Below are 48626 nucleotides of genomic sequence, written 5' to 3'. Positions count from 1 at the left end.
TAATGTTCTTGCGATAGTCAAATTGATTAAAAATTAAAAAAATCGAACCCTTAACGTATCATAAGACACGCCTGGTTCGACCTCACTTTCATCCCATATCTGAAGAAGTGGGCTTTCTCGTTCGGGGAATCTGTAACTCGACGAACCTGAATAATAAGAAGATTTTCTAGGGATAATAGGTGGTGAAAAAAGATATTAGGAGGCTTACCTAAATGAAGACAAACAAAAGACAACAAAATAATAAAATAAACAGTAAGGAACAGGTTTTACAAAATAAAACGGACAATTCGCAGATAAAAGAGAGTGTCTCTACCCAAAAAGACGGATTTCGCTATGATTACAATGATGATTTTTAATGCAGACATAGTAACTTAAAGTAAAGTATTAGGTATCGGAAAAGAACATAAAATGATACATCCACCTTAAAGTTTACTATTTATATTCATGATAGTGATTTGAAGGCGCCTATATTCATCTAAATGCTAGCTATATCCTTGAGCCAGCTTGAACCGCATATTAAAGTGCGGTTCTTTAATACTTTCTATAATCGCTTTGTTACAATAGCCCCAAATCCAATTAACATATATAATCACAATTTGACGTGGAAAATACAAGTAATCCAAACAATAAAAGTTCTATAAAAGCAAACTCTAATCGAAATGAATTAAGAAGAAACTTAATTATATAATAGTCAAGAACCAATGGTATTGATAGAACCACTCCATACAACAAGACAAATCGTACTTTCCCCCTTTCTCTAATTTGACCCCAATTTACCATATAAATTGAGCCTCCTTAAATCAGTGCATCAAATTAGTCCATACTATTACATTTATCTTTTATTAATGTCTTCTTTTCAAAAAAACGGATCAGGTCTTGTTGAAGTATTCTGCCCTTTACTTCAACAAAAACGAGACACTTCGCCTTCTACATTCACCAAATAAAAGAACATAATCTTTTTTTCTAATTCGATTTGTTTTTGTTTCTGACGCTCGAATAAAAACTCTAACCTTTCTTACATATGTAATTTCTATCTAAAATAAATTCCTTCTTTCTTCTTATACATAATTAATCTGAAAAGGGAGAAATTAAGCAGGGTAAAAGTAGTGATAAAAAGTATAATAGAGGTGGAAACATGCAAAATGAAAACCATAATGAGATTTTGAACGAGGACTTTAAAATGGTTCAACAAAACGTAAGTGAGTTTCAAGATGACTTTAAATTATCAAAATCTGGTTTTGACACAACTATGCCAGGACATACAACAAACCATCCACAAAATATGGTTTTACGTCAGGAGCCAAGAGAGGAAACTGTTGGGATAACGCTCCCCAGGAGTCTTTCTTTGGTCACTTCAAAGATTAAGCCTATATAAAGCCGTGTAATACGCTGGAAGAACTTAAAAGAGAAATCAAAAGATATATGACGTACTATAACAATTTCAGGTACCAATGGAACTTAAAGAAGATGACTCCTGTACAATATAGAAATCATCTTCTCCATGTGGCATGACCTTTTTCAAAAATGTCCTTTACAAAGGGTACAATTTATTATACGAGTTAACCTTTTTTTCAAATAAAATAGAATCCTTGTTGAATTCGACTAGAAAATGTCTCAAATTAATTATACTAATACATACGTTTCTCAGGAATAACTCCTCGAACACCACCTCGAGGATCTTCCATATCCCCCTTGAATCGAGGAATGAGATGAACATGTACATGGAAAATCGTTTGGCCACCAGCTTCCCCACAGTTGATGCCAATATTATATCCATCTGGTTGATATTTTTCGTCTATCATCTTTTTGCCCTCAAATAATAATTGATCAATGGCACTTCTCTCTTGATCAGTTACATCAAAATACTGCTCAACATGTCTTTTAGGAATGATGAGGAGATGACCTTTGTTTACTGGATATTTATCATAAAAAGCAATAGCAAGATCGTTTTCTAATACGCTATTGTTTATCTGGCAAAAAACACATGTCATGACTGTTACCTCAATGAATTTGATTTATTTCTACCTTTAGTTTTCCCGCTTATCTCTCCGCTCAAAATACTGATGCAGACGGTATTCACAAATTTCTTTCGTCCATTGGTAGAGAATTTCGCGATCTTCTTCTACTATATCAAAATGAAGCTGAAATACACTATTCTCAAAAGTGATTAACCCCTTCGAACTACCACTCCACTTCGACATCGGCATTCTAGCAATTAATTTACTCACTTTGTCTTCATGATACTCCCACAGTTGTTTGCCTGCTTTATCAGAAAGATCAATTCGTTTACGATATTCTTTTCCCGTCAAATAATGGTGAAATGTTGATGCGGCCTCTGAAGGAGTAATAGGCTGAAACCATTGATCCACCCCTCGATCAAGCATCACTTTCAACACGACCATCTTATAGCTTTTAGACATGACCGTCTTTTCTACTTCAACGATCCATGCTTCATAGCGGCGAAACACTTCTTGTTCCCGACCCGAAAGTTCTCCCGCCCATAATAGAAAACCAACATAAGACTGAAACTCTTGTTTATAAACAGAAGCTTCAGACCCGCCTTTTAAATGCAATTCCAGATAGGACGGCCTTCTGCCGAGTTCTTGTTTGAGAGCAAAATAATCATCATACAGCTTCTGTCTGCGTGGATGTTTTTTCCGTGTCATTTCTTTGAGTAAGTTAATGGCCCTAATATCCAAATCAAACGAACATAGCTGTGGAACAGTCGGTTCAATGATCGCATTTTTCTTCTTAGCTTCATGGTTTGTATCAAATACACTAAGCTTGATATCAGCATTACGATAATTTCCGATCAGATCAATGATGACACAGGATTCTTTCTCAGGATAAAGTCGGAGACCACGCCCTACTTGCTGGGTAAAAACAGTTAATGACTCCGTTGGCCGGACAAAAAGCAACGTATCGACTGCCGGAATATCGACCCCTTCATTGAACAAGTCAACCGTGAAAATGGCATCTAGCTCACCTTTTTCAAGTAAGTTAATCGCTTTGCTTCTACTTATATCCATTTGCTTTGAATGCAAACTAACGGTTTTAAAGCCTTGCTGATTAAAATAACTCGATAAAAATACGGCTTGGCGAATGGACGAACAAAAGACAATGGTTCGCGTTTGTTTATGCTCCTTCCATGCCTGCAAAATACTTTCTGCCATCTCTTCACGCAATTGAACTTTCAATAAATCCTCTTCGGCGTAGCGCGTCCCAAGCCAGGTTAATTGGGAATAGTCTGTATCATCATAAACGCCGACATATTTAAACGGAGCGAGCCACTGCCTTTGAATCGCTTCCAAAAAATCAATCCGATAGGCCACATTCCCGTTACAAATCGCATACACATCTTTATTATCATTGCGATCCGGTGTTGCCGTAATGCCAAGCAGGAACTGCGGTTTAAAATAATCAAGCACTCGCTGATAGGTAGTGGCAGCTGCGTGATGAAACTCATCGATAATGATTAAGTCAAACGTGTCCGGCTGAAAAACCTCTAAATGATGCTTCATGCTTAGTGTAGAAATGGATGCAAAAATACTATCTGCTTCAGCATCCTTCACTTTTCCGTTATAGATACCGCTATTTCGATCTGGCATAATCTGCCCAAAAGAACGTTTTGCTTGATGCAAAATCTCCTCACGATGGGCAATGAAAAGTGTTCTTTTAAACTTCTCCGCAAAGAATCCAGCTAAATACGTTTTTCCTAATCCAGTCGCCATAACAACAAGGGCACTATGATAGCCTTCTTCTAATGTCGTTTCTAGCTGTTCCAGTGCTTCTGGTTGAGCAAATCGAGGTTTGATTTCTCCATATGTTTCTGGAGTTTCCATTACTACTTCAGCTTCAGCCTTATGATCGGCTGGAAGCATCAATTCGATCTCTTCTAGCTCCGTCCAAGTCGTCACCAAGTTATCATGCTTTTGATGATATTTTTCATAACGGTCCCGATAATTCTTAATCGTTTCATCATTAACCGGTACTGTTTGATCACTATAAAAAATGTCTTCTATGTATGTTTTAACAGCGTGGTCATAGGCCTCTGGTCCGACTTCTTTATCGAGCGAAAGATTCCATTCAATACCTGAAGTTAAGGCTGATCGAGAGAGATTAGAAGAACCCACAATTAATGTGCCACTATCATCATATTGAAAAATATAAGCTTTTGGATGAAAAGAAACACCATTACTCTGCCACAGACGAACTTCGATAGTAGGATAAATATCAATTAAAGCCATTAGTGCTTCTGGCTGGGTAACAAAAAGATAGTCCCCTGTACAGATTTTGATATCGACTCCACGCTCAGCCGCCCTTTTTAATACAGAACTAATAACATTTACACCAGATTTCATGGCAAAGGAAGTTAAAATATAAATGCTTTTCGCTCGGTCGATTTCGGTAATCAGATGATCAATCAATCTTTCTGTTATCAGTTGTACTTTCTCTTTAGTCATCTTTAACCTCTATTAAAAAGACTTTATCAGAGAAGCCTCCCCTTTTAGCAGCTTTCTCCACACGGATTTTTTCGACTTCTTCTATAGAAGAATCGTGAGTTTTTGCGAGCGCATGGATGATTTCAAGGAGGTCTGCTAATTCTTCTAAGGCCGCTTCGTTTGTTTCAGCAGCTAAGTATTCTTTTAACTCTTCGTCACTCTTTTTGTGAAGCTCCATTATGTATTCTGCCTCATTTAGAATCTTAGTGACTGGTGTTTTTCCAGCATCCTGTATAATTTGCGGAATTTTGTTTCGGACTAGTTTGTTGTGGATTGGCATTGTCGGACCTCCATAGATTGATTAATATCTTATAAATGTCACTCTTTTCGTTTTAATTCATCAAGTGTTCTCCCCTCTTTATCCTTCCATTCTGTCCAGCCATTCGCTCTGCGACCTAAAACAGCTGCAGCAGCTGCACTTGGTGAACTAAATACATAATCTGACGTAAAGATAAATACATGTTCCTTCTGTTCTAGAACGCCACTATTAAGTAATTTTTCACGTAGATTCCTCACCCATGGACCCGCAGTACGAGTTTCTTCAAAATTGGCGGTCGATCCTTTATAAACGACTAACCCATCATCCGTATATTCACCCGTCGCATATGCATCTCTACCTTTACAAACTAAAACTTCCTTAGTAACTACATTTCTATGTACTTCTTCAAATAATGGATAGCCCAATGTAGAAAGCAATATTTTTGTCGTTTCAAAATGATCCATTAGATCTGCATGCATCGACTCTGTAACGAAAGGCTCATTTGGAATGGTATCATTTACTACTTCATAACGACCTATTTCTTTTGCCTTCTTATACGCAAAATGCTCTAAGTATTTTACATGAGATTTTGTAAAACTATTTGTTTTTGACACAACAACTAAAGCAACATTCCAAAAGCCCTTCGCTTTATTATGCTGCTTCAATCGTTTATAACAATCTTCTGCCTCACCAATGTACACTAAATCTTTCGCCTTTTCATTCGAAGATCCGAACAAAAAGTAAATTCCTACATTGTTTAATTCATTCCGATTTGCGGCTTCTTCCAATTTATTTCGTGGAATTAATATGACTTTAGCAATTCTGCTTGTAATTTCAGCAATACGGATACTTCTTGGAGAACCATCTGGTAAGAAGATTTGAATGGTTTTGGCATTCATTATAGAATTCACCTACTTTTATTAGTCTGTAACAGAATCTCCTGATCCAACAAAGACTTCTTTAGTGAACAGTAACAGGGACTGTTCACTAAAGAAGTTGTTCTTTTAATATTTTTCTATTTATCGAATAGACTGAGCATGACTCGCTTGAAATTCTTCCTAAACCTTCTAATATTAAAATAAATTACCCTCTAATCATGATTATCTTAATATGATCCCATCCAAGTTCTTGTTTAATCTATTCTAGTAATTTGGTGGAGTATCAATTAGTTTTGCTGCAATTTTATCTAAATCATACATGTTTAGTTGATTAAAGTGTAGAAACTCAGGTTTATTTCCATTTTGAGCAATATATCTTATTATTTTAATAACATTTGATTTAAGATTTTTATCTAAATCAATCCTGGTCTATATCAAAAAACTTTGTCATATATGCTGAAGCACTCGATAATAAGTCATCGTCTTCTAAACTTTCATCTGCATATTTTTCGAGATCTTCTTTAATTAAAAACTCGATTAATTCTTCATATTTATGAAAATTAAAGTCATACACTACTATGCTTTCCATACAAGAAACAAATTCTTCAGATCCGCTTTCTTCAATTTCTTATTATACGATTGTAAATATTTACGAATATTCTGTTTAGACATCACTAAATTGATGCAATTTGAAAATAATATTGTAAAACTTTCAGGAAATAAGTATCATACTAATATAGGAATATTATACCATTAAAATCTATCTTCAAAAGGCTTTTTAGTAGATTCAAAAGGAGTTTGTTATGACCATTTTTGAAAGAAGTGAAAGTTTACAGACCTTTATTCGGCGTTTCCCTTCCGTTGTTCTTCTAACGCTCGCAATCATCATTATACAACTTGCAACGTATCGTTTTGGCTACGGTCCTACTGATCTGGAGACAGCTCGCCGTTTTGGGGCTATTCAAACAGGAGATACAGCGCCAGAAGATTGGTCTAGACTAGTAACATATCTTTTTGTATAAATTGGTGGAACCTTTCATATCCTCGCAAATTTAGCTTGTTTAATCATTTTTGCTCCACCACTTGAACGGATATATGGCTCGGTAAAATTCACCTTTTTATTTCTTGCAACCGGAATGGTCGGCGGACTATTCATACTCATTTTCTCAGAAAATGTGATAGCAGCAGGGGCTTCAGGCAGTATCTTTGGATTGATCGGACTCTATTTAGGACTTGTCATAACGAGGAATAAAATGATTAACTCACAAAGTCAATCCGTGATTTGGAGTGCTTTTGTTGGGAATATTCTTTATACATTTTTGGCACCAAATATTTCAATTGCTGCTCACCTTGGTGGACTATTTAGTGGTCTTATTCTTTCTTTTTTCGTTCGCCCACAATCATTTCAACGTTTAGCCAAAAGCAAATGGAGTCTTACCATATTTCAAATAGCGTTGATTTCATTGTTATGGTTTTCACTACTCTCACTGCCAAAGTATCTGCCAATCCCTATGCTTAGTGAATGGACAACTAAACTTGAACAAGTAAAATCTTTCGCTAGTGAAGAACAGGCTCACTTACCGACAATTAGCATGGAAAAGCTGTTTTCTCAAATAACAGGGTCTGAAAATGTACAAGTAAATAAAAACAATGTTATGAAGGAACCAAGTTTTCAGATCGTGAGTGTCCGATCTGGAGTTGAAGAGGGGTGGATTAATACAAGTGGCAATTTTGTTGATGAAGTCATTTTATCGATTCACATTGAAAACAAATCAGAAGAAACAGTAGATATTTACCCAGAAATGTTTATTTTATCTGATACAGCAGGAGTTACTCCATCACTGCAATATGAAGGTCAATATTTTGAATACATTCCACTTTCCCCTATGCAACAAGTAACTATTGAGCTTGTATTTGCTGTTCATTTGAAAACAACAACAGGTGATTTTTTGCTATCCGTATCCGGCTGGAACGCTTATGATCGATTTCAAATCAATTATACAGATTTATTAACTAGGTATTAAAAACAGGATAGAGTTGAGTGGAGACGGAGCCTCCCAGCTTTGCTCTACACTCCTCTAATATCTATTTATACACTTCTTCCCAAATATCTATAAACAATCTTCTTTTGTCCCCCAACCCTCGTTCTCTAATTATTTACTTTTTATTTTACCTTTACTAATAATACGTGTGGTTCACTACAAAGTGTCTAGATGAAGTTTTATTATCATTAATCGAGCGAGTGAATTTTTTGACGAAATTACAGTAGCTGTTATGGTGGGCACTTTGTCTAGTTATATACCGAATCCTGTTGAGGTAGCGCTTTTTGAGAAGTTGAAGAATGAAGAGTAGCATTCATGACGAATGAAAGGGGACAGGAACCTGTCCCCTCTCCCCACAAATCATGATAGGTTCTGGATCTCTTCTTCACTTAACCCCGTTAGTTCTGCGATTTTTGTAGGTGCATTCCATCCTTTAGTAAGTTTTTTACTATGCTTTGGATACCTTCTTTTATGCCTTCTTCTCTTCCAACTCTACCAACCCTCATATTCCTTGCCAACCTTTTCCTCCTACCCCTATTAAAAACTCCCTCTTATAGCTAATCTAAAAATAAAAGAACTGTTTAAGACTTCATACTGAATCTTCCTCTATCGGGCGTGGTTCTCATCTTGAATTCCACTATTTTTTTTACTTAAAAATCCCTCACAATGTTTCAAAAAAGTTTCGACAAGTAAAAAACTATGATCATCTACTAGTAATTCGGGGTGCCATTGTATAGCAAATAAAGGAGTCTCAGCATGTTTCAATTCGTATGCTTCTACTAATCCATCATCCGCCCAAGCGAGAGGAGTTAATTCTTCTGCCAGTTCATCAATTCCTTGATGATGATAGGAATTCACATCCACTGATTCTCCCAGTAAATCTTTTAACCAGCTTTTTGTTATAACACGATGAACCGGATCTCTATAGTTTTGATTAATATGTTGGACATCACTTTCGATGCTCGAAAGATCCTGATGCAGTGTGCCTCCCATTGCCACATTAATCAGTTGGAAGCCTCTACATATTCCTAGAATAGGAATTCCACTCTTGATTGCAAAATGAACGGCCTGTATTTCAAACTGATCCATTTGTTTATTACAATTCGCAGTTAATGAGTGTTTAGAGGCTCCGTAAAGGTCAGGATCAATGTCTTCAAATCCGCCATTTAAAATCAATACATCCAATCGTTTGATAATCTCAATGTCATTATCAATATCAATAATCAGCGTTTCATATCCTAATTGTTGAAAAAATGTCAAAAGACTAGTCGGAACAAAAGTGATAGCCAGTGGCGGGGTTGATTTATCTAACCAATGCTGTCTTCCAATAAATCCAATAACTCTTTTATTCATCGATAATGCTCCAACCTCTTTTCCATACTTGATTTCCATGGTTTATATTGATCTAATTGATGCACATATTGCAACATGAGATCATAATCTTTTCGATCAATCGCCAACCAATTCTCATCTGGAATTTCATCATAAACAAAGTAGTCCCACACTTCAGCATCTATAACAACAGATGCTAGTTTTTGATATTTACTTAATTCTGTTTTAAGTATCTTGATTTCATCCATTAGTTCCTGTTCCCTTGACTTCTCCTCCATCGCTGTATCTCCTTTCCATTCTGTAAACCCTTCCTGTTGGATTATAGCACTTCAAAGTATTCTCTCTGCTCCCACTCTGTTGTTTCTACATCTGCATTTACAATATTCTCTTCCTTTACATATTGTAAATAACGTCCAACTTCACTTTCCTTTAATGCCGCTATATAATTAATAAAACTTTCGCCAAATTCTTCCTTAAACATTTCGCTCTTTTTCAACTCTTCAATAGCTTCTCGTAAACTTGTTGGGAGCTTCGTTTGATCGTTATCATATGGGGTTACACTTGGTTCACCTGGATCTATTTTGTGATCCACACCGTATAAACCAGATACAATTTGCGAAGCCATATACAAATAAGGATTTGCTCCTGGTTCTCCAATCCGGTTTTCAAAATGGGAGGCAGGATCCCCTCCTGATCCATGTACGTTGATCATCACTCCGCGATTAAAAATCCCCCACACTGTACTTGTAGGTGCTAACGAATTCGGTTTCAACCGCTTATATCCATTGATCGTCGGGATAGAAAATACCGAAGCCGCTCCCGCATTCTCTAATACTCCTCCGATATAATGACGGCCAAACTCACTGATCGCCTGTCTATCATCCATAAATAAATTTTTCCCCGTCTCTTTATCAATAACAGATTGATGTAAATGCCAACCGCTGGAACTGAAGCCTTTCAGATGTGGTCTACACATAAAAGTGGCCATATAGCCATATTTTCTCGAAATTTGTTTCGTAGCGATTTTAAAATACATCATCGCGTCGGCTGCCTCCATTCCTGTTAAAGGATCAAAAACAAACTCATATTGGCCAGGCCCTAATTCATTCTCCATCGTCCGAAGTGGAATTCCCATTTGTAATAGATTCTCTGCTAAAATATCCAGAAACTGATGAATCTCTTGATTGTGCGGTTCTGCTTGATACCATAAACCATGCTCAACGGTACTAACCTTTGGTGCAGCCGGTGGAGTTCCTAAATCTCCATTATGTTCGACGGCTAACATCGGATCCTCTAGCTTCGTTAAATACCATTCAACCTCTAAACCAACCATGCTATCCATTCCTCTACGGTCAAGCTTTTCCAATGCCTGGCGATACACTTGTCTTACTGAATATGGTACTGGTTGCCCATCATTAAAATAGATGTCACACATGACAATGGCTTGTCTTTCTGCCCAGGGTATCATTTTAAATGATAGCGGGTCTGGTACAAGGGTGATATTCGGACACCCTGTCATTTCAGGAACTCCATAGCCACCGCCTGGAATAAACGGATTAAACACAATGGCATAAGCTGAATCAAAGATAAAAGTACCCGTACTAATATTTAAGCCATTTTTTAATGTTTTGATAAAACCTTCTTTCGGTACTCTTTTGCTTTTCAAAACACCTTGGTGATCCACCCACGCGATACGAACGATTAAAAAGTCTTGTTCTTCCATATCAGCGATTATTTGTTGCGCGGCTGCTTTTTGCTCTTCTGTCCATAATTGATAGCTACTAATGAAACCTTCTTCTAATTTTGATAAAATGCCTTCAGTCATACATTCACGATCCTTTCTCCATCTATTTATCAATCTACTAAAACATTTATTACAGCATGAAAGTCATATTTTCGTGACTTTGATCAGAATTAATTAAATTCACCATTTTAACAGCAATTTTCCATTGTTCGTCGATTTTTTGTAGTTTAAAGCCATACCAACCACTGTATTGTCTCGACTCTCCTACCCTTAACTCAGAAATGAGAAAGTTGCAGCGAGCAAAAACGATATCTTTTGAATCTCCGTAACCTAATTCAAAATTACTTACCATTCTCCGCGTTCTTGACATCGGAAGCTGTGAATAGGCATAACCCGTACGCAAACGATAAATACGGTCCTCAAGTCTTCTACGATCATCAAAAGCGTGACTTACCTCGATTCTGGGATCACCTCCCCCAGGTGTAATCGGGATCCAATAGAGAGTTTCATCCGTATAAAGGGATAGAAATTCATCAAATCGGTATTCATCTAGCAATCTGCATTCTTTGATAATTAATTTTTTACATTGTTTCTCGGTGATAGGATCATCCAATTCTAGTTCTCGATCCCAAACCGACAATTCATCGATTAAATTACTGTAAAAAGAATCATTCACATAATAAGAAAATAATGATGGATTGGATTGTTTTGTTTGATTACTCAACAGGATACCTCCTTTTCTTTACTTAATAGATTGATAGGTTGTTTGTGCTTTCGTTTGACTCATGATATTTTTCCATTCATTAAAATAACCCCTCATTGGTAACTCATCTGTTACTGGAGCTGTCATTACGCCATTTTCATCGATATGATGGGTTTCTGTTAATGTCAATCCTCTATTAAAAAACACCCATTCTGCTTCAGGAATCGTTAAGCCCCTTTGTCCTTCAGCCCAGTTCGTCACATCATCCGGCTCACCAAATGCCGGAAAATCTTCTTGCGTTCTCATTCGTAAATTATTAATTTCATCAGGATAGCCATCAATCGTCGTAGCATTCCAGGTAATTTGAGTTTTATCCACCGCAATGGGTTCTATCGTTTGGATTTGATTTCCGACTAAAAGAAGATTAGGGAAAATCGTTAAATTCATTTGCGATCCCACTGCTTGATCTAAATATCGATAAGCCTTTTCGCCATATTTTTGGATTATTTGTTCTTCAAAAACTTCTCTTCCAGGCTGTGGCCGCTGTTGGTTCCAGTATTTCCCGTCCGCACCTCTATGTGCAGGTCGTTGATCGAGAAAGATATGTCCATTTCCTAAATATTGCACATACATAGGCCCATCATCCGGTTTCTGTGTAAAATAGACCATGTCTTTATCTTCTATATCAGCTTCTTTGTATCTCTCATTAATCCCAAGTAATGAACGATGGGAGAATGTAACATGATAACCATCTGCCGCATTATCATAGACAAATTTCCAATTACAGCTCATTAACTTTCGATGTGCATTGCTATTTACCCGTAAATTTTCCGCCCCTCCATTATGTTCCAACCATTGATCTAACGGTTCTTTTGCATTCCCTAAATATTCATCCAAGCTTGGACCTTCATGATTCAATGTTCCAAAAACAAATCCTTTATACGTTTCTACACGAATTTGCATTAAATTAAATTCAGGTGAGTCTAGTTGATCACCATAGGCTTTAGGCCAAGGAGCTCCGATAAACGTACCATCATTTTTAAAATTCCAGCCATGGTAAGGACAAGAAAAGTGCTTAGAATTCCCCTTTTCCATACGACAAAGTGTGGAACCTCTATGCATACAACGATTAAATAACGCTCGAACTTTCCCCTTTTGATCTCTTACAATAATGATGGGCCTTTTTCCTAAATAACCTGTTTTATAATCATTATTTTTCGGGATTTCGCTTTCATGTAATAAATAGACCCATGTACTTTGACCGTAAATTTTAATCATTTCTTCTTCAAACAGTTGCTGGTCTGTATAGACAGAACGATGAACCCGATCTTCTTGGACCAAATGTTCCCAATTATTCATCCTTTAACCTCCTATAGTCCGTTTTTCTTATAAATTTATCATATTTAGAATTTACTGAAATTTCAGTAAATAGTCAATGCAATCCACTGTAAGAAATCTTTACACATAAGGATTTGACATAGATTTTAAGTTTATTTTATTTGTTTCTAACGAAATAGATGATGGTTCCTGTAAACGAAACTTACAAGAATTTACTAAGGAACTTTTCATGTCATACCTTTAAAGAAAAAACAGTCTAGTTGTTAAGGTACAGCAGAATTGTCCCCTTGTCATCACTGAGTTAAACTTTTTTGGCTTTAAAATAGTTTAATAGGATCGCGAATAGAAGGATTCCACCCGTAATGACTTCTTGCCAATAGGATGAGATTCCGGAAAGACTTAAGCCGTTTTGAAGGACGCCAATAAATAGAACACCGAAAGTTGTACCAATGACAGTTCCTTCTCCGCCTTTGAATGAAGTCCCACCAAGTAGAACAGCTGCAGCTACTAGTAATTCTAGACCGGACCCAATCGTCGGGGAAACGGATGCTAATTTACCTGTCTCTATGATTCCAGCAATACTAGCATATAAAGCACTCATTCCGTAAACACCAATCAAAATAAGTGGAACCTTTATGCCTGCCAATTTGGCTGCTGTAGAATTCCCTCCGACCACATAAATACCCCTACCAAATTGAGTGTATTTTAACAATAGATGAGTAATGAGAAAAACAACCAACATGATCATGATGGGAACTGGTATCGGTCCAATTGAACCATTTCCTAGAAAACTAACAATCGGTAATGTATCGGCATACTGTGTCTGGCCGTCTGTCCAAACATAAACGATGCCACGAAACAAAGACATCGTTCCCAGAGTAACAACGAAGAAATTCAAACCTAGTTTTCCAATAAAGAAACCATTTGTCATCATGCCAATTAGAAAAACTGAAAGTAGCATAATACCAATACTTACTAATTCAGGCACACCTGCATAAACTAACTTGACTAAAATTAATCCACTAAAAGCTAAACTTGCGCCCACGGATAAATCAAACCCACCGGAAATTAATACTAACGTCATGGCCATCGCCATAATCCAGATGGCAGAAATCGAATTCAATAAATTGATCCAGTTATTAAACGTTAGAAAAGCTGGATTTAATAGGCTCATGATGACACATAATAGGATTAATAGGGGGCCTATTCCTACTAATCTAAGAAAATTCTTTTTAACCAGATGATTCTCTTTTTTTGATAGTTGTTCTTTAACGGCAACATTCTCCATGGCACACCTCCTAAAAGATATTAATTTCCTGTTGCAAAGTACATGACCTTTTCTTCCGACATTTCACTTCCATGTAAAATTTTCTGTAGACTCCCCCTAAACATAACCCCGATTCGATCGGCAATCCCTATTGCCTCTGGCAGTTCTGAAGTGGAAACAATGACCGTTACTCCCTGCGTCGTTAATGCTCGAAGCAACTTGTATATTTCCGCTTTAGCACCTACATCGATCCCTCTTGTTGGTTCTTCTAATAAAAGAAACTTTGGCTTTAACGCCAATGCCCTTGCTAATACCACCTTTTGTTGATTCCCTCCAGATAAAGTCTTAATCAGTGTATAAATTGTAGGCGCTTTAATCTGCATATTTTCTTTCATTTCTAGAAATTTTTCTTTTTCAAACTTGTGCTCGATCCATCTCCAAAAAGGTTTTTGACTTCGATAACTCAACATCGCATTTTCCATGATTGACATTTCAGCAATAATCCCTTCTGATTTTCTTTCACCAGGAATATAGGAAAACCCCTTATCAATCGCCTCTCTTGGACTTCTAAATGTCATCTTTTCACCATAAACTTCTACTTTTCCTTTTGAGGGGATGACTCCAAATAAACCTTTTAACAACTCGCTTCGTCCACAGCCATCTAAACCAGCTAACACAAAGATTTCACCTTTTTTAATCAAAAATGAAACATTTCTCACTTGATGACAACTAAAATCCTGAAAGGCAATAGCTTCCTCCTGAGAAGGAGAAGCTACTTTTGGTGGATAATAATCTTCCATTTCTCTGCCGACCATGGACGTCACAATGGAATGCTCCGTCATATCCTCTTTTTTCAAATCACCTATATAGTTAGAATCTCTTAAGACTGTAACCCTATCACACAATCTAAGATATTCTTTTAAACGATGAGAGATAAAGATAATACATAATCCATTAGCTTTTAGTTCATCTAATACAGTAAAAAGGGTGAGTGTCTGATCTTCGGATAACGAACTCGTCGCTTCATCTAATAATAGTATTTTAGGATTTGAGGCCAAAGCGCGCGCAATTAAAATTAATTGTTGTTTATCTGGTGACAAATGCTCTACATTTTGATTCAAGTCAATCCCTGTTACACCTAACTTTTCTAAATACTCTGATGCTATTTCTTTATACTTTTTCCAACTCACCAACCATCTGGATTCATTTCTATTTCTCCCACCAATGGAAATATTTTCTGAAACAGACAGAGAATTGACTAAAGAAGGTTCTTGTGTAACCATCGCCACATCTTGCTGAAGATGCTTATGAGATTCCTTCACAGGCAGGCCTTTATAAATCACTTCTCCTTGATCAGATTTTACCATTCCACTTATGACCTTTAACAATGTGGATTTACCGGAGCCGTTTTCTCCGGCAATTCCATGAATGGTACCCCATTCCAGATTCATCGAAATCTGATTTAAGGCCACTACTCCTGGATAAAATTTAGAAATATGATTTATTTCTAAGGCAAACGGTGTAGACACTTTCCTTAATTCGGTTGTCATTGAGCACCACTTTCTTTCAGTGCATCATATTCAAGCTCTGTCACTAACTCCAATTCTTCATCCCACGAAACAAATTCATCTACATTAGACTGATCAATTAAAGGTGCAGGGACAATAATTTCTTTCGCGATAGAATCCTTGCTATTTTCTACTAAATAATCATGAATAAAGTCGACTTGGATCGCACCACTTTTTACAGGATTAATATTGAATGTTGCATATATTTTGCCATTTTTAATGGATTGAATTCCACCTTCTTCAGCATTAAATCCTACAATCATAATGCCTTCCTGAGTGTCTTTTGAATACAATTCTCCCCCTGCATTACTGACTGCTTGAGAAGCTCCGATGGCACTTTCATCGTTATAAGCAAATACCGCTTGAATATTTGGATTTGATGTTAATAAATTTTTCATTAACGGTTCAGCACCAGCGATATTATCAGATGGATTATCCTTTTGCCCGACAAATATTAAATTCTCATAATTTTTGAGTTCTGATTTAAATTTATCCATAACAAAGATATTTCCGGGAACTGGAATGGCAAAACCTATACCTGCAACTTCTGCTTCAGAATAAGTATCTGCAAAAACTTTGGCGACAGTAATCGCAGCAGATTCACGTCCAGCAATAATTTGATTTACAAGCCCAAAGCTGTCTCCACCTTTTTGGACATTAAAATCAATTCCAAACATAGGAATACCTTTTTCCACCACTCGGTCTAATGCCGGTTGAATCGCTTTAGAATCTAAAGGCCAAACGATTAAAGCATCTATGTCTTGCCCAATTAAGGTATTAATATCGCTGGATTGTTTACTTGCATCCCCTTGAGCATCAATCCCCATGACTTCAACTCCATAGACTTCTGCTCTTGCTTGGATCGCTTTGTACCATGTTTTAATAGAATTATTGGCTTCCATTGGAATTGAGACACCAATTTTAAGATCAGATACACTTTCGTCTGTTCCGGTACTCGCTGTCTCACTGGATTCTGTCTTTCCACAAGCAGAAATAAATAATAAGCTAATTATCAATAGAATTGTTAATTTAAGTTTCATGATATTTCCTCCTATAGTGACGAGACTTTAAATCTTTGCTTTACACGAGATTGTTCATTAAGAATCCAATAGGTCTATATATGTTCAACTTGTTAAATTGACATAGAAAATGGTCGGTCAGCCTGCTTGAGCAAGCCTTTTATTACACTAGTAATGAACAGCGCATTGAAAGGAGGTTGAACGGCCGTTTCATCTCTATCTATGTCGAAAAATTAAAGTGGACTTATATAGTAAGCAAATAAAATCGGACCGACTAGTAAAGTCAATTAAAACCTCTATAAAATTTTAAACTTAATTATAAATTCTTAGTAATCACATTTTTAAACTTATATTTATGAAAATAGATAGTAACCTTGATATATCATCTTGCGACATACCAAGGTTAAAAGAGGATATTTACGTTTATTTATCTTAATAACTGTGCGATTTCACCCTTCTTCTCATCTGAAATCACCACACCATATTTATCTTTGGCAAATTCTTTCGAGATATATCCATAACGAACTTCTTTTGCCACTAGTTCAGCGGGACGTTTTTTAGGGTCACCGTATCCACCACCACCGCCAGCAAGCTGTTTATAAATAGTCCCTTTTGGAATATCAGAAATTAAGTCTTTTGTATAGCTTTCGTAAATGTTATGATCTGGATATTCAAATTTAATATAATTTACGGCACCATTTGTTCCACCTAATATTCCAGGGGCGGCAGTCGTTTCATTACCACCGTCACCAAATACACTGGCTTGAACACCATTAGCATTGATGGTAAACATGACTTCGACACCTAAGCCGCCTCTCCACTCACCTGCCCCGCATGAATCGGTCGCATATTCATATTTTTGCAGAGTCAATGGCAATGTTAACTCAAACATTTCTGGATCTTGCGCAGCTAGGGCACCTCCGGAGGCGATTAATCCTATATGGTCATAACCATCAGCACCTTTTGTTCCACCGCTTCCGCCCTTACTACCAATTAACATAATATCGACGAAAGGTTTTTGTGTACGTTCATCTGTCCCGTTTAAAATTGAACATAATAGGGAATTCCAACCTGCTGTTACTTGTTCTGGTAATGCTTTCGATAAAGCGATGAAAATAGCAGAACAAATTTGATCGCTTAGATGGTTACCAAATCCAGACGCTGCTGGAAAAACTGGATTTAACATCGTCCCCTCTGGAACATGAATCGAGATGCATCTTTGGATCGCTTCATTATGAGCAATCTCTTGTTCTGTCAGCATGAAAAATGAGATCATTACGGAAGAAATTGTAACTGGTAATGGGGCATTCACATATCCTTTCGTCTGAGGAGATGTGCCCGTGAAATCAAAATACATACGTTCTTCTTCCACCGTTACTTTTACTCTAATCTTCATCTCTGCCTCATGATCAAAGCCATCATCCACGACTAGCCATTCCCCATCGTAAACTCCGTTTGGAATTTGTTTAATAATCTGCTTGGCCATTTTTTCAGTAGAATCAAAGATTTCAGTAATCGCTTCATTAACTATTTTGCTACCGTATTGATCGAGAAGTTTAACCAACCCTTTTTCCCCTACTACACATCCGCCAACCATGGCAAGAATATCATCGCCAACAACTGGCAGTCTGACATTTCCTATGACCAAATCCCAAACATCTTTCACCTTTTTTCCTTTACTGAAAATTCTAAGAGGGGTAATCCGGATTCCTTCCTGCCATAAATCCGTAGCATATGGATTGTAGGATCCTGGTACAGCTCCACCCACATCCGCCTGATGGGCTGTAATAACGGTCCAGCCAAATAATTGACCGTCGAAAAAGACTGGTTTTAATACTTTAAAGTCTGAGTTTTGATTTCCCCCTGTAAAAGTATCATTATGAAGAAAGACGTCTCCTTCATAAATGTCATCCTTAAAATATTCAACAACTGCCTTTACACCAGGTGCAGCAGCATATCCCAGAATAGGGATATACTCCGTTTGTTCAATTAAAACACCGTCTGCAGTATAGATTCCTAAAGAGAAGTCTCTTCCTTCTACAAGCAATGGGGAATGAGCACTTCTTTCAATAACAGCTCCCATCTGCCTTCCGATGGCTTTTAATCGATTTGATATAACTGAAACTAAAATTGAATCCATTCGATACCCTCCCTAGTTATTGTTTGTGGACGCAAATTGGAGATGAAAGCCTTTCATTGACGAAGCTGTGTCGATCATAATAAAGTTGCCATTCACATCTAGTTCCATTTCGAATTCGCTTGGAACAATAATCGTCGTGGTCGTTAATTCCACGATGGCAGGACCAGCTATCTCTGCACCTGCTTTCATATGATCACCGTCATAAACAGGAACTTCTACCATTAACTTTTGGACCGGATCAAACATTTTTCGGTAATGTTTTACATTGAGTTTTTCTTCAGGATTCATAGATTCAATCGTTCTAGGTGAAAATTGAACAAAATCTCCACGGCAAGATAAGCGGATATTAATAACCTCAATCTCATGACCTCGTAAATCAAAGCCATATAGCTTTTCATGTTCTTTATGAAACTCATTTTCTACTAATTCTCTATCATTCTGTAAGACGATATCTTCATCGACTTCGATGGCCACTTCATAATGCTGACCAACATACCTCATATCCAGGCCGACCTTCACGATTTGTTGATTCTCTGAAACTCCTTCCGAAATTAAGGCTTTCGTTCCTTGCACCTTATCATCAGCCAGAATCTCAAGAATATCAGCAAAATCAGCCTTTCCCCATGTCCGATGGAAGCTTTTTACATAATCATGCCTTAATTGAGACGCGAGCATGCCCACTGCGCACAGGACAGATGAGAACGTCGGGATAATAATCTCCGAAATATCGAGTTCCCTTGCAATCATCGCAGCATGGATCGGACCCGCTCCTCCTGCTACAACAAGAGGGAAGTTTCGAGGATCCTGTCCATTTTGAATGGTGACTTCTTTTACACCATTGGCCATATTTAAATTCGAAATTTGATAGATTCCAAAAGCAGCTTCTTCAACACTCATATTCAATGCTCCTGCGATATAATCTTTAACAGCTGCTTCTGCTAGACTCGCATCTAACGACATGTCCCCACCAAGGAAATATCCTGGATTTAAATAACCTAAAAGCAAGTTGGCATCAGAGCAAGTTGGAAGTTCTCCTCCGCGACCATAACAAGCAGGACCAGGAGAGGCACCGGCACTTTGTGGACCTACTTGCAGCAAGCCACCAGAATCAATCCAGGCAATACTTCCTCCACCAGAGCCAATCGTGTGAATCGATACCATTGGGAGAGAGATGAGATTTCGATTTATTTCTCCCTCTCTACGGATATTTACTTCACCATTTTCAATAATCGATGCTTCAAACGAGGTACCGCCCATATCGATTACGATCGCTTTATCAAATCCAGATGCTCTAGCAAACGCACTTCCCGAAACAGGACCTGCAGCTGGACCGGATAATACAGTAGTCGCTGGTAATTTAGAGACAGTGACTGGATTCGTTACTCCTCCATTCGATTGCATGATTAACAGCTCTCCATTGGTAAAACCTTTCGATTCAAGTTTGGCCATTAATTGATCCATGTATGCTTTTAAAATCGGACCGACATAAGCGTTCATTGCAGATGTGCTTACTCGATTATATAAACGAATAATCGAGGACACATCCGTTGAAACCGTGACATAGGCTTCAGGCATATATTGTTCCACGATTCTTTTTGTTTTGATTTCATTTTCAGGATTCGCATAGGAATGCATATAACAAATCGCGATCGATTCAACACCTTCTTCTTTGAACCAATTCAGCGCTTCGAGGATTTCTTTCTCATCAATATCTTTTATAATCCTTCCTTCCGCATTTGTCCTTTCATCAATTCCAACGACTAAGTCCCTTGTCACTAATGGTTCAGGAGCCATATATTTATTATTGTAGAGATGCTGCCGGCTTCTTACCCCTCTTTTCATTTGCAGAACATCACGGAAACCTTTAGTTGTCAATAATCCAGTTTTAGCACCGTTACTCGTTAATACGGCATTTGTTGTAACCGTTGTGCCATGTACGATTAAACTTGTATTCCCCAATAATTCTTGCGTAGTAATTCTTAATTTTTTTGCCAGATTATCTAGCCCATTGGTTACACCAATCGAAGGATCTGTAGGAGTAGAAGAAGTTTTTTCAATGATTTGTTCTTTTGTCGTCAAATTAATTAATAATAAATCTGTAAAAGTACCGCCTACATCAATACCAATAGTAAACTTATCCAATTCTTCCACTCTCCTTTTGTGATAGATAGGTCATATACGGTAATTTACTTAATGCTTTAGCGCCATCTTTCGTTACAATGAAAACATCTGCGATACTTGCGCCGAATTCCTCTGTTGCATTGGCAAAATTAGGATGGACACTTAGGACCATTCCTTCTTCAATCCTATCTGTGCCGTTATCACTTATAACAGGTAAATCATGATCGACTCCTACACCATGTCCATGCCAGATTCCAACCTTAACATCAAGATGATCGATATACTGATGAATGGCGTCAGCAATATCACCGACTGTTTTTCCTGGTTTAATGGTCTTTTTCACTTCTTCCATTGCTTGTACACAAGCATCTGCCAGTTCTTTCATCTCATCACTAATATCACCAACAGCAATGAGGCCACCTTTTTCAACCCAATATCCATTCTCATCTATTAATTCCACATAACAAGTCACGAGAGCATTTTCACTAATTACTTTTTTCGTTGGTTTTCGAAGGAAGAATGGACCTTCTTCAATAAAGACTAGTGTGTCAATCGCTCCATTTCCTCTAGCAATTTTCTCAACTTCTCCGGCAATTTCGGAACATGTTTTTCCTGGTTGAATGGCGTCTTTGAAAGCGGCATAGCTCTTTTCAGCAAGCTCAAAAGAATTCTTGACCATTTCGATTTCTTCTTGTGATTTAACGGTTTTGATTTTGGCTAACATTCCTGTACCATCCACAATTTCACCTTTAATATGATTCATGAGATATTCATATTGTTTGATATTCATATTTTCTTTTAATCCAACAATGCTTACTTTGTTAGGTGAAGAGGCATTGATCACATTGGCTATTTCTACTAATAATGGATCTTCTGCTTGCATAACATCACCAGTCCCTACATAGCGCACATCTTGGATCGTTCCTTTTTCTTTTGCCAAGTAATAATCAGCTCTTGTGTTATAATAAGCAATAGGCTCTTGTCCCTTTATTTTGATTACAAACCCGTGTCTTAAAATCGGGTAATACCCACCAAAATAATATAAATTCCCATACTGGGTAATAATGCCTTTCCCATAAATTAAAACGACATCTAAACCTAATTCATTCATTTCCTTTTCCAGTCGTCCCCAACGCTGGTTCATAATTTCATTTTTAATAGATTCAATTGAATTAACGGTTGACATACTAACACCTCTTTAATAAAATTATTTTAAGTATTTATAAAAATCAGTATTTTCTGATTTCTATTTTAGTAGATTATTCTCTTCTGAACTGTATAGATCATTTCAACTTTTCCTCTATATTTCTTAACTTTTACTTTCTATATTTACAATTTACAGAATATTAAATTAATATACAACCCATTTTGCTGTAATAAAACTTTGCACCCTAGTGAACGTATTGTAATAATTTTTTACACATGTTGATTCTATTAAAATTTGGTGGAAAGAAATAATAAAGGGAGTGTAGAAGAAATTTATGATACCATCTCATGACGTTGAATTATTATCCATTCCTGAGCAGATCGCAAATTCGATTAAACAAATGATTATTGAAGGCAAGTTTAAACCAGGTGATATGCTCCCATCACAACTGAGTCTATCAAAATATTTTGGTGTCAGTAGACCAACCATGAAGGAAGCCTTTAACTACCTTGTTGATAGTCGTATCATTGAACCCTATAACAGTCAATTAGGTGGATTTAGAGTCAGTGATTTTTTATCAGATGATGTCAGTAATAATATCTATGAATTAATTATGCTTTCCCTTCATTCCAAGACCATCAATCACCCTGATATATTTGAGTTAAGAAAAACAATCGAAATCCCTTCCGCCGGTTTAGCTGCCTTAAGGAGAACGGACAAAGACCTAATATTTTTAGAAAGTTGCTTGTCTGATATCCGTATGAAAGAGCTTTCTGCGAAAGAAATGTTGAAAATTGATAGTTCTGTTCATTTTTTACTTGCTAGGTGCACGCACAATCCTCTGACAGAAGCCATTATGAATGCGATTATTATGACCTATCAAAAACATTCACCTAACATCCAAGAAGAAGAAAAAAATTATATTCTCATAGGCCTAACCGATGTCATTGAAGCTATCATTGATAAAGACGAAAACAAGGCAAGCAAATCTATGGAAGAGCATTTATATTATTCAAGAACGTATCTACAAATTAAACAATTGATGAGTTAACCTTCAATTCCCCTCATAAAAATTGATTTTTATTTTATCAGTTTGTTATGTAAAATTTTCCCCTTCTGTTTCATCAGATGAAGGTGATTTAAAATTAGATCCCTTTTTATTTTAGTATTTAAAATGAAAAAATAGATTAGCGAACAGGAACAGGGACTGTTCGCTAGCTACTTGTGAAACAATATTTTTCAAGAAGTACCTGTTACTAAACTTATGCTTCGGATGCCTTCTTCTCTTCCAGCTCTACGCTCACCCATACAAAAAAAGTAGAAGAATCCCCAAATGGATTTGACTTCTACTTTTTAACTTTTTTCTATATATCGATTAACCTATGTAAACTCAATAGATTTTGTTGGAATTAAAATCAAATTGCTGGCTTGGACAAGGAACTGAAAGGACGAATACAGTCCCTGATCGAAGAAAGGCAAACTGCATTAGGCCGCGGACCTCTTTCACTTTATTGCTTTAACTTCCACAGCACTTTTTATATTTTTTCCCACTTCCACAAAGGCATGGCTGATTTCTACCTATCTTCACAACTTATTAGGACCATGCCCAATCCTTGTGGCATAGACACACTCTTCTACCATGCTATCTGCTTCCGCCTTATTTATTTCAAAATTTTGTGTAAGGAAGTTTACTAATTCTAAATAGCTTTTATTCCTGTCAACGAATCCAGGTTCTCCAGCTGCTAGAACTTGTTGTTTAGCAAAAGAATAAAATGGTACACTCTTTCTCATTTCATGTTCCTGTTTTACTTGTTTCGGATCAAACACTCGAATATTTGAGAATCCATCTTCATCTATATATATTTCCTTACGATAAGAGTTAACATCTTCAATTACTTCTAAATATTCTGTAAGGTTAATTGAATCTTTTGTATACTTTTCTAGCATGTTTACCAATATGGTATTACTTAATGTTCCATAATAATGCAAAAGACCTTGTGTAAGCTTGATCCACTCTGTATTTCTACGTATTGTAGCCCTTACTTTCAGGTCATTTTTTAGGGATAAAATGGGTTCGATTAGTTCATCAGGTATAGCCAGTATTTTTTTTCCTTCAAAAGCTCCAGTATAAATCAAACCAGTAGCACGAAAATAGTGGATTTGATCGGCTTCCAATTTTGGTCCGACTATATGACCACCATTACTGGCTATATTGGTTAGCAAAGTAAAACGTTCGATATCCCATAAGAGGTAAATTCGCTCAAGATACTCAGGTATCTTTTTTTCTAACAATGCAATAAGTTCAGCCTTTTTCAAACTACTTGCATTTGGTATGTTGAAGGCTTTTCTTATAGCGTCTAGTTCATATTTCATATAATTTATTAGTCCTTCATGCAGTGTAAAAGGAAGTTTTATTTCACTCCAGTGCTTTTTATACTGTTTTTCCTCCTGTTCTCTTCTCAGGTCTTTTAATCCTGTTAAAGCCAGTTTCATATTTTTTTCTGATTTTTTGTTAATTTTGTCACTCATTATATTTACCTACTGTTTATAACTTTTTTTAAATGATGAAGTGTCTATCACGAAATACACTACTATTAATCATCCATATTCGGACTCACTAGTTCGCTTTCTCTTTATGTTAATACCTTTGCTTCTCAGGAATAACGCCTCGAACACCGCCACGTGGATCTTCCATGTCCCCTCTGAATCTAGGAATCAGATGAACATGCACATGAAAAATCGTTTGACCGGCAGCTTCACCACAATTGATACCGATATTATAACCATCTGGCTGATCTTGTTCATCAATCATCTTTTTGCCTTCAAATAATAATTGATCAATGGCATTTCTCTCTTGAACCGTTAAATGAAAATACTGCTCGACATGTCTTTTAGGGATGATGAGCAGGTGACCTTTGTTTACGAGATATTTATCATTACAATCCTCTAGTAAATTATTGTTTTATACTTTCTTTTTATTTTCCCGCTTATTTTTACGTTCCAAATGCCAATGAAGACGATACTCACAAATCTCCTTTGTCCATTGAAAAAGAACATCTTGGTCTTCTGCCATAATATTAAAGTTTACAATAAATAAGTTATTTTCAAAAGTAATAAGTCCATTTGATTTTTCACTCCACTTAATCATAGGCATTTCTGCTGTTTTTTTGCTAATTAATCCTTCATTATATTCCCATAACTTTCTACTTTCTTTATCAAAAAGATCGGTTTGTTTTCGATATTCTTCTTCCATTAAATACTGATGAAAAGCTGGTGCTGCCTCTAATGGTGAAATAGGCTGAAACCACTTGTCCATCCCCCTATCAAACATCACTTTTAAAACAACCATCTTATAACTCTTCGACATACCCGTTTTCTCAACTTCAACAACCCTCGATTCATAACAGCGAAAGACCTCCTGCTCCCGTTCAGAAAGTTCATTTGCCCATAAAAGAAAGCCGATATATGAATTGAATTCTTGTTTATAGAAGATAGAATTCGAACCACCCATTAAATACAGTTCAAGGTATGACAGCCTTCTTCCCAATTCTTGCTTTAGTGCAAAATAATCATCATAGAGCTTCTGTCTGCGCGGATGTTTTTTTCGTGCCATTTCTTTGAGTAAGTTAATGACCCCAATATCCAAATCAAATGAACATAACTGCGGAACAGCCGGTTCAATGATTGCATTTTTCTTCTTAGCTTCATAGTTTGTATCAAATACACTAAGCTTGATATCAGCATTACGATAATTTCCGATCAGATCAATGATGACACAGGCTTCTTTGTCAGGATGAAGCCGGAGACCACGTCCTACTTGCTGGGTAAAATAATGAGCTAAAAACACCGCTTGGCGAATGGACGAACAAAAGACAATGGTTCGCGTTTGTTTATGCTCCTTCCATGCCTGCAAAATACTTTCTGCCATCTCTTCACGCAATTAAACTTTCAATAAATCCTCTTCGGCGTAGCGCGTCCCAAGCCAGGTTAATTGAGAATAATCTGTATCATCATAAACGCCGACATATTTAAACGGAGCAAGCCACTGCCTTTGAATCGCTTCCAAAAAATCAAGCCGATAGGCCACATTCCCGTTACAAATCGCATACACATCTTTATTATCATTGCGATCCGGTGTTGCCGTAATACCAAGCAAGAACTTTGGTTTAAAATAATCAAGCACTCGCTGATACGTAGTGTCAGCAGCATGGTGAAACTCATCGATCATAATTAAATCAAACGTATCTGGCTGAAAAGTCTCTAGATGCTGCTTCATGCTTAACGTTGAAATAGAGGCAAAAATACTTTCTGCTTCAGCATCCTTCACAAATCTTACATCTTTTGAAATAGATATCAAACATTACCGGAAACGGGTACACTTTAAAAATATATTTGGTTATCATACGAACGTTACTCAAACAAACCCTAACAAGAGGCATCTCCTATCCATTTTCATACAGCCTTAAATGTCTTAATAAATCACTTAATTCTTTAGCACAGTAAATTTTTTAAAAAATACATCTGTTAGTTCATCTGAATGCCTTTTCCCTATAATGAGATTTATTTGGATTTACCCCTCTCTATCAACAAATTCTTTATACAATTGCTTTTGAATAAAATTAATCCTGACAAGATTTCCACTTTATCATTAGCTATAAATCTCTTTCTATTTACCTTGAATTAGAATATTTTTAGGAAAACGGTACGAACCGATCAGTTCACAGTGGAGTAAATAGTTTGAAAATCCTGTTAAATTAGATACTATAAAATAAGAACAACTTGTATTGGAGGAATTGGAATGGAATTAACGGTTTATTTAGCAGGACAGATTCACGATAATTGGAGAGATGAAGTTGCGAGGAAAGCAAAGGAAAAAAATCTTCCTCTTGTATTTGTAGCCCCTCAAACAAACCATGAACGTTCAGACAATATCGGTGAAGAAATTCTGGGGAAACAGCCAACTAACCTATATAAAGATGACGCAGCATCAGATATTAATAATTTTAGAACACAAGTCTTAATGCAGAAAGCGGATATCGTCATTGCGTTATTTGGTGAAAAATATAAACAATGGAATACAGCAATGGATGCCAGCATGGCCATTGCCATGAACAAGCCGACGATAATCATCAGACCTGAATCGTTAATTCATCCATTAAAAGAGCTTTCAAACAAGGCAAATGTCACTGTAGAAACAGTTGATCAGGCGATGGATGTCATCAGTTATATTTTTGAATAGTTTAAAAAACAAAAAACAACAAAAGATCAGTCTCCCTTGAAACATCGGGACGTTTCTTGTATTGTCCTAATTTTTTCTAATTTGATAGTTTGGAAGTATATTTTATTGATTTGATAAAGATAAAGAGGGGGCAATTCTGGTGTTTCATTAAAAAGGATCCATACCATACCATCAATAGAACGCAAGAACCGTCCGAGATCACTGAAAAAGTCCATTTTTGAAAAATGAGAAGGCAATTACCTACTATATGTAGATAACTGCCTTCTTTTGTTTATTGGATATTGATGAATATCCGAGTTATAGTTAATAGCAATCTGCCACAAACGAACTTCGATGTCAGGTTGAATATCACTCAAAGCCTTTAGTGCTTCCGGCTGCGTGACAAAAAGATAGTCTCCTGTACAGATTTTGATATCCGATCCACGCTCAACTGCTCTTTTTAGTGCAGAACTAATGACGTTTACACCAGATTTCATGGCAAAGGAAGTTAAAATATAAATACTTTTCGCACGGTCGATTTCCGTAACGAGGTGATCAATTAATCTTCCCGTTATCAGCTGTACTTCCTCTTAGTCATCTTCAACCTCTATTAAAAAGACTTTATTTAAGGCATTTCCACTAGTTGCAATGAAATGAGCGAAAAATAACATCTTCTGCACTATCATTCTGATCTAGCATATTCCTCAACACCTTCTTTTTCTTTTCGTTTGTATTTCATTAATTCTATCTTACTTATATTCCGAATTATTTAACTTTTGGAATAGTAGAGCTAACTCTAACGAAAAAGTACTGTACCATCCTTCTTTATAGATGATGCAGCAATTTAAACAAAAGTTAAGGTAAAAAGATCAAATGACCTTTTTACCCATAGTATTTTCAATGATTTGAATTAATTGGTTTCTTCTTCGTTCAAAAAACTTATCAAAATGATCATTTCTGATTGAATCAACATCAATTAAATGTGTTCTTAATAAATTATCCAATTCATTTCTACTTATTTGCCTTTCCTGTTCAATTTTATTTAGATAAATACTGGGTGCGTTACCGCCGATCATCCTATTTGTTTTATAAGAAAGCGGCGTCTTATTCACTATTGAATCATACATTTTTTTATCTATATCCTGTTTCTCGCAATATGCTCTAGGAAATATGTGATGAATATCAATTTGATCACCATAATATGTTTGTATATCAATGGATACTCCAGATATGAAGTCCTTTCCCCCTGCCTTCATTAACAATACATGCAATCCTTTATAAGCGGCACTATTACGTGTTCGAAGTGAATATAACCTTTCTGCAGCGAAATTTGCATCTCGAATCGTAGTGGGTTCTGACCCTCCATTAATCCAATCAATTACTTCGGGTAGATCTTTTGCAAATCTAGTATCCGTTCCACTGCCATATAGTTCACCTAAAACACCGCACCAGTACCATTGCGCAATCATATTACGAACATGTAAATTATGCGTTTGACTTCCAAGTTCTACAAAAAGCGCTGATAATGGAATTAACTGCGATCCATAAGGTAAATCCCTGGATGAAAATATATTCTGTTCTTGAAGAAACTTGGCTGCCTCAATGAATCCATCGACAGCTTTATCTCCCCAAGTACAATAATCCTCTAGAGTCAGCTTTAAAATATCCCTGCGTTTACAACTTACTGCAGCAGTAGATTTTTGTTTTTTACGATTATATGTCATTAACAGAGAAATACTTTGTAATAAATCAGTACTACTAATATCAGTTAAAATCTTATTGAAAACATCACTGCTATTCGTTAGCTTTGCCTTCTTTTCTTCCCAGTCATTCCTTAACTCAAAATTATCAGCAGCAAAGGAAGCCGTTAATAGTTCAAATACCGTTAAGGAAACTCCACCAGTATTAACATTTTCAAACACTTGGCAAACGGCGTCTTTAGGGGTTTGCTTTCTAAGCATAATGACTGGAATTTGATAGTTTTGGAACCTGGGAAAAATATCAGAAACTAACTTACTCCATTTCATGGATCTTTCAGCAATTTTATTTGGATCACTAAAATACTTTGTCTGCCAACCCAATAACTCCGCAGGATGCAGAATTAAATCAACTGGGAGCATTCCTGCCTCACACTCTTTTACAGTATCGGAGTAATCGGCCAAAATAACTTTTCCAGGTCCCTTTACAATCTTATCTTCAGGAACACTTACGAGCGCTTCTTCTCTCTCAACGTCTGGATCTATAATTTTATCGATATTTATGTAATAATGACGGAAAATTTCTCTTCCTCTGCTATCACGTGTTTTAACAGGTTTTCTTAATATTAAAGATTGAAAAAGTGATGTAAGTCGCTGCTGGCCATCTAAAATAAGTCTTTCTGGTTCAACTTGATTAGCATTGTTAAGTCCCTCAACTGGTCTAGGCGCAAATTTTACATTAGGATTACCGGTTTGCAGCATCATTACTGATCCTATTGGATACGACAAAGAGATACTAATTAAAAGATTTCTTATTCTTTCATCATCCCATACCCAGCCCCTTTGAAAATCAGGTAATTGAGTTCTAAATTCCTTAATACTGCTTAACAAATCAGATAAACTCTCTACTGTACTATCAAATGTAGTAAATCCACTCATATGTAAACAATCTCCCTCTAGTTTTAGTTATAAAGTTCTACAAAATATGTCGAAATACCTGTATTGATTAGAAGTTTTTTGTGCATTACTATACTTCAATGAAGAATGGAAATAGATAATTCCCTTCATAGTTTCTGTTCTATTGTTGCTCCAGCATGAAAAGTTACCTTACTAACTATCAGTTTCAAATACAACAGACCAATATATGTTTATTTTGTGAGCTTTTGCATAATTTGTGTGGAATATGCATTAATATTTTAAAGGTTTATCTTCAAATACAGAATTATACTACGATCATTAATTAGTAACTCAATACACCCTTTTCTCAGGAATAACTCCTCGAACTCCTCCGTGAAGATCTTCCATATCCCCTTTATAACTTGGGATTAAATGAACATGAAAAATCGTTTGACCTGCTACTTCTCCGCAATTCACGCCAATATTATATCCATCAGGTTGATAATGTTCGTCCAGCAGCTTTTCACCCTTAAACAATAATTCATCCAAGCGCACTTCTTTCTTCACTGGTTAAATCAAAATACTGCTCCACATGTCTCTTAGGGGTAATAAGTAAATGTTCTTCATCGACAAGTTCTTTCGAATAAAAAGATCAGGGGATTACTTAACCTCAGATTTATTATTTTTCTTCAAATCTCTTTCTTCTACAGTATCATCCAGATACTTCGTAAACTTTGATTCACCTGAATAGGATAAGCATAAATATTCCTTCGCTCTTGTCATGCCTATATAAAGGAGAGACACTTCACGCTCTTCATCGTCTTCTAAAGGAAACGGCATCGAATCTACATTCACAATAAAGACAGCCTGATAATCTAATCCCTTACTGCTATCAATGATACTAATTTTCACCTTACCATCCTCTTTATTGAATAAACGTTTAGACTGGTCATTCTCCGTAATCCAATAATAGTCAATCTCATATTCATTCAATGTTCTTTTGATCATATCGATAATGGGATATTTCAGTGTCCGTTTCACCCGATAGAGGATTAACATTTCTTGGAGTGGCACCTTTTTTTCGGAATGTAACTTTTGTATCTGTCTAGCGACAATTCTCATTTCATCATAAAAAGTTCTAGATCGAACAATGCCAGGTTCCGGTCCTTTTCTTTTCGTACTTTGAGGTGATATGATCTCCCCTTCAACTTCTCGATTCACCACTTTATCTTTAAATACCGAATGTTTCCGGTAGAAGTCCCAAGCAAATGTAACGATTTGAGAGGTATTCCGATAATTGATCGATAACACCTTTGACCTGCCTCGGAAGTTTAATCCAGTATCCTGTACATAAGAGCGCTTTCTTTTATAAATCGTTTGGGCACGATCTTCTACCAATAGTAGGGATTGTGTTTCTTCATTGATAAGTGAGCTCACTAACCTTAACCAATCTGCTTCAAAATCCTGTCCTTCATCGATTAGAATAGCATCATACTTAGGAAGAATTGCTTCATTGTTTTCTAGCTTAGTAATGATATTCGGTATTTGTTGCCCTCTTATGTTCAAATCATTTTTCAACCACGAGTGAAAGTTTCGTACCATTACGTTTTTATGATCCTTCGTGTTCTCGACCGTATTACTTGTAAAATCAAAATCAAACAAATCCTCTGGTTCATTTAACATATGAGTAACCATTTGCTGAATGCCGTTTGCCAGCGATATATTATAGCAAAGAATCAAGATCTTCCAATCAGGATGATCCTTTGAAAGCATTTTTGCCCGACTAGCTAAGATTAACGTCTTCCCGCTCCCAGCTACTCCACGAATTAATCGATTCTTATCTCCTATTTGCTTAGCCAAATTTTCCTGGTGCAAATCCATGGTCTTAATATCATGAAGTGACAACAGCAATTGATCCTGATAAGGAACTGGGGGTTTAAATTCTGCACTAATCCGAACCTCAGGAAATAAGTGATAACGAATCGAATTAATCTCTTCATAAGTGAGCGGCTCTCGTAAACGGAACGGAACCACAAACATGTTCAAAATTTTCTCCATCAAAATGTCTTCGGAGAAACCTTCTTTATCAGGATCAATTTCATCCCTTGTCAGACAAAGATTCGGTTCAACCACTGAATAAAGTCCCTCTTTAATGAATTCTCTTGAGAACAATCTTGTAAAAACAACTCCATGACCATAAGGAAATTTTAATTGAAATTTATATTTTCCATCCAATTGGACTAAGTTTTTATCTTTTTTCAGCACATCGACAAGATGAAATGTATTATCTCTCGCCTGTTTCATGGGACTTTTTATAATCGTCTGTTCACCTGAAGTCGCTACAATATGCCATTCTTCATGATTAATTTGTAGCAATGTATTCTTCGTATAATCCTTAACTTCCAGTACAACAAGACCTAGATCCGGACCTATAATGACAAAGTCTGGCCTTCTGCCAAGAATATCAGGCTCATAATAAACGATATAATCATCAGGCAAGTACGTTTTCAATGTGCGAAAAAGCAGTCTTTCACCTGTAGTAGCCGATGATCGAATTGTTTCTGGGATCGTGATCGCCATATTACCCGCTCCAAAATTTTCTATTTTTCCCTATTATACAACAAATTTCGTTTTCGGGTTATAGATTAGGTATTTTATAATAGGTCTTATGTTTGAAGTTCAATAAAAACATCATATTTAACATGCCTCAATAAACAGAAAAGACCAATCAGTGCGATTAGCCCGTAATATCGATACCCAAACTACTCGAGCAAATAGCTAAGAATAGTATATGGAATAGCCTTAATCCCATGATCTCTATCCTATTAATCTTCTAATACCTATCAGATATACAGTATTTTTATTAAATAAACTTCTTATTATAAATCCTCCTTCAATAATTATTTTTTAAATGGCAAAAACTAGTTGTTATAATGTGGAAGATATGCAAAAATAAACTATTGAAACCGAGAGTTTTCACTGTATTCACATTTTAAAAGTTATTTTACAGTAGTTTTTTCTATACTGTTTTTTATAAGAATAATAGAAAAAAGGGGAGAAAATGGTGAGTAAAAAAATAGCTATCTTTGTACTATTATTTACTTTTTTGTTTGGAACAATGGCTTACGCTCATTCCGGAAGAACGGATTCAAGTGGTGGACATAATTGCAGTGAAAAATCTCAAGCAAAGGGATTGTGTTCAGGTTATCACTCCCATAATGGGGGAGGATCTACTTCTAGTTCAGGTAGTTCCTCAAGCAGCAGTTCTACCAGTGTTAGAACTGATAAAAATTGCTCAGACTTTGCAACATATGATGAAATGATTCAATACTGGAATTCAAAGGGCTATTCAGCAACATATGATCCAGAAAACTTGGATGGATGGGGTAACGGTCAAGTAGATGATGGGATACCATGCGAAGCTCCTAGCGGTTACGATAAAACAAAGATTAATAACAGCCCTGAACAAATTCAATACAATCAAGATCAACAAGATCAAACAAATGGTGATAAACAAGGGTATGCTCAAGGTTTGAATGATGGATATCAAGAAGCTACAAATAACAGTATTGCTTCAACTGGTTCCGATGCATTTAAACAAGGTTATGCTAGTGGCTATAATAGAGGCTATGAAGAAGGAAACAGTAAAGTCGAAGCAGATAAAGGAAGGGCTACTGATGAAGGTTTTGCTTTAGGACAAACACAAGACAATATTATTGTTCCTGATACGTATGTTTCTCACCCGAGTCTAAAAAAATCTTTTGAAGATGGTTTTAATAAAGCTGTTACTGAACGAGTTGAGGCAAAGAAAAAAGAATATATCGACTTAGGTTATAACGATGGAAAGAAAGATACCCTCTCCTCTCCTAAAGATGTCGAAGAAATTTATATTACATCTTATCAAGAGGGATTCGACAAAGCTCAAAATGAGTTAAAAGAAGAGTATGTTCAACAAGGTTATGAATCTGCTTTTACGATGGTCAAATATAAAGAACCCGATCTAGCCAACGAAAAATTCAAGGATTGGTACAAGGAAGGTTTTGTATCTAATAACGAAATAGCAAAAATTAAAAATGCTGCCCTTGATCTAGGTAAACAAGGCGAAGAGTTAAGTATCCCATCCCAATATAAACAGGGTGAATCAATTTTTACCTATTATTATGAGTTAGGTCTTAAAGAACATGAAGAACAGCAAAACGCCAACCAAAAGGCTGCTGCTGGAGGTATTGGTGCTGTTGCACTTGCCTGGTTAGGTAGAAGACTATACGTAGCAAAAAGAATGATCAGTTAAAGGAGGGTTAAAATGGGCATTTATCAAAATGTTTGTCATAAGGTCGAGGATTTATTTGTAAAAACATTATCAAGAAAGCAAGATCAAGAAACTGTAAAAGCAAAGGTAAAAAAATATAGAAGCGAAAAAGAAAAAAGATTAGTTAAGCAAAATTAAAGTCGAAAACTAGTGGGCTTTCTTAAACAAATAACTTATAATTTATGAATCAGCCTGAATTCTCGTTGAAAATTCAGGCTGTTTAACTTTCCTAATAGCTGTGATACTAAGATTTAAAATTATCTTCTAACAATAATCCTCTCTACATTATCCCAGCCAAGATATTCATTTACATACGCTAATAATTCATCTAAATATGGCTCAACCCAACTTGGATTATTACCGTGATAGAGGATGATTTCCCATGTATCATAATATCTTCCACTTCTTCTTTCGCTAAAATGAATATCGCAAAAAGCTCGACAATGATAAATATGATTCATAATTCTCGCTATGATATTCGGAATAGAATCACTATCTACCATTTCAAATAAGACCATTTCTTTTGGTTTATTTAGTGGTGAGACAATCGATTGATAGTTGATTTCATTAACTCCTTTTAAACTGTTGCATTGTCTGCATAATGTTTGAAGATTAGATGGTACGTTTTTTCCACCCATGGCAACAGGTAGGATGTGGTCAATCTCCAGCGGGACTCCTCTTCTTCTTTCTTTTCCACAACAAAGACACTGATGGTTATCCCTTTGATATACTTGTTGTCTGATCTCTTCTGTTAAAACATTCAGCTCTTCTCCTGACCCAGAAACTGGATCAAGTCCTCCTTCTTCATCCCCACTTAAAACTCGGTTCATACAGTGATCGAAGGCTCTTTTAAAATACTGAAAATCTCCATAAAGTAATTTCCAAAGCATCCCTTCATGGTTAAATAGATTTTTTAAATATGTTAGCGCTTCCCGTGGTGGTGTATCTATTAAATCTTGTGCAATTTGCTCTAAATCATATCGGCTTCGTTCGTTAAAATTGACAAACTCTGGCTTCATTCCATTTTGGACAATATGTCTGATGATATTCGTTACATTAGAGGAAAGTATTCCATCTATATTATCTTCGTCCTTATCAAAATACTTGGAAATATAGTCTGATACGATGGTGTAAAAGTGTTCTTCCTCTAACTTTTCATCTGCCCATTCATTATGAGCTTCTTTTAATATTTGATTGATCAAACGTTCATATTTATGATGGTTAAAATCATAGACAACGATGCTTTCCATACAAGATACAAATTCTTCATTCCCATTTTCTTCGATGTAAGCCGTAAATTCTGTGGCATACCACCCTACTGGAATAAAAGAGAGATAAGGAGTTTCATAGTTTACAAAATCGATATCACGACTAGCCATTTGAACTAAATGAATAGAAATTGTATCGAAAGGATTTCTTCCATGGCGTTCTGTACCAATTTCCTTTGCTTCACCTATTTCAATAAAAGGAAGTGGCCGTTTCCAACGATCCATAAACAAAACAATGTTGGCAAAGTCTTTATCTTCACCACCACCTGCTTTTTTACCCCGTAGAGCTCGGCCAATCATTTGAGTGTATAAAATCGGGCTTGTTGTCTGTCTAGTGATCATGACCGTTTTCACATCAGGTACATCGACACCCTCCGTTAACATTTTTACATTCACAATGACCTCATATTTTCCGTCTCTAAAATCCTGCATAATTTTTTCATTTTCTTTATTACTTCGACGGCCTTGGCCATCTGCAAATAAAGTATCACTGTTTTCAATTTTAGAATAAACAGCATTTGCTCGAATCCCCTGCGATTTTAGTTTTTCAACGATATACTCACATTGAAACCATCGATCCGCAAAAATAATAGTTTTCCCATATTCTTCTCTATGATTTACATAATCACTAACAATATAATTGTTTCTTGCTGAATCATTGGCTAATTTTTCAATAATTACTTCTGGCAAATCCTTATGTTTCCTCATTAATCGATTATATAGTTGATCATCGACCTCAAACTCAATGCCCGTTTGTTTTTCGATATATTTTGGAACCGACAAAATACTGTTTGTCTGCAGTACATTTAGATCTGCTTGATAGCAAATACCCTGATCATAGATTTTTTGTAACCAACCACTAATTCGTTTATCCGTATGATAAGGAGTGGCTGTTAGCCCTAAGACATAAAGGTTTTTCATATTTTCCTTCATTGAAACGAGTAAAGTTCTGCAGCCATAGGCAGGTGTATGATGGGCCTCATCCACCACCACAAAAAACTCTTCATCTGAAAATTGATCGATGTATTGTCTAAATGGAGTATTTCTCGTATTCCCTTTTCCATCAGTTGCTTCTGTAAAATAAGCACGGATCGCGGTTTGAATCGTAGAAATGATAATATCATCTGAAGGTAAAATGCTACCGGCATTAGAGTGTTGCTGACTACTCGAAACGACTCGTAAATGAATGGTGTCTCGACCATTTATACTATGTAGTTCATTTCTAAAGGTCTGAGCGGCTTGATCTAATAGATAAGAAGATTGAGCTAACCATAATACTTTAATCCCTTTGGAAAGAATATTTCTACAAATCCAATTAACTGCTGTAAATGTTTTACCACCACCAGTAGGTAGCACTAACATGCTCCCTTTATATCCCCTGATAGGAGTAGGTAGTGTATTAGAAAGTTTTTCGAAAGACTCTATTTGATGTGGAAAAGGCTGTTTCTCTCCTCCTGCTTTTGTTTCTCTTATTTTCTCTATTTCATAAGTAGAGTATCCTGACATTATGTATTCTCCTTTAACGATCATGTGCGAAATATTTTACGAACAGTTACAGGTACCGTTCGTATTTTGAAACCTCCAGAATTATTCATTAGTACGTTATCCATTTTTATTATTAGATGGCAAATATTTTTAAATAGGCTGCTTAGATACTGCTAATTGGGTGCGATTCGAAAACAATATTGTAAAACATTCAGGAAATAAGTATCATAATATTATAGGAATATTATACCATTAAATTCTATCTTCAAGAGGTTTTTTAGTAGGTTACAAGGAGATTGTTATGATAGTTTTTGAAAGAAATGAAAATTTATAGACCTTTATTTACCGCTTTCCTACAGTTGTTCTATTGACACTCGCGATATGAGATATAGATGATCGAAACAAGATAGATTTGGAGTGATAAAAATGGAAAAAATTACAATACAACAAATTGAGCAGCTAAGAAAAGAGTTTCGTTCATATTTAGCCGAGACTCATCCTACTTGGAGCAATAACACTGTTTCTCTACACTATTCCGATGCATTTTTCGCTTATAACAATAATGTTGGTATCGACTTTTGGACATGCTTTATAGATAATACAACATTGAAAAACGCTCGTGACAAAATTCGTGATTTTCTCGCATCAGAAAAGCATTCTGATCGTGCAGAGGAGAGAGCTGAGGGCTATTTAGCTTCTATGAAATACTTGAAGACTTTTTTAGACGAACGACACAAAAATATATCAAAGGACTGGCGTGGTAAAGCTATGAGGGATACTTATTTAAAAACAGCCTTCCAGAATTGGATGCGCCGACAGAAAAAGGCAAACGGGGAACCGTATAAATCAAATTCGATTTCTGCCTATACATCTGCGTTAAAAAATGATACTGCTAAATTAAATATTGAAAACATACCTAACGATTTATTCCATATTACTTCTGTTGCTGAATTCGATGAGGTATATCCTATCATTACATCTGCACCGAATTTTAAAGAAATAGATGCATTTAATGGCAATGGGGCTTATTCCAAAGGATTGGTTCATTATGCTAAATTTCTGAAGGACCAAGAAGAGCCTTCCTCCTGGATATTTCAAGGAAACCCTAAATATTATGATGTGATCAGTGCCGTAAATGATCTTGAAACCATTACATGGGCTATCAATCAATATCCAAAACAAATCAAAAAAGAAGACAAAGCCTACATTTGGCTTTCCGGTTCCACTGGAGGGATCATTGCCGTCGGTACCATTCTTTGCGATCCAAAAATAACTCAACCAAATTTAGATGATCCATATAATCGCAGTGAGACTTTAAACAAGGAACCATATTTGGCTGTTGATATTCAGATTCAAAGCAAGCTCACCGATTCTATTGTGAAAAGAACTACTTTACTTGCTGATGAACGGACAAAACGGATGGAGATATTAACTTATCCAGGTGCAACCAATTTTCGTGTAAAAAAAGAAGAAGATACAGTAATTGAAAGTATTATTAGTGGAAATTATCAACGTATAGCGGCCACTACTCATACACCAGCTATTGTTAACGACAAGAAGCGTTATTGGATGTATGCTCCAGGGGAAAGTTCCAGATTGTGGGAAGAGTTTTACAACAAAGGCATCATGGGAATCGGATGGGAGGAACTCGGTAATCTGACACAATACCCCACTAAAGATGCGATGAAGACCAAAATGAAAGAAATCTATGGCATGGAATATTCGTATAAAAATGCGGGACATGCTACATGGCAATTCGCGAATGAAATTAAAATTGGTGATGTTATTATCGTAAAAAAGGGATTAACAAAAATCATCGGTCGCGGCATTGTGACATCGGATTATACTTTTGATGATTCAAGACAAGAGTATAATCATACTCGTTCTGTTCACTGGACTCATAAAGGTGAATGGGATCATGAAGGGCAAATTGTCTTGAAAACTCTCACAGATATAACACCTTATACAGACTACTACAAAAAGCTTGAAAATATGTTTGCTGAAGAAACAGATGATCAACTACCAGGGGAAGATGAAGAAATAAAGTATGAGAGCTACACGGCTGAAGACTTTTTATCCGAAGTGTATATGAACAAAGAACGGTATCACACACTTAAAAGCCTTCTGCGCAAAAAGAAAAACCTAATTTTATTAGGTGCACCCGGCGTTGGAAAAACGTTTGCTGCAGAACGACTGGCTTACTCTGTTATGGGTGAAAAAGATACTAGTCGTGTCATGATGGTGCAATTTCATCAGAGTTACAGCTATGAAGATTTCATTATGGGGTACCGCCCTGTCGAAAACGGCTTCTCCTTGTCCAAAGGGCCATTTTATCAATTCTGTAAGGAAGCAGAACCCGATGATCGCCCCTACTTTTTTATCATTGATGAAATTAACCGTGGAAACTTAAGTAAGATTTTTGGCGAATTATTAATGTTAATAGAAAATGATAAACGAGGCAAAGAATTACGTCTGCTCTATTCAGACGAACAATTCTCAGTACCAGAAAATGTGTATATTATTGGTATGATGAATACGGCAGACCGCAGTCTTGCCATGATGGACTATGCACTACGCCGTCGTTTTGCCTTTTTTGAATTTGAACCAGCTTTTGATAATGAAGTCTTCAAAAAGTATCAAATCCAAATAGCGAATGCAAAATTTGATCGTTTAATAGATACGGTTGTTACACTAAATGAGGTCATTGCAGAAGATGCGTCTCTGGGTAGTGGATTCCGTATCGGACACAGTTATTTTTCCTCTGATCATACTATTGATGATGAATGGCTATCTGAGGTCATGGAATATGAACTGATTCCCTTAATTAAAGAATACTGGTTTGACGAACCATCTAAGATCGAGCACTGGATGAGTAAACTCCGTGGTGCGATTCATGATTAAGGTAAAAAATATATACTATATGCTGTCTTATGCCTATCAAACACTAAATGAAGCAGGCCTTAAAAGCATTCAAGCAGAAGAATTTAAAAACCTCCATGATCTGATGGCAGCCATACTCATTAAGGGTGTAACCAACCAAATCAAACGTGGTTTACATAAAGATTACATAGGACTGTCTGAAGTCACAGGCAATTTACGCGGTAAAATCGATGTGACGAATTCGATTAAACAGAACACCCTATTGATGCGACGTATGGTTTGCCATTACGATCAATTTTCCGAAAACACGCCGTTAAATCAAATCGTCAAAACAACGATGCAGTTGCTTATTCGGTGTGGTGATGTTAAAGAAGGCAATCGCAAGGAATTACGCAAGCTAACGCTTTTTTTGGGAAATGTGGATACGCTCGACCCATACGCCATTAACTGGAATAGTATCATTTATCACCGTAATAGTGCTACGTACAAAATGCTGATCAACATCTGCCAGTTAGTCATTAAAGGTCTTTTAATGACTACTGAAAATGGTGAATATAAAATGAAGCAGCTTCTCGACGACCAACACATGCATCGATTGTATGAGAAATTCTTACTTGGCTATTTCAAAAAGGAATATCCTCAATATTCTGCCCGTGCTTCATATATTGACTGGAATGTGGACGACGGCATTACTGATTTTCTACCAGCTATGAAATCGGATATCACACTCACCTATGGTTCTAGAACACTGATTATTGATGCCAAATATTATGGTCGCACAATGCAAACACACGCTATGTTTAATAGCAAATCGATTATTTCTAGTAATCTATATCAAATTTTCGCTTATGTAAAAAACAAGGATCAGAATGGGAGAGGAAATGTAAGTGGCGTACTTTTATATGCAAAAACGGATGAAGACATTACTCCTGACAATGACTATCAAATTGGCGGAAATCGTTTCAGTATAAAGACACTAGACTTAGGAGCTGATTGGACAAAAATCGTTAACCAGCTTCATGCTGTAGCAAGACTGATTTGAGGCCATGAAAGAAATTGTGGATTGAGAACAAGATAAACTTATTAGTAATATATTCTCCACCTTTACTATAATTTAATGAGAGAATCTCCTCAAATGTACTTAGCCAACAGTGACAGGGACTGTTCGCTAGTAATAGAGATTGTGTTTCTTCATTATTTATTTGTTTAATCCAATGTATTCTAAACATGTTTTAATGGCATGTAACGGCAACGGATATGACGTCGCAGCATTATATTAAATAGAGGAATGGCGAAAACTTTGAAAAACCATTGCCAATTCTAGTCGACTTATTGTAGAGTGGCAAACGGGTATCTTAATTTCATACGAGTGCTCTTTTTGAAAAGGCTCGTTCGCCTTTTCTAGCTTGATCAGGAACGTTTTTGTCTTTCTCCTAGAGTTTGGACTGTTCGCTATACTCATGGAAACATAATCAGACCATTGAAAAAGACCTGATTTTCTCTCATACGGCAAGTCAACACTATCATAAATGCTCCATTCCGGTGTTTCTCTGAGTGCTCCGCTTTTCCGACGTATTTTCACAAACGAAAACATCTCTTCTTTTAGATGAATGGTATCGGACAATTGAATCTACCCGTTGGATATTTTACCGTTTTGTATCTATTCGGGCGGTGCCATGGTTATAATTCCTCCTCATTTTACTCTATGACACCTTCGGCAGTAAGGACTTTGTCATGTTTGTCAGACTCATCCAATGTCACCTGGCTTATATGAGATTCGTGTTCCTCAGAGCAGAAGTTTGTAGCCAGCTTCCTTCAGCAATACAACCTCGTACTACCTTGCCTTAAGCTACAGCTACTACTGCCTTCATTGTTCGTGACTTGCACCCTAGAGTCTGCATGCACCCATACTGGGCATACAAAAAAGTCTAGGCTCTCCAGACCTAGACTTTCCTCCATTATTTACTCACATACATAGTTTTAGAATTTTATACACATAAGCTTATAAGCTGTTGAATACTGTTTAAAGCCATTAACTATTACGTGGAAAAATTTTATTTTTTATACAATGTATTCTTATTTGTTTTAATTTATTTTACGCTTACCAGTCTTTCAGTTGTTTCTGCTGGCTCTCCGTAAAGTTCATACATTAACTTTTCATCTACCATCCAAAGTTTACCTGTTCTTTTAATTAATCCATTTTCGATTTCATTTTCAAGTTTTCCTCTATGTATTAAATTACGAATTGTGCCTTTTGGTTTGCTCCATTTTTCTTCCGCTTCCCCTGTTGTTAAATAAGGAAGTCGCTTAATTTCTTTTACAACTTTTTTATTCTTCTTTTTATCTATTTCTAACTTCACTAAATTTTCAACATTATAATCATTTTCAGTTTCTGTTTCATAAACTTCGCTATACAGAGCATTAAATAAAGACTCTATATAATGATCCCCTTCTGCCATTTCTTTTAATTTCTCTATATTGTACTTATCTCCATCCATTCCAAAGCCTGTATACCATTTGCCTTTAATGCAATAAGTTGTGATATAACCTTCTGTATATTCATCTGCATATCTTTTAGCCACTGCTAAAATTTCATCTGAAGTATACTTTTGATAAATTTCATTCTTTGTTAATCTAGATAGAATTTCATTATATGAAAATTTTGAAATAATTTCTTTTTCATCAAACCTTGTTAGAATATCTTGTTTATTAAAAAAGGACCTTTGTTTCATCACTTTTTCCCTCCATCCATTGATACTTTTCCGTTTAATGGCGTTAATTCATAAAATTAAAAGCATCTTCTAATTTCATTCTTAACACTTTAGCGTATTTTAAACATGCTAATTCGTATCAATTCATTTTTTACATTTCCGCACAAAATGATGAAGGGATGATAAAATTCTAACATCAGAATAATTATGTTGAGTACTTTCTTGGACATATAAATGGACTTCTTGTTGATTCCCATCTACGAACTCAACCATTGCATAATGTCCTTTAAATTTACTTCCATTCCTATTAAGGTCTCTTCTCAATCAATCATTTTCTCAATTTTTTTGCATTTCAACTATCTTTTTGAATACTCCTTTATTTAATTATTTACCGTTTATCAAACTCCCTACTCCCTTATCTGTTTGTCTCCAATATGTGTTACTTCAGTGTTACGTAATAACTACAATTTTATATTTCACAACTATTTCAAAAATAACATATCTTTCCACACTTACCTTTACCTTTTCTATTCTACGTAGATGATCTCCTAATTTCGTAAAGTATATTGTTTGCCTCTCTACAGGTTCTTTTCTCTGTTCAACTTTTTAACACGAAAAAACAAAAGGGAAAAATATACTATTTATGAGTTGAAGAATCACTTATTTTCTTTTATTCATAATTTGCTACGATTTCGAATCACTATTTTTCCTTGATACGACTGCATTTCGTTAAAGTTATAAATTTTTTTAAAAAAAATGGTTATAGATAAGGGAGAACCTGTCCATAATGCAAAACAGAAAGACAATATTACTTTTCTAGGAGGTGATCGATGTGGGAGAAAGCGCAGAAGAGTTCTTCGATCTGGGTAATGAGTTGGAAGCGTATCGTGAACGAAAGCGTAAAAAACAAGAATTGGACCCAGAAGAGCAAATGCTCCATGACACATGCGTTGACTTTGGTGTTGAATACAAATTGGTTAAAGACCTTTCTAAAGTGCAAGCAAGCTATAGAGGTAAGGTTTACAAGCTACGTATCAACGACACGTTTGACGAAATCTTCGATGAATTCCTCGAAGAGCATACGTAAGCGTATCAGCCCCTTCTTACGAGCCTTCTTGAAAGGTTCGTGAGCAAGGCGAACGATAATTTAGATAGTTTACAAAACAATAAAATCTAGTAAAGGAGGAAAAACCTCATGCTATACAATCGTGTATCCTTTAACAATTGGGGAGTCTACTACAAATTAAAAGAGTTTTACTTTGATGTAGAACCTGGCTCTAACCGAGTGATCATTCCAGTGGGTGGTCGAAGTGGTGAAGGGAAAACGACTCTTCTTAACGGAGTAAAAACAGCCTGGTTTGGTCCTCAAGCGGATTGCGTGAAAAGAGGAGCTTACAAGCAGTATATTAACAGCATGCTAAACAACAAGAGTAAAAACGAAGGTGATTTTAATTCTTACATTGAATTAGAGCTTTCTGTTCCGAATCATGAAGATGAAACAGATACCATCATCATTCGAAGAGAATGGGATTTATCAGAACCAAAAGAATTTGGTGAAACCTTAACCGTCACAATAAATGGAAAGGCCCCACCAGATTTTGAAGATAATCAAGATAAAAATATTTTCTTACAGACGTTGATGCCCCTAGAAACCAGCCAATTCTTTTTATTCGATGGGGAAAAAGTTCAATTGGTTGCAAACGATGATACATTCGACAAACAAATTGAAAACGCCATGATGGATACGTTGAATATTAGTAATTATGTCCATCTAGCGGAATCTTTAGACAAATTTATTAAAAAGAAAGAAAAAGAGTTAGATAAAAGTGTGGCTCACTCCCAACTAGCTAAATTATCCTCTGACATTTATCGCTTAAATGAGGAGAGTGAGTCAATCACCAGACAACTAAGAAATAAGGACATTGAATTTACGAATTTAAATGTTGAAATTAAGAAGCTTAACAGCTGGCTTATGAATAAAGGGTTAGCCTCTAACTTCCAACGTCCTATGTTACTCCGTAATTTGGAATCCATGGAAGTCAGAAAACGAGAACTAAGAAATAGAATCATTGAATATATGAGCGGGTCCCTTGCCAACATCATAATGGAACCCCTGCTAGTTGATATTAAAGACCAACTGGTAAAAGAAAAATGTTATATAGAAGAAATGACATTGGGTGAACAAACTGAGGCTATTTTTGATGAATTAGTTGCCCAATTAGAACATGAAGAGGTTGATCCCCCACTTTCTTCTTATCAAAAGAAAGTGATCAAACAGTTGCAGCGTAAGGTTTGGGAAACGACAATGAGTCCAAATAGTGTAGAGGAAGTTCCTCTGATTCATAACGATGCTATTTCTCATATAGAAATGGAACGATTTGAACGTGATTTAGAAGAGGCAATATCAAGTGCTTATTCTGGGTTATCTTCTTCTGAAGAAATTTCTGAGGAATACCGTACTTTATTAATTGAGATTGATAAAATTCAAACTCAATTAATGAGCCTTCCAAAGGATTCAGAAGTTCACTCTACTCAAGACGAACTTGCAAAACTTGAAGAGCAATATAATGAATTGAAAGCGGATATGAAAATGATGACTCTTCAATTGGAACAACTTAAGGTTCAGAGAGATTCGCTGATTATCCAAAGGAATGAAATGAAGAAAAAACTAGATTCCAAAAATAAATTGCTCAAAAAAATTGAAAAGGCGGAGAGTGTTCGTGATGTATTGCTCCACTTCGTAACGGTATTGAAAAAACGCAAAACGGAAGATGTGGAAAAATACCTAACAGAGATGTTCAAGAAACTCCACCGCAAGAAAGATTATGCTCGTAACTTCAAATTTGATCCTGTTACATTAAAGGTGACATTTGATAATGATTTAGACCAGGAGATTCATAAGAATAACCTTTCTCAATCAGAGAAACAAATTTATGCAGTGTCTTTTCTATGGGCGTTGCAAAAAGCATCAAAGCGTCAATACCCTGTGATCATCGATACACCATTAGGTCGTTTAGATGCAGAGCATAAACACAATATGTTAGAACACTATTTCCCTTATGCGGGTCCACAAGTTATTATCTTGTCTACTGAAGAGGAAATCTCTGTTAGTCGTAAGGGAATGATTAAACCGTTTATCGCAAGAGAATATCGATTAGAAATTTCTCCTGAAGATCACCATGAAGTACAAGTGGTCGATGGATATTTCAGATAAAGAGGTGAATATAGATGGCTGAAGCAACACGCTTTAGGTATAACCATGAAGCGGGAGAATATTATGAAGAATTAAAGGAACAGCGTTTTAAAAATTTGCATGATGACGAAAAGAAACGAGCTAAAATTATTTATACTATTGCATTTGCCAAAGGGATTGCTAATCTTCCACTCAACTTTGAGTGGATTAGCATTCCTGGTGAAAAGAAAGATGTTCGTCTAGAAGTCTTTGAAACACCAATCACTAATGCGATCATTCGCCAAAGATTCGGAGTAAAGGAATTGAGTCAGGACTTCAAACTAGAAGTGTATCGTGCAGCTATTGAACGTGGTTTATTGCTTTTGAAGAAGGAAGAAAGGGAAGATGGAGAACAGTTTTTCCTTTCCTTATTGAATCACAAAGGAAAAGTATCTATTGACGGATTAAATGAAACTGTTACTAAAGGGTCAGCGGATCGAATTGACATCCCTGTTCCTGAACGTGTAGAACCAATCGTTTTACGATTAGGTGAAGATGATGAAGGTAACCCAGTTGAAATTCACTATAATTCCAAAGAGCATAATCAATTTCTAGGAATCAGCGGAAAATCAGGTTCTGGTAAAACACAATTTTTCAAAGAACTTATCGCTCAACTTTCAGAACAAGCACCACATGTTTCTGTGACGGCTTTTGACATTGGAAAAGGTGATATTGCTGGAGATGACGAATTTCTGTTAGCAACTGGTATGGATGTGGTGGATGTTTATAATGATGGATTACCCTACAACCCTTTTTATATCGGTGAACCGAATCGTGAAAAAATTGAGGAGTTAAAAGATATTTTAATCTCTACTCAACCTAGAATTGGTACAGCTCAAGATATGAGACTTGTGTACCTTTTATATGAAATTTATGATAAATTCCCTGAGGCCGATGTGGAGACTGTCAATCAATTCATTAGAGAGAAATACGAAGAGGAAGGTATTAAACCAGATTCATTGTCACAGCTTTTCCATACTATGAGTGTCCATGGGATTTTTCCAGACAAAGATGATGAAGGACTTTTTCGTAACCTTTATGACAAACATGTTGTTTATGACTTACACAACATCGACGCTAAGATGAAAATCAAAGAATTAACCATGTTCTTCATCTTAAACAAACTTTATAAAGAAGCTCGTACGATGAACGAGGCAAAAGAGGACCCAGTAACAGGGATGAGGGAATTGCGTGCGGTAATTGTATTAGACGAAGCTCATAACTACCTCGGAGCTAACAATACCGTTTTAGAAAAAATGCTTCGTGAATTACGTTCAAAAGGTATCGGGATTATCATCCTTACTCAGGGTTATGGTGATTATGAACAAAGGAAATTTGACTATTCAAGTCAAATGAACTGGACCCTTCTTTTAAGATCCGATAATACAAGAACTTCTATTGAAAAAGCGTTAGGTGTTCCAAAAACGATTTCTGAAAATCTTCGTGAGTCAGTTACCCATGCTCCTACGGGACGAGTATATGCTAGAAAGTTCCGTGATGAGGATAAACATTACACAACGTGGCAAGCCAAACAGTTTTATCAACGCTTTATCAATTAAACAGTTAAACCTTAGAGGGAAAACACTCTAAGGTTTTTATCTGTGTCAACTCATAGAAAAGGTACCTGTCCCCCACTGCATTAAAGCACTGAGGGTCTGTAAGCATACCCCTGTCAAGTAGACACTTTTAAGTAGGGGTCAAGCCACTATATTTTGTTTATATTAATAGGGGTTTGACCTCTTAGTTTTTTCTGTCTTCTACGGTTATTATAAAATTCCATATAATCATTAATAACTTTGTGGACTTCCTGTTTTGTTTTTGGCTTATGAATACGCATAGTTTCTTCCTTAAGACGTCCAAAGAAGCTTTCTATTGGTGCGTTATCCCAACAGTTCGCTTTACGTGACATACTTTTAACCATATCTCGTTCGCATAAGTAATCTGTATAGTCATGAGATGTATATTGATGCCCCTGATCACTGTGGATGAGAGTTCCTTTGACCTCTCCTTTTATTACTGCTTTATCAAGCGTGTTTAAGACAAGGTCTTTATCATTTTGGTCACTAATATGATAACCGACTACTTCATTTGTACATAAATCAAGTATGACAGATAAATATAAACGAGTTAAACCAGTAGATAAATAGGTTAGTTATATCCGTGACCCATTTTTCAAAAGGTTTGTGTGCTTGAAAGTCACGATTTAATCTATTTTTACTTGTAAATCCTTCGTTTGTATAATTTTTCTTTTTCTTAAAGATCTGCGCTTTTAACCCGAGCTCTTTTTGAAGACGATAAACACGTTTATGATTAATAGGCTTGTCGACTAAAATATTTATCTCTTTCGTTAAACGTGGATAACCGTAAGTATGATTAAATGTTTTATCTAATGAAAAGATCCATTTTTTAATATACTCATCTTCTAATTGTTTAGTAGTAGGTGGTTGATTTAAGTGCTTCCTCCACTTATAAAACCCACTTTTAGAGACAGGTGCCATTAAACATAAATCGCATACTGAAAATTGAGAAGTGAGTTCTTCTATCATTTCGTAATGGTGTGTTTTAGTTAATCTGATCCCTCCTTTCGCAAGGCTAGTAGCTTTTTTAAATAGGCATTCTCCGCCTCTAAGAAAGCGATACGTTCATTGGCATCTTTGGGGTCTTCCCAGTACTCACTTGAGATTTCCGGTGTTTTCCTCTTAATTTTCCCTTTGGTTGGGTTCTTTCTAGGTTTTGGGTTAAAGGCCTCATCCCCTCTAGCCTCCTTCTCCTTCACCCAACGACGAACGCTCTCGTCAGAAGGTATCCTAACTCTGGATGTTCATTATAATACTTCACAATTTCTTCTTTAAATTCTTTTGAATATCTA

At 36.2% G+C, this 48626-nt stretch carries 40 protein-coding genes and 4 pseudogenes; 14 read left to right on the top strand and 30 right to left on the bottom strand.

Annotation, left to right across the window (positions count from 1 at the left end):
• The first annotated feature begins 212 nt into the window (after window positions 1-212).
• From JMM81_RS19740 to JMM81_RS19730, 3 genes and pseudogenes are all read left to right on the top strand, one after another.
• Window positions 213-356 (top strand): hypothetical protein, encoded by a 144-nt coding sequence (locus JMM81_RS19740; RefSeq protein WP_256243251.1) that lies wholly within the window; start codon window positions 213-215, stop codon window positions 354-356.
• Between the two features lie 779 nt (window positions 357-1135).
• Entirely contained in the window at window positions 1136-1375 is a 240-nt protein-coding gene (locus JMM81_RS19735) for a hypothetical protein (protein WP_256243255.1), read from the top strand.
• Window positions 1300-1512 (top strand): annotated as a pseudogene (locus JMM81_RS19730) (IS3 family transposase); the annotation flags it as partial. The gene JMM81_RS19735 and the pseudogene JMM81_RS19730, both read left to right, overlap by 76 nt.
• A gap of 116 nt (window positions 1513-1628) precedes the next feature.
• On the opposite strand, the gene JMM81_RS19725 reads toward JMM81_RS19730, so the two are convergent.
• The 5 genes from JMM81_RS19725 to JMM81_RS19705 all read right to left on the bottom strand — a co-directional run bounded on the left by JMM81_RS19725 (window position 1629) and on the right by JMM81_RS19705 (window position 6228).
• Window positions 1629-1991, bottom strand: a complete 363-nt coding sequence (locus JMM81_RS19725; protein WP_256243250.1) for an HIT family protein — start codon at window positions 1989-1991, stop codon at window positions 1629-1631.
• 36 nt (window positions 1992-2027) lie between these two features.
• A complete protein-coding gene (locus JMM81_RS19720) occupies window positions 2028-4463 on the bottom strand; it encodes a DEAD/DEAH box helicase family protein (RefSeq protein WP_256243249.1) in 2436 nt (811 codons plus the stop codon).
• On the bottom strand, window positions 4456-4782 hold the full coding sequence (locus tag JMM81_RS19715; RefSeq protein WP_256243248.1) for a nucleoside triphosphate pyrophosphohydrolase: 327 nt from the start codon (window positions 4780-4782) through the stop codon (window positions 4456-4458). The genes JMM81_RS19720 and JMM81_RS19715 overlap by 8 nt, the downstream gene beginning before the upstream one ends.
• 38 nt (window positions 4783-4820) lie before the next feature.
• Window positions 4821-5660 carry a GIY-YIG nuclease family protein gene (locus tag JMM81_RS19710; protein ID WP_256243246.1) on the bottom strand — a complete coding sequence of 280 codons (840 nt, stop codon included), beginning with the start codon at window positions 5658-5660 and terminating at the stop codon, window positions 4821-4823.
• 397 nt (window positions 5661-6057) lie between these two features.
• Entirely contained in the window at window positions 6058-6228 is a 171-nt protein-coding gene (locus JMM81_RS19705; protein WP_256243245.1) for a hypothetical protein, read from the bottom strand.
• 214 nt (window positions 6229-6442) lie between these two features.
• Here JMM81_RS19705 and JMM81_RS19700 point away from each other — a divergent pair, with 214 nt between their 5' ends.
• Window positions 6443-6661, top strand: coding sequence for a hypothetical protein (locus JMM81_RS19700; protein ID WP_256243244.1), 219 nt, complete (start codon window positions 6443-6445; stop codon window positions 6659-6661).
• Window positions 6662-7663 carry a rhomboid family intramembrane serine protease gene (locus tag JMM81_RS19695; protein ID WP_309143510.1) on the top strand — a complete coding sequence of 334 codons (1002 nt, stop codon included), beginning with the start codon at window positions 6662-6664 and terminating at the stop codon, window positions 7661-7663.
• A gap of 624 nt (window positions 7664-8287) precedes the next feature.
• On the opposite strand, the gene JMM81_RS19690 is transcribed toward JMM81_RS19695, so the two are convergent.
• The 11 genes from JMM81_RS19690 to JMM81_RS19640 form a co-directional block, all read right to left on the bottom strand.
• The gene (locus JMM81_RS19690; protein ID WP_256243243.1) at window positions 8288-9034 is read right to left on the bottom strand and encodes a gamma-glutamyl-gamma-aminobutyrate hydrolase family protein; all 747 of its coding nucleotides are present in this window, start codon (window positions 9032-9034) and stop codon (window positions 8288-8290) included.
• Window positions 9031-9291, bottom strand: a complete 261-nt coding sequence (locus JMM81_RS19685; protein ID WP_256243242.1) for a hypothetical protein — start codon at window positions 9289-9291, stop codon at window positions 9031-9033. Before JMM81_RS19685 ends, JMM81_RS19690 begins: the two co-directional genes overlap by 4 nt.
• 41 nt (window positions 9292-9332) lie before the next feature.
• Entirely contained in the window at window positions 9333-10838 is a 1506-nt protein-coding gene (locus JMM81_RS19680; RefSeq protein ID WP_256243241.1) for a glutamine synthetase family protein, read from the bottom strand.
• A gap of 49 nt (window positions 10839-10887) precedes the next feature.
• Window positions 10888-11481 carry an aromatic-ring-hydroxylating dioxygenase subunit beta gene (locus JMM81_RS19675; RefSeq protein ID WP_256243240.1) on the bottom strand — a complete coding sequence of 198 codons (594 nt, stop codon included), beginning with the start codon at window positions 11479-11481 and terminating at the stop codon, window positions 10888-10890.
• An 18-nt stretch (window positions 11482-11499) separates the two neighbouring features.
• Complete coding sequence (locus JMM81_RS19670; protein WP_256243239.1) at window positions 11500-12819, bottom strand: aromatic ring-hydroxylating oxygenase subunit alpha; 1320 nt, start codon at window positions 12817-12819, stop codon at window positions 11500-11502.
• Window positions 12820-13099: 280 nt separating this feature from the next.
• Window positions 13100-14086 carry an ABC transporter permease gene (locus tag JMM81_RS19665; RefSeq protein ID WP_256243238.1) on the bottom strand — a complete coding sequence of 329 codons (987 nt, stop codon included), beginning with the start codon at window positions 14084-14086 and terminating at the stop codon, window positions 13100-13102.
• A 20-nt stretch (window positions 14087-14106) separates the two neighbouring features.
• Window positions 14107-15615 carry a sugar ABC transporter ATP-binding protein gene (locus tag JMM81_RS19660; RefSeq protein WP_256243236.1) on the bottom strand — a complete coding sequence of 503 codons (1509 nt, stop codon included), beginning with the start codon at window positions 15613-15615 and terminating at the stop codon, window positions 14107-14109.
• On the bottom strand, window positions 15612-16673 hold the full coding sequence (locus JMM81_RS19655; protein WP_256243234.1) for a sugar ABC transporter substrate-binding protein: 1062 nt from the start codon (window positions 16671-16673) through the stop codon (window positions 15612-15614). The genes JMM81_RS19660 and JMM81_RS19655 overlap by 4 nt, the downstream gene beginning before the upstream one ends.
• A 406-nt stretch (window positions 16674-17079) precedes the next feature.
• The gene (locus JMM81_RS19650; RefSeq protein ID WP_256243233.1) at window positions 17080-18792 is read right to left on the bottom strand and encodes a hydantoinase B/oxoprolinase family protein; all 1713 of its coding nucleotides are present in this window, start codon (window positions 18790-18792) and stop codon (window positions 17080-17082) included.
• 12 nt (window positions 18793-18804) lie between these two features.
• Window positions 18805-20934: a hydantoinase/oxoprolinase family protein gene (locus JMM81_RS19645; RefSeq protein WP_256243232.1), complete on the bottom strand. Its 2130-nt coding sequence runs from the start codon at window positions 20932-20934 to the stop codon at window positions 18805-18807.
• Complete coding sequence (locus JMM81_RS19640) at window positions 20927-22099, bottom strand: M24 family metallopeptidase (RefSeq protein WP_256243231.1); 1173 nt, start codon at window positions 22097-22099, stop codon at window positions 20927-20929. The genes JMM81_RS19645 and JMM81_RS19640 overlap by 8 nt, the downstream gene beginning before the upstream one ends.
• 295 nt (window positions 22100-22394) lie before the next feature.
• On the opposite strand from JMM81_RS19640, the gene JMM81_RS19635 reads away from it, so the two are divergent.
• Window positions 22395-23111: a FadR/GntR family transcriptional regulator gene (locus JMM81_RS19635; RefSeq protein ID WP_256243229.1), complete on the top strand. Its 717-nt coding sequence runs from the start codon at window positions 22395-22397 to the stop codon at window positions 23109-23111.
• 465 nt (window positions 23112-23576) lie between these two features.
• Here the strand turns inward: JMM81_RS19635 and JMM81_RS22950 are convergent, their stop codons facing one another.
• The 4 genes and pseudogenes from JMM81_RS22950 to JMM81_RS19615 all read right to left on the bottom strand — a co-directional run.
• Complete coding sequence (locus JMM81_RS22950; protein ID WP_256243253.1) at window positions 23577-23648, bottom strand: SEC-C metal-binding domain-containing protein; 72 nt, start codon at window positions 23646-23648, stop codon at window positions 23577-23579.
• Window positions 23645-24589, bottom strand: a complete 945-nt coding sequence (locus JMM81_RS19625) for a hypothetical protein (RefSeq protein WP_256243228.1) — start codon at window positions 24587-24589, stop codon at window positions 23645-23647. The genes JMM81_RS22950 and JMM81_RS19625 overlap by 4 nt, the downstream gene beginning before the upstream one ends.
• Before the next feature lie 109 nt (window positions 24590-24698).
• A pseudogene (locus JMM81_RS19620) lies at window positions 24699-24998 on the bottom strand (HIT family protein); the annotation flags it as partial.
• 24 nt (window positions 24999-25022) lie between these two features.
• Window positions 25023-26384, bottom strand: a pseudogene (locus JMM81_RS19615) (DEAD/DEAH box helicase); the annotation flags it as partial.
• Between the two features lie 474 nt (window positions 26385-26858).
• Here JMM81_RS19615 and JMM81_RS19610 point away from each other — a divergent pair.
• Window positions 26859-27299 (top strand): YtoQ family protein, encoded by a 441-nt coding sequence (locus JMM81_RS19610; RefSeq protein ID WP_256243227.1) that lies wholly within the window; start codon window positions 26859-26861, stop codon window positions 27297-27299.
• 308 nt (window positions 27300-27607) lie between these two features.
• Here JMM81_RS19610 and JMM81_RS19605 read toward each other — a convergent pair.
• The 4 genes and pseudogenes from JMM81_RS19605 to JMM81_RS19590 form a co-directional block, all read right to left on the bottom strand.
• Window positions 27608-27856: pseudogene (locus JMM81_RS19605) on the bottom strand (phospholipase D-like domain-containing protein); the annotation flags it as partial.
• Window positions 27857-28147: 291 nt separating this feature from the next.
• On the bottom strand, window positions 28148-29914 hold the full coding sequence (locus tag JMM81_RS19600) for a DUF262 domain-containing protein (protein ID WP_256243225.1): 1767 nt from the start codon (window positions 29912-29914) through the stop codon (window positions 28148-28150).
• A 309-nt stretch (window positions 29915-30223) separates the two neighbouring features.
• Entirely contained in the window at window positions 30224-30421 is a 198-nt protein-coding gene (locus JMM81_RS19595) for an HIT family protein (protein WP_256243224.1), read from the bottom strand.
• 111 nt (window positions 30422-30532) lie between these two features.
• Window positions 30533-32452, bottom strand: coding sequence for a 3'-5' exonuclease (locus tag JMM81_RS19590; protein ID WP_256243223.1), 1920 nt, complete (start codon window positions 32450-32452; stop codon window positions 30533-30535).
• Between the two features lie 484 nt (window positions 32453-32936).
• Here JMM81_RS19590 and JMM81_RS19585 point away from each other — a divergent pair, with 484 nt between their 5' ends.
• Together JMM81_RS19585 and JMM81_RS19580 are read left to right on the top strand one after the other, a co-directional pair.
• A complete protein-coding gene (locus JMM81_RS19585; RefSeq protein WP_256243222.1) occupies window positions 32937-34163 on the top strand; it encodes a YHYH domain-containing protein in 1227 nt (408 codons plus the stop codon).
• A 12-nt stretch (window positions 34164-34175) separates the two neighbouring features.
• Window positions 34176-34319 (top strand): hypothetical protein, encoded by a 144-nt coding sequence (locus JMM81_RS19580; RefSeq protein ID WP_256243221.1) that lies wholly within the window; start codon window positions 34176-34178, stop codon window positions 34317-34319.
• 119 nt (window positions 34320-34438) lie between these two features.
• Here the strand turns inward: JMM81_RS19580 and JMM81_RS19575 are convergent, their stop codons facing one another.
• Window positions 34439-36955, bottom strand: coding sequence for a DEAD/DEAH box helicase family protein (locus tag JMM81_RS19575; protein WP_256243220.1), 2517 nt, complete (start codon window positions 36953-36955; stop codon window positions 34439-34441).
• Window positions 36956-37360: 405 nt separating this feature from the next.
• Between JMM81_RS19575 and JMM81_RS19570 the strand changes: the two genes are divergently transcribed.
• Window positions 37361-39835 carry an AAA family ATPase gene (locus tag JMM81_RS19570; protein WP_256243219.1) on the top strand — a complete coding sequence of 825 codons (2475 nt, stop codon included), beginning with the start codon at window positions 37361-37363 and terminating at the stop codon, window positions 39833-39835.
• Complete coding sequence (gene mcrC, locus JMM81_RS19565) at window positions 39828-40856, top strand: 5-methylcytosine-specific restriction endonuclease system specificity protein McrC (protein ID WP_256243218.1); 1029 nt, start codon at window positions 39828-39830, stop codon at window positions 40854-40856. The genes JMM81_RS19570 and mcrC overlap by 8 nt, the downstream gene beginning before the upstream one ends.
• A 234-nt stretch (window positions 40857-41090) precedes the next feature.
• Here the strand turns inward: mcrC and JMM81_RS19560 are convergent, their stop codons facing one another.
• A complete protein-coding gene (locus JMM81_RS19560) occupies window positions 41091-41438 on the bottom strand; it encodes a hypothetical protein (protein ID WP_256243217.1) in 348 nt (115 codons plus the stop codon).
• A gap of 466 nt (window positions 41439-41904) precedes the next feature.
• A complete protein-coding gene (locus tag JMM81_RS19555) occupies window positions 41905-42546 on the bottom strand; it encodes a helix-turn-helix domain-containing protein (protein WP_256243252.1) in 642 nt (213 codons plus the stop codon).
• Window positions 42547-43357: 811 nt separating this feature from the next.
• Between JMM81_RS19555 and JMM81_RS19550 the strand changes: the two genes are divergently transcribed.
• The 3 genes from JMM81_RS19550 (at window position 43358) to JMM81_RS19540 (ending at window position 47316) form a co-directional block, all read left to right on the top strand.
• Window positions 43358-43612 (top strand): hypothetical protein, encoded by a 255-nt coding sequence (locus tag JMM81_RS19550; protein ID WP_256243216.1) that lies wholly within the window; start codon window positions 43358-43360, stop codon window positions 43610-43612.
• A gap of 108 nt (window positions 43613-43720) precedes the next feature.
• On the top strand, window positions 43721-45739 hold the full coding sequence (gene dndD, locus JMM81_RS19545; protein ID WP_256243215.1) for a DNA sulfur modification protein DndD: 2019 nt from the start codon (window positions 43721-43723) through the stop codon (window positions 45737-45739).
• A gap of 14 nt (window positions 45740-45753) precedes the next feature.
• The gene (locus JMM81_RS19540; protein ID WP_256243214.1) at window positions 45754-47316 is read left to right on the top strand and encodes an ATP-binding protein; all 1563 of its coding nucleotides are present in this window, start codon (window positions 45754-45756) and stop codon (window positions 47314-47316) included.
• Between the two features lie 146 nt (window positions 47317-47462).
• Here the strand turns inward: JMM81_RS19540 and JMM81_RS23180 are convergent, their stop codons facing one another.
• The 3 genes from JMM81_RS23180 to JMM81_RS19530 all read right to left on the bottom strand — a co-directional run bounded on the left by JMM81_RS23180 (window position 47463) and on the right by JMM81_RS19530 (window position 48533).
• Entirely contained in the window at window positions 47463-47864 is a 402-nt protein-coding gene (locus JMM81_RS23180; protein ID WP_375162421.1) for a DDE-type integrase/transposase/recombinase, read from the bottom strand.
• Window positions 47857-48255 (bottom strand): IS3 family transposase, encoded by a 399-nt coding sequence (locus JMM81_RS19535; RefSeq protein WP_256243213.1) that lies wholly within the window; start codon window positions 48253-48255, stop codon window positions 47857-47859. The genes JMM81_RS23180 and JMM81_RS19535 overlap by 8 nt, the downstream gene beginning before the upstream one ends.
• A 68-nt stretch (window positions 48256-48323) precedes the next feature.
• On the bottom strand, window positions 48324-48533 hold the full coding sequence (locus JMM81_RS19530) for a hypothetical protein (RefSeq protein ID WP_256243212.1): 210 nt from the start codon (window positions 48531-48533) through the stop codon (window positions 48324-48326).
• Between the last annotated feature and the right edge of the window lie 93 nt (window positions 48534-48626).

This window comes from Bacillus sp. V3B (genome assembly GCF_024494465.1).
Taxonomy (GTDB): Bacteria; Bacillota; Bacilli; order Bacillales; family Cytobacillaceae; genus Bacillus_BD.
Note: the sequence above shows the minus strand (reverse complement) of the source record. Positions and strands in the feature narration are given on the sequence as shown.

Bases quoted from the DNA above. Each gene is read 5' to 3' on its own strand.
- JMM81_RS19740 (WP_256243251.1), top strand. From the start codon at position 213: ATGAAGACAAACAAAAGACAACAAAATAATAAAATAAACAGTAAGGAA.
- JMM81_RS19735 (WP_256243255.1), top strand. From the start codon at position 1,136: ATGCAAAATGAAAACCATAATGAGATTTTGAACGAGGACTTTAAAATG.
- JMM81_RS19725 (WP_256243250.1), bottom strand. From the start codon at position 1,991: ATGACATGTGTTTTTTGCCAGATAAACAATAGCGTATTAGAAAACGAT.
- JMM81_RS19720 (WP_256243249.1), bottom strand. From the start codon at position 4,463: ATGACTAAAGAGAAAGTACAACTGATAACAGAAAGATTGATTGATCAT.
- JMM81_RS19715 (WP_256243248.1), bottom strand. From the start codon at position 4,782: ATGCCAATCCACAACAAACTAGTCCGAAACAAAATTCCGCAAATTATA.
- JMM81_RS19710 (WP_256243246.1), bottom strand. From the start codon at position 5,660: ATGAATGCCAAAACCATTCAAATCTTCTTACCAGATGGTTCTCCAAGA.
- JMM81_RS19705 (WP_256243245.1), bottom strand. From the start codon at position 6,228: ATGGAAAGCATAGTAGTGTATGACTTTAATTTTCATAAATATGAAGAA.
- JMM81_RS19700 (WP_256243244.1), top strand. From the start codon at position 6,443: ATGACCATTTTTGAAAGAAGTGAAAGTTTACAGACCTTTATTCGGCGT.
- JMM81_RS19690 (WP_256243243.1), bottom strand. From the start codon at position 9,034: ATGAATAAAAGAGTTATTGGATTTATTGGAAGACAGCATTGGTTAGAT.
- JMM81_RS19685 (WP_256243242.1), bottom strand. From the start codon at position 9,291: ATGGAGGAGAAGTCAAGGGAACAGGAACTAATGGATGAAATCAAGATA.
- JMM81_RS19680 (WP_256243241.1), bottom strand. From the start codon at position 10,838: ATGACTGAAGGCATTTTATCAAAATTAGAAGAAGGTTTCATTAGTAGC.
- JMM81_RS19670 (WP_256243239.1), bottom strand. From the start codon at position 12,819: ATGAATAATTGGGAACATTTGGTCCAAGAAGATCGGGTTCATCGTTCT.
- JMM81_RS19665 (WP_256243238.1), bottom strand. From the start codon at position 14,086: ATGGAGAATGTTGCCGTTAAAGAACAACTATCAAAAAAAGAGAATCAT.
- JMM81_RS19660 (WP_256243236.1), bottom strand. From the start codon at position 15,615: ATGACAACCGAATTAAGGAAAGTGTCTACACCGTTTGCCTTAGAAATA.
- JMM81_RS19655 (WP_256243234.1), bottom strand. From the start codon at position 16,673: ATGAAACTTAAATTAACAATTCTATTGATAATTAGCTTATTATTTATT.
- JMM81_RS19650 (WP_256243233.1), bottom strand. From the start codon at position 18,792: ATGGATTCAATTTTAGTTTCAGTTATATCAAATCGATTAAAAGCCATC.
- JMM81_RS19640 (WP_256243231.1), bottom strand. From the start codon at position 22,099: ATGTCAACCGTTAATTCAATTGAATCTATTAAAAATGAAATTATGAAC.
- JMM81_RS19635 (WP_256243229.1), top strand. From the start codon at position 22,395: ATGATACCATCTCATGACGTTGAATTATTATCCATTCCTGAGCAGATC.
- JMM81_RS19625 (WP_256243228.1), bottom strand. From the start codon at position 24,589: ATGAGTGACAAAATTAACAAAAAATCAGAAAAAAATATGAAACTGGCT.
- JMM81_RS19610 (WP_256243227.1), top strand. From the start codon at position 26,859: ATGGAATTAACGGTTTATTTAGCAGGACAGATTCACGATAATTGGAGA.
- JMM81_RS19600 (WP_256243225.1), bottom strand. From the start codon at position 29,914: ATGAGTGGATTTACTACATTTGATAGTACAGTAGAGAGTTTATCTGAT.
- JMM81_RS19590 (WP_256243223.1), bottom strand. From the start codon at position 32,452: ATGGCGATCACGATCCCAGAAACAATTCGATCATCGGCTACTACAGGT.
- JMM81_RS19580 (WP_256243221.1), top strand. From the start codon at position 34,176: ATGGGCATTTATCAAAATGTTTGTCATAAGGTCGAGGATTTATTTGTA.
- JMM81_RS19575 (WP_256243220.1), bottom strand. From the start codon at position 36,955: ATGTCAGGATACTCTACTTATGAAATAGAGAAAATAAGAGAAACAAAA.
- JMM81_RS19570 (WP_256243219.1), top strand. From the start codon at position 37,361: ATGGAAAAAATTACAATACAACAAATTGAGCAGCTAAGAAAAGAGTTT.
- mcrC (WP_256243218.1), top strand. From the start codon at position 39,828: ATGATTAAGGTAAAAAATATATACTATATGCTGTCTTATGCCTATCAA.
- JMM81_RS19555 (WP_256243252.1), bottom strand. From the start codon at position 42,546: ATGAAACAAAGGTCCTTTTTTAATAAACAAGATATTCTAACAAGGTTT.
- dndD (WP_256243215.1), top strand. From the start codon at position 43,721: ATGCTATACAATCGTGTATCCTTTAACAATTGGGGAGTCTACTACAAA.
- JMM81_RS19540 (WP_256243214.1), top strand. From the start codon at position 45,754: ATGGCTGAAGCAACACGCTTTAGGTATAACCATGAAGCGGGAGAATAT.
- JMM81_RS19535 (WP_256243213.1), bottom strand. From the start codon at position 48,255: ATGGCACCTGTCTCTAAAAGTGGGTTTTATAAGTGGAGGAAGCACTTA.